The following is a 57671-nucleotide window of genomic DNA, read 5'->3' on the forward strand; positions in this document are numbered from 1 at the left end:
AGCACGCGCTCATAGTCGGCATTGGACACGCTTTCCGAGAACACATAATCGATCTCGCCGCGCGCCTTGGCCTCATTGAGCGCCTTGTGAATGCGCGACACCCATTGCTGCTCGACGGGCACGGTGTATACCGCCGCCACCTTCAGCTTGGCCTGCGCCTGCGCCGGCACGATGCCACCAAGTGCGGCCACGCTGGCGGCAGCCGCCGCGAATTTCAACCAAGACCTGCGCTTACCCTCAAAACTCATGGCTCTCTCCCCTTGTTGACGATAACTCCACGGCCAGGCCAGCCGGTTCCAGCCCGCAACCTCGCAGCAAAAGCCGCACCAGGTGGTCGGTGGCCTGTTCATAATCGCGCTGGCCCAGGTGGCTCACCCCAAGCACGGCGCAAACTTGCGATTCAAAATCGGCATAGGTCTGGGTGGCCGCCCAGATCGTGAAAAACAGGTGCTGCGGATCGACGCTGGCCATCTCGCCGCGCGCGATCCATTCCCGGATCACGCCGGCCTTGCGCGCCACCAGCGCGCGTAGCGCGCCGCTGAGCACGTCGCGGATCTCCGGCGCACCATGCAGCAACTCGTTGGCAAACACGCGCGAGGCATCCGGATGGCTGGCAGACAGCCGCATCTTGGCGCGGATGTACTGCTCCAGTGCCACCTGGGGCCGCTGCTCCGCGCCGATGATGTCGGTCTCGGACAGCCACAGCGCGAGCGTATGCGCCAGCACGGCCCGATAAAGCGCCTGCTTGGTGCGGAAGTAATAATGCAGGTTGGACTTCGGCACGCCGGCGCGCGTGGCGATCTCGTTCATGGTCGCGCCGGCAAACCCGGCCCGGGCGAACACGTACTCGGCCGCGCGCAGGATCAGCGCCTCGTTCTCCTGGCGGATGCGTCCCCCCGCCACCTCCCGCGGCGGCGGAAAGCATGGCGGCGGCGCCGTAGCCGGCGCTCCCATCACTTGGTGCCGTAGAGGCGGTCGCCGGCGTCGCCCAGGCCAGGCACGATGTAGCCGTGCTCGTTGAGTTCCTCGTCAATGGCCGCGGTGACGATGGCTACGTCGGGGTGCGCCGCTCGCAAGGCCATCAAACCCTGCCGCGAAGCGATCAGGCACACGTACTTGAGCGTGCTCACGCCGGCCTCCTTCAAGCGGTTGAGCGCGGCGATGGCGGAGTTGCCGGTAGCCAGCATCGGGTCGACCACGATCACCAGCCGCTCATGGATGTCTTCCGGCATCTTGAAGTAGTACTCGATCGGCTCCAGCGTTTCCGGGTCGCGGTACAGGCCGATATGCCCGACCCGCGCGGCCGGCAGCAAGTCCAGCATGCCATCCAGGAAACCATTGCCGGCCCGCAGGATCGACACCAGGCACAGCTTCTTGCCAGAGAGCACCGGCGACTGCATGGGCGCGATCGGCGTCTTGATGGCGATGGTCTCCATCGCCAGGTCGCGGGTTGCCTCGTAGGTCAGCAACTGGCTGATCTCGCGCACCAGCCGGCGGAAATTGTCGGTGGTGGTGTCTTCGCTGCGGACCAGCGTGACCTTGTGCTGCACGAGCGGGTGATCCACTACCATCACGGACGCAGTGGCGGGCGGTACGGCGGAGAGGTCGGTCATGATGCGCTCCTGGAGGGCGGTAGCGGATAGCACTTGCTGGTTGCTCATGCTGATTGCTGTTTGCTGCGGCGCGGGTCTGGAAAATCCGCTAGAACACCGTGCCGTCGCTGTTGATGGCGAAAGGCGGCGGGCCACCTGGCCTGCGCTTGGCGGCAATGCGCCGCCCCGCGGCCCAGGTGCCGCCCTCCAGCACGCGGGCCAGCGGGAACGACTCGGCCGACAACCCGAGCGCCTCGCGCACCGACGCGGCCACGAGGTCGAGTCCCGTCACCGTGAGCGCGCGCCATTCCACGATAACCGGCTCATCCACCGTGTGCGCCACGGCAGTAAAGCCAGGGTCGCGCGGCACCATCAGCTCGAAATCGAACAGCAGCCCGCCGTTGCGGTATTCGGGCAAGCCCGTCAGGACCTCCAGCCCGGTCACGGTCAGGCCGGCATCTTCCAGCGGTTCCAGCAGCGAGTAGGTGAGCCACTGGGTCAGCTTGTGAAAAGGCACCAGGCCATCCGTACAGGCCGGGTGGTGCCAGCAGTCGCCCAGCGACACGCCGTCCAGGCTCACGCGCCCGGGCCATACCGGCCCCAGCGCCACCAGCAGCGTGGTAAGCACGAAGCCGGCCTCGATCTGCCCAGAGCTGGCATGCGCCTTGAGGTAGTCGAACAGGTTACCCAGCCGCGCCGGCGAACCAAAGACCGCTGGCGTGGCTTGCGCCACCTCGCCAAGACGGCGCAACAGCCGGGCGCGTCCATCCAGGCCCACCAGCGGGTTGTGCTGGGCCACCTGGAATGCGGTTGCGATGGAAGACGCATCGATACGCATCAGGCGCTCGGCGTCGGAGCGCAGCGGCTGGCCCGGCTGGGCGGAAAAGCCGCCGCGCGCGAACAGGTCGAAGCTGGCCACGCCGAGCCCTTCGGAGCGCGTCAGCGACAGGTCGCTGGCGGGATCGCGATAGCGCCAGTCCGGGCCCGCGCCGGCATCCAGCAAGACGCTGGGAATTACCAGGTCGATGCCGATGCGGGCGCGTTCCTCGCGGTCGGCCTCGCCGGAGAGCCCGCCGCGTTCGCACAGGATCTGCCAGCGGTCCAGCTTCTCGCCAGGGCCGCCGCTCTCGAAATGACGCCAGCGGCTGTGGTATGGCACGTTGAGGTCGGGATAGCGCTGGCGGATGGTGGCCGCCACATAATCGGCCACTGCCGGGATCCGCTCGGGATGCCAGGTAAACAGCTCGGACGCGCCGGCTGCCACATGATCCGTCACGGCAGCGCAGCGGGTGCGTACCGCGTGCCCGGTGAGCAACGCGGCGGCCGGATGGCCAGGCGGCACGGGACTGGCCCAGCCACCGGCATCATCCTCGCCGTTGATGAAGGGATTCGCGGCGCCGCGCACGCCGCCCGCTTCGGGTATCTCGTTCATTCGTGCAGTCCTCTACCCTTGGCCAGCGCGAGTTCTTCCGCGTCGGGCGGGGTATAGCTCGTGAAGTAGCCAGCCGCCACCTTGGCGTCGATTTCCACGCGGGCATCGGCCGGGATCAATGCGTCGGGAATCGCGACCTGCTCGACCACCTCGATACCCTGAGCGGTCAGCGCCCCGTGCTTCATATTGCTCATCGAAGCCCAGCGGTCGATACGCTTGATGCCGAGCCAGTGGAACACATCGGGCATGAGCTCCTGGAAGCGCATGTCCTGCACGCCGGCGATACATTCCGTGCGTGCGAAGTAAGTCTCGGCCCGGTCGCCGCCAACCTGGCGCTTGCGGGCGTTGTAGACCAGGAACTTGGTCACCTCGCCCAGCGCCCGGCCTTCCTTCCGGTTATAGACCACCAGCCCCACGCCGCCCTGCTGCGCCATCTCGATGCACACCTCGATGCCGTGGGCCAGGTACGGCCGGCAGGTACATATGTCGGAGCCGAACACGTCCGAGCCGTTGCACTCGTCGTGCACGCGGCAGGCCACCTTGGTCTCGGGCTTGCCAAGCTGGCTGACATCGCCGAAGAAGTACAGTGTCATGCCACCGATCGGCGGCAGGAACACTTTCAGGTCGGGGCGCGTGACCAGTTCCGGGAACATGCCGCTGGTCTGCTCGAACAGGCTGCGGCGCAGCATGCTCTCCTTGATCTCGAAGCGGCGCGCCAGCCCCGGCAGGTACCAGACCGGATCGATCGCGGCTTTGGTGACCCGCACGTCGCCATTGGCATGGAGGATCTGCCCGTCGGGTGTGAGCCGGCCGGCCGCAATGGCGCCCATCAGTTCCGGCATATTGATGTGGGCGCGCGTTATGGCGATCGAGGGACGGATGTCGATGCCTGCAGCGATCCGGTCGCCGAAGGCGCTGGACACCAGGTGGCCCCAGGGATCCATCGAGACGATCTTGTCCGGGTCGCTCCACTGCGGGTGAGGCCCGATGACCTCAGCCGGCGAGGTATCGGTGAGATCAGCGCGGTGGTCTCGCTGCAGCTTGCCGGAGGCCACCGCCAGCGCGCGGTAGACCGCGTATGCGCCGGAATGGGTGCCGATCACATTGCGCTGAGCCGGATTGGTCAGGCTTGCGATCACGGGGCCGCGCTCCGCTGCCGTGGCGGCCCCCCAGTGGATTGGCTCGGCCGGCTTGTCGCGGCGCGCGTGCGAGGTCAGGACAATATGATCGGACATGGCAGCCTCGGGACGAGAATCCTGACCAAACGGTCAGGTTTACGATTCCATAGTAGGCAACCTTCGTGCCATATCCCAATGCTCGTTTCTACCTTGTGTTGCACGCCGCACGATGCCACTTGCGCACCGTGCCTGTGCGCAAGCGCCGTGGCCAGCGCTGGTCCTGGTGCATAGGCTCCACGTAAAAGCGGCACCGGGCCACTAGCAGGGCCGGGTGCCGCTGGATGTACCTTCGGATAAACCGGAAGCGCGATCGGGCTATCGGGGCTATCGGTCGGTCAGGTTGACCGTTGCTGCCCCGCCTGCTGCCGCTGGACCGGCTCGTGGGCAGCAGGCCACAGCGCCAGGCGCAATGCGCGCAACGGCGCACCGCTCTCCACGTAGCGATGGAACAAGGCCCCCGCAGCGTTGCTCAGCAGCCAGGCCAGCACCATGCCGAGGGCATTGAGGACGGGCCGTTGCGGAGCCAGATGGAAGACCAGGGCATTCACCACCAGGCAAATCGGGAAATGCACCAGGAACACCGAGTAGGAAATACGCCCGAAAAATGCCAGGAACTGGGCCTGCGGCCAGTGCTCAAGCCAACCGCCACGGCGCGCCGTGCCGAGCAGCAGCGCGATCGCCAGCGCCACCGCGATGCGCAGCCGGAAATCCACGGCCAGCGCCGCCAGCACCACGGCGCACAACAGCAGCAGTGCCACCGGTGAACGCTCAGGCTCGGATGCCCAGAAAGCCAGCGTGCCCAAGCCGTAAGCGCCGAAGAAGTAAATCGCCCAGATATCCCACGTGGCATCGCGGTTGAACCAGAACAGCGAAGCCAGCGCCAGTCCGGCCACCACCAGTGGGCCCATCGGGCTGCCGCCCACGTCGAACCATTGCTCGCAGCGGCGGGCCGCCCACAACGCCACCATCAGCAAGGCGAACAACTGCAGGTCGATGGCCACATACCAGACCCCTGCAGACAAGGCATCGAAATCCAGCACGTTGTGCAGCAGCAGCACATGCGCCAGGAACTGGTGCAAGCCGGGGGCACCGGGAATGGAGTCGTGGTGCATCCAGGTGCGCGCAATGGCGGCACCGGCAATGGCAATCAAGATAGCCGCGGTATAGGGCACCACCAGCTTCTGGTAGCGGTGCCAGATTGCCTGCAAGGGGCGTGGCACCATCAAATGCCCGCCGGGCGCCAGGCTGCGCGCCGCCAGGAAGCCGCTGATGACGAGGAACACCTGCACGGCGATGCGCGCGTACTGTGAGAACCAGTCGAGCAGGCCGGGCGCCAGCACATGGGCCGCATCGGACATGGGGCCATAGAAGGCAAGATGGTGCAGCACGATCAGTTGTGAACTGATCGCCTTGAGAGCGTCAATGCACGCCATGCGCGAAGGACGGGGGCTCATTTGTTATAAGAATGCTACAAAGTACACAAGGGCCGGATTCTACTCCCAGGAGACAGGATGGCGCCAAGACCGGCCACGATGCACCGCCGCAAAATGGCGATAAGCGTTGTATTGGTCACACATTGCACCGCGATATATGTACCAAACAGCATATTGACGGCATCTACCTAAAAACTGTAACGATTTCCCACCGGCCCCCTGCATGACAGCCCGAGCAACGCCGCCGCCACGCCCAGCGAAACCCAATAATCGGTAGGCGCGCCGGCCCACCAGTGGATGTGCCAGGGCACGAAACTCGGCGCAAAGCGCGCTAGCCCGAATGCCGGGTTCAGCACGAACCAGAGAAAATCCTCGCTGATCCAGAACACCATGATGCAAGCGATCACGCGCGCCTCGGCGCGCCAGTTCCAGCGCCCGCCGAACACCAGCGAAAAATGGAAGAACAGCGCCACGCAGGGGAATACCCACGCGTGATACCCCGTCATCGGGCGTCCGCCCCAGAAAATATCCAGCAGCCAGTGATGCTCGATGCGCCAAGTGGGCAGGTTGGCCGCCCAGCCGGCGGCGCCCTCGATCTGGATCTCCACGTTAGCGAAGAAATAGGCCAGCAGCAGGGTCCAAGCCACGGTAAGCACCAGCACCATGGGATGGCGCGACGGATAGGACTGGCCCGCGCGCCGGGTTGAAGAAGACAGGTTCAGCGCGCGCATCTCAACGCGCCGCCGTCGCAGCCGCGCCGCCGTGGTCGGCTGGCTGGCCACACCGCGCCAATTGCCCGAGCACGGTTTCCAGCACGCGGCGCGCCGCCGCCGGTCGCCCCAGTGCGCTAGCCCGCGCACGCATCTGGTCGAGCCGTGCCGGCTCCGCCAGCAAGAGGCGCACCCGGTATTCGAGCGATACCAGGTCGACCGCCTTGAGCGCGGCACCTTGCTCCAGCAGGTAATCGGCATTGCGCTCTTCCTGCCCGGGAATCGGCGCATTGACCACCATCGGCACGCCCATCGCCAGGCATTCGGACGTGGTCAGTCCCCCCGGCTTGGTAATGACAAGATCGGAGCACGCCATCAGGCGTTCCACCTCGTTGGTAAAGCCGAAGGGAAAGAGGCGGCCGGGATGTGCGGCGGCTAGCGTCTTGAGCCGCACCAGGGCAGTCTCGTTGCGCCCGGCAAGCACGACCAACTGGAAATCGTGGTCCAGCCGCATCAGCGCGCCTGCCACCTCGTCAAGGCCGCCGAGCCCTGCCCCGCCGCCCATTAGCATGATGGTGCGCCGTGCCGGATCGAGCCCGAAATGCTGTGCGCAGGCCTGGCGATCCTGCGGGTGGGAAAACGCAGGCACCACCGGAATCCCTGTGGTGTGGATGCGGCCAGCCTCGATCCGGCTGGCCCGCATGCGAAACGCGATTTCCTCGCTGGCGGCAAAGTAACCCGTCATATGGGGAATCACCCACATGCCGTGCAGATCAAAGTCCGTCACCTGCACCCACACGGGCACCGCCAGCCGCTGCCGGCGCACCTCATGCATCAGGATCTCGGCGGGCAGGAAGTGCGTGCAGACGATGGCATCCGGGGCGAACTCGTCGATCGCCCGGCGCAGCGCGCGCGTGCTCAGGCGCTCGGCGGCGCGCCGCAGCTTTTGCATCGGTGCGGCCGGATCGGCCTCGGAAGTGTGCTGGTACAGCATGCCCCAGAGGGCCGGATAGCTGTTCACCAGCTTGATGTAGAAGTCGGTGTAGAGCTTGCGAAACGTGGCCGGGACGTATTCCATCACGTCCAGGTGAAGCGTCTGCACGCCGGGGAACTCGGCTTCGGCGGTCAGGCGCAGTGCTTCAGCGGCGCGCATGTGGCCGGCGCCGGCGGAAACACTGAGGAACAGGATCTTCTGCTGCTGCATGGGGATTCGGGGGAGATTGGGCTTCCGGGGTGAAGCCCGGAGGTTCCGGAACGCTGGGGTGCTGGGGCGTTGGAGAGTTTCGGGGCGGTGCTCACTTCATGACGAAGGACTTGATCAGCGTCAGTTCGCCGGGCTTGCGCATCGGCACGCGGAACACCTGCTGCTTTTCGTTGGGCGTGTTTTCATCGGTGATCAGCGCCACTTGCGCCACGGTAATGGCTTCGGGGCCGGCGCCGCTGCCGTAGTAGTTCACATAGACCAGGTAGGTACCGGGTGGCGGCGCGGCAATCGAATAGATCTCCGGGCCATAGCCGGTGGTGACGTCGACATCGAGCGCGCCGCCGTTGCTGGCCACGCGATTCGCATAGAAGGTGTGCTGGCCGTCGGGCGCCACCACATGCAGGTCCAGGTCGGTCTGATCGCTGTCCCAGGACAGCACCACGCGCAGACGCGGGCGGGTCTTGCCCTGGTAGCCGTCGTAGAACTGCACGCGCTTGCTGGCGCCCTGCGCGCTGCGGATCTCCACGCTGTTGCTGCCGCCCGAGAAAGCGTAGGGCCGCGAGAAGCGGCCATCCTCCTCGACCCGCTGCGGCAGCGCCACGCCATTGACCACCAGGGTGGCAACCGAGCCGCCACCGCGCCGCCCGAGCCCGCCGGGTGCGGGGCTCGACACGGCGCTCGCGGCATCCGCCTCGGACTTGGGCGCCGCGCGGATGCGCCCGGCAATCATGGCGCTGGCGGCTTGCCCGGCTCGCGTGGAGACCGACACCGCCGGGTAATGCACTTCCTGCGTATAGGCCGAAGCGTCACCGGCCGAGTTGCGCCAGCCGTTGCGCGGCGTGGTGAACTCGATGGCATCGTCGGCTCGCGCGGCGCCGGCCAGCAACAGTGCCGGCAGGGTCAGGCTGATCAATGCTAGTTTCGGCGAGTGCTGCATATCCACGGTTCCTTCCTGCGTTCTTTGCGACTGTTTTCTGGCCAGGCGTCAGTGTGGCTATGAGTGTGACTGATCGACGTGTCGGATCAGAAACGCACCGACTTCATGAGCGCCAGTTCGCCCAGCTTGCGCAGCGGCACCACGAGCGTCTCACGCTTTTCATTGAGCGTGTTCTCGTTGTAGATCAGCGTGAGCTTGGCGGTAATCAGGTCGCGATCGTTCTTGCCTTTCTCGAAGTTGTAGCCGTCGGCGTTGAAATTGCCCCAGTAGTTCACATAGAACAACCACACCCCGGGACGCGGCGCCGCGCTCGAGAAAATCTCCGGCCCCGCACCATCCACGCTATCCACGTCCAGACCGCCCCCTTCCGGCAGCAAGGGGCTGGCAAAGAAGGCATGGCCACCGTCAGGTGAAATCACATGCAGGTCGACCTCGGCCTTGGGATCGTCCCAGGTCAACACCGCGCGCAGCTTGGCCTGGATCTTGGCCCCGTCGGCCTCGTAGAACTGCAAGCGCTGGCGCGACGCGCCATCCGCGGACACGATCTCCACACTGTTGGAGCCACGGCCAAACGCCCACGGCCGCGCGAAGCGCCCCTGCTCGTCGGCATACAGCGGCATGGCCGTGCCGTTGACCACCAGCGTCGGCGGCTTGCGGCCCTCCTTGCCGACCTTGCGCAGGCGCCCCTCGATCAGCGTGCGGTACTTCTGCGTGCCCCGGTCCACCGGCGGCTTTGGATAAGCGGCGGTATAGCGCTCGAGCTCGTTGGACAAGCCGCCGTGACGCCAGCCGCCCACCGGGCCGTCCAGATCGGCAACCGGCTCGGCGGTGGTCACCAGCGGCGCCGCGGCGCAGGCCAGGGCCAGCACGCCTTGGCGCCAGTTGCGGGACAAATTGCGGGTGAGATTCATGATGGGTTTTGCGTACGTACCAGCTTGCGCGCCATGGCTTCGACAAAGCCTTCGTCCTGCCCGCGCGGGTGGCGGGCAAATGCAAGATGGAGATATTCGTGGGCCAGCGCAATGCGGTCGTCCTCGCTGGCCAGCCGGTGGATATAGAGCCGGTTGCGGCGCGCGTCGGCATAAGGGCGGCCTTCGCGCACTTCGCACACGGCCGGCAGCGGCGGCGTTTCATAGCCCGGCTCCGCCGCCAGCCGGCGCTCCCATTGCGGCGCGCGCAGCGCCAGCCACTGCCGCGCATTGGCCACCGCCAGGCAATCGCCGGCCACGGGGCTCTGGAACGAGGTGAGCGTGGCCTGAGGCCACCAGCGCGCCAGGATGGCATCGAACGCCTGCCCCTGCCCGGCCGCGCGCCGGGCCTCCAGCCAGGCCATGCGCCCCTGGCCGCTCACGTCGTGGTGATAACGCACAGCCACGCCGGACAGCACCAGCGCATCGGTCACATCGGCGGCGCGCCGCGCCGCGGCGGTGGGTGCACGCGGCAGCACACGCTGGGTGCGGCTGCTATCGGCAATACGAAAACAGCCTTGCTCGCGCGTGGCTTGCTGGATCAGGTAGCTGCGCGCAGCCACCGCCAGGGCGCGGGCGGCCTCGGGCTCGGTGGTGTCGCCCTCGCGCTCGACAACCCGCGCCACGTAGTCATTGAGGCCCAAACGGCCCAGCACGCGCAGCGCGGCGCCGGGCTTGCGCAGCAGCGTCAGTTCGCCACGGCTTTCCACGCGCAGGGTGTTGCCATTGGCAAACTCAGCGCGGTAGGTGCCGTTGAGCGGGCCATCCGGCACGGCCTGGCGACTTGCGCCGGTGCCATTGCCGGTACCGGCGGCTTGCAGATCGCGCAGCGGATAGCGCTCGAACATGTCGACCAGCACGCAGGCGCCATCATCGGGCACCGGCACGGTGGCCAGCAACGGCTGCAGGCGGGGCGCCGCACGGCGCAGCACATTGGCGCTGGCGCCGGGGCCGCCCAGCCAGACCGGACTGCCATCGGCAAGCCAGCCGGCCGCGCCGCCGATGGATGCGCCAGGCCGCGCCGGGTCCGGCATGGTCCATGTCTTGGCGCGCAGCAGGCTGCCATAGTTGGCCAGCGTGCCTTCCCCGCGCCCCACCGTCAGTACCGAGACCAGTGTCGCGGCGGCTGCCTGTTGCGCGGCGGGGGGCACGGCATGCAACCCGGCAAGCAGATCGGCAACGGCCACGTTGCGAGCCGGCTGCATCGCCTGCATGTCCTGCAGCCACGCGGGCGCGCCTGCCTCCTTCCAGAAACGGCGCCAGTCGGCAGCGGACAAACCCAGCCGCCGCGGCTCGAAATAGCGTCCGCAGGATTGAATCAGCGCACGCTCGCGGTCGATGCTCTGGCCGGCCGTGCAGCAGTAAACCTCCTCCGGGTCGCCACCACGGCAGGTGTAGTCATTGGATGGCTTGTCGCGGCCGACCAGGTAGCTGTAGACGAACAACTTCCACACGCTGCCCAACGGCGTTTGCAAGCTGGCAGGCAACGGCGCCGCAGCGGGCGCGGCGGCGTTGCCATCGAGGCCAAACAATTGCGCGTCCGCTCCCGCGAGCCGCGCGAAGCGCAGGGGCTCGGCGGGGGCGAGCGTGGCAGCCGGCACGGACCCGGCGCACGCCGCGCCCAAGGCGGCCACCACCGCAAGCCGTCGCCACCAGGCACGGCCGGCCGCCATGCACGCTGCCCTGCTCATGCCCGCCTCACTCCACCGTCAAGGGGAAACCCGCCGTCTTGCCGTCGCCTTGCAGGGCCTTGGCATCCGGCTGGTACATGCGGAAGTAGCGCACCGGGGGCAGGTTGAACTTACCTGGCAACGAGAAGCGCACCAGCTGGCGCAGCACCACCGGGCGCTCCAGCGATACCACCGGCTGGTGATACGACAGCATGCCCATCTCGTACGTCACGGCGCGCTGGAACGGCTGCAGGCCGGTGACCTTGTTGTCCGGATCGGGCAAACCGTCGATCCGCAGGCCCCACGTCGTGCCCTCGACCTCGCCGCCGGGCGGCAGCGGTGCTTCGACCAGCCCGTAGCGGTACGTGCCCTGGCGCGGGCTCAGCACGATCTCATCGACGTAGAGCGTGTTGCTGTCGAGCTTGTCGCCTGGCTTGACCGGCTTGGCCGAGAAGGTCAGGCCGGCCGTACCCGCGGCGGCGGCTTCGGCCGGCTTAGCGTCCTTCGCTGCGCCATCGCTCATGGGCACCAGGCGATAGAGCTTGCGCTCGATGCCGATCGGCAGGCGCGAGGCTTCCTGGGCACGGCTGCGGTAGGACACCACGGCATTGGTGTTGAACGACTGCGAGGCCGCATCCATGTTCTGCGGCACGGTAAGTGCGAGCGTCTCGGGCAGTTGCGCCCCGCTCCAGCGCCATTCCGGCAGGCCGAGCGGGCTGCGCGCAGCCTTCCAGTTGCCCAGCGGCACGCGCAGCGCGGGATCGCCCTCGCCGGCCAACCCGCGGCCCAGCCCGCCGCCAAGGGACTTGTTGAGCCACACCAGCGTCACGGCCCGGTCAATGGTCGGTGAGGCAGCGCCGGCGCGGGCCAGCAGCGCCTGCACGTCGGAGGCGGCCGCGCCCTTGCCCGCCATCAGCAGCAGGCTCTGCACCAGCGGCGAAGGATCGCTCGCCAGCGTCTGGCGCGCGGCCCCGGCGGCGCTGGCCAGGTCTTCCGGCATCGGCTGGCCGATCTGCTTGTAGAGCTGCGCGGCCAGCACCGTCGCCACGCGGCGGCCTTGCGCCGAATCCGGCGCGGCAAATACCAGGCTTTCTCCCACGGCCGCGCCAGGCGCCTCGGCGCCGGGGCGAGTGAGCTCACCGGCCACACCACCGAGCTGCGTGGCCACCGGCAGGCCCATCTCGTTGATGAACCACAGCGCGAGCGCACGGTGCAGCAGCGGCTCCTTCATGGCCTGCTTGTAAGCTTCCAGCGTGCGCTTCCAGTGATCGGGCGGCAGGCTGATGCCGACGGCGCGCGTTGCCAGCCAGTCGGCGTAATAGGCATACGCCGTCAGCAGCGCGCTATTGCCCACCGTATCGCCCCACCATCCAAACTGGCCATTGACCCCAGCCAGCAGCGCCAGGCGCTGGCGCTGGGTGCGCAGCAGCGCGTCGATGCCCTGGGTGCCACCGCCCGTGTCCGCGCCGGTGGCGGCCAGGCTGCGCTGGGCCAATGCCAGCGGAATCAGCCGGCTGGCGGTCTGCTCGGTGCAGCCGTAGGGATAAGCCAGCAAGTCGTCCGCCACGCGCGCGAACTGGCTGGCGGCGCCGTCGACGAAGCGCAGGCGCACGTCCTGTGCGTCCGCGGGCAGCTTGAACGCGGCATTGGCGCCTGCCAGCGGCAGCGTCAGCTCGCGCTGCGAGAGCCAGCCGGTGGGCTCGACCGTGAGCGTGGTCTGCAGGCGGTCCAGCACCTTGCCCTGCAGCTTGATCTCGGCATTGACCACGCCACCCTGCAGAGCGCCCTGCGCAACCGGCAGGCGCACGTAGTTCGCGCCACGCTTGAGCGTCACGCTCTGGTTGACGTTCAGGCCGGCGCCGATCACCACGAGGTCCGCGGCCACCTCCTGCTCACCCTGGTTGAAGGCCACCATGTCGATGCGCGGCGCATCCTCGGCGCGATAGCGTTGCGGCCCGATCCATTTGAGATACAGACCCTTGTCGGACCGGATGCTGGCGGTGCGCTGCCCGACCATGCCGTCGCCTGACATCGCTCGCACCGTGATGCGCCAGCGAGTCAGGGAGTCGGGCATGGTGAAGCTCATGCGCGCGCGGCCGTCTGCGCTGGTACGCAGGTTGGCCTCCCACGCGGCAGTGTCTTTCTCGTCCCGGCGTGGGCGCTCCAGCACCTTCACGCCACGCTCGTTATAGCGGCCGCGCTCAGGGCCACCGGCGCCGGGCTGGCCCGACACTGCGAGGTCGTAGCCGATGAAATTCAGGCTGGAAGTGGTGCGCACGCTGTTGCGGCGCGGATGGTAGAAGAAATCAACGATGCTCGGGGCGATTTCAGGCTGCAGCACGTAGACCATCTCATCCACCACGCTGACGGTGAGATTCGCAGGCACGGGCTTGCCATTGAAGGCGCTGGTGAGGTCCAGCGTGACGGTCTCGCCGGGGGCATAAACAGGCTTGTCGCTCTTGACCGCCAGCTCGATCGTGGGCTGCACCACGGCAATGCCGGCGTTCTGGAACACGTAGTCGCCGTCCTTAACATACAGCACGGAGAACGTCATATTGGGACTGAAATCGTTGCCCACCTTGATCCGCGCCCGCCATTGCTTGTCGGTGACCTTCTCCAGCGACAGCCAGTCGCCGCCCTTGGACAGCAGGCCGCGCCGCTCCACCCGGTCGCGCTCCAGCGTCAGCAAGGCATCCTCGACGGCGAGTGGGAACGTCACCAGCGCTTCGGCCGTGTCGCCGATGCGGTAGCGGTCCCGGTCGAACACGATCTCGATATTGCCCGGCACGGTCTGCAGGCCCTCGCCCGCCACCCAGTGGCTGGCCGCGGCCAGCAGGTTGCCCGCGCCGTCCTTGACGGAGAGCGTGTACGAGCCCGGCTGGTCGAACCTGACCGGGAACGACGCGGTGCCATTGGCGGCGGGGCTCAGCGTGCCTTCGCTGCGGGTGCGCGACTCCAGCCGCACCAGTTCCCACTTCGCCGGCGCCTGCGCCGATGCCTGCCCGGCTGCGGCCAGGGCCTGCAACTGGAAGGTCACGCCCTGGCCCGGGTTAGTGAAGTTGGCCGGCGCCGTCAGCTTGTATGGCGTGGCGCCACGCGCGATCAGCAGTTCGCGCGTGATCTTGACCCGATAGGCCGCGCCATCGTTGGCGAACACCGTCACCACATAGCGGCTCGGGTCCTTGGCGGCAGGCAGCACCAGCGCGGCATTGCCGCTACCGTCGGTGGTCAGTTCCTGCTGCTCCAGCTTGACCGGGAACAGGCCGGCATACTGCAGTTCGCCCTCCACCATCGTCACCTGCTGCGCCCGCAGGCTGACGGACAGCCTGGCGTCCTTGACCGGCTTGCCGTCGGGATAGCGCAGCTGGATCTTGCCCTTGACCACCTCGCCGGTGGCGTAGTCGGCCTTGTCCAACGCAAGATTCACGTCGAAATGCGGCTTGATGTACTCGGCCACGCGGAAGGCACCGCCGTAGGTGTTGCCGCCGTAGTCGAAGCGCAGCGTATAGCCGCCGGCCAGGGCATTGGCGGGCAGCGTGAAGCGCGCGTCGGCGCCGTTGTCCGCGGCCAGCGCGGCGGCGACCGAGGCCAGCGGCGCACCGTTGGGGTCCAGCACCTCCAGCTTGATATCACCGGGCGCCGCCGGGCCGGATTCGGTGGCATTGCGGAAACTACGGCCGATGAACTTGACCCGGACTTCATCGCCGGGGCGGTACAGCGGCCGGTCGGTGAAGGCGTACAGCTTGGTGTTGTAGATCTCGCTGTCGTAGTAGAAGTTCTCCGAGATAAACGCGCCGCCGGCCGGGTCCACGCCCAGCAGGTAGCTGCGCTCCGGGCTGGTGTGGGCCAGATCTGCCGCACCGTCAGTGCCAGTGGTGGCGCTTTGGAGCACGCCGAGGCCGTCAGTCCAGGCGAGGCTGGCGCCGGCAACCGGGCGGCCGCTCTTGCGCTGCGCGGCCCAGACCAGCATGCCGTTGCCGGTGCTCTTGGTAATGGCCACGGTATCGGACACAAACAGCAAGGTATGGGCACGGTAGGTGCCAATGATGCCTTCGACGATGTACAGGCCCGGCTTCAGCTTGCCCAGCGGCACCATCACGTTGCCCGCGTCTCGCGGCAGGAATTCACTGCTGCTGCCTTCCAGCTTGACGTCCTTGGGCGGCGCGATTTCCTTTGCGTCCCAGATCGGGTAGCGGAAGCGCTCGACCACGTCATAGCCCTTGAGCGGCTCGTACTGCGGGTTGTTCTCGAAGCGGGTCGGCTGGGCAATCTGGTCGCCCATGCTGAACTGCGGCGCGTCCTCCACCGCCTTGCTGCGGGTCGCGAACGACAGCACGCGCTGCCATGCGCGGCGCGCCTGCTTGTACCAGCTATCCCACAGGTAGGACAAGGTATTGGCCAACCCTTCGCCGCGGTGGTTCGCCTTGACGTCGATCCGGTGCAGGTTTTTTTGTGCCTTCAGGAAGGCGATCGGATCGGCAACCCGGTACACGAGGATGTCGGCGCCGCCGTAGCGCTGCAGCTCGCTCTTGTACTCGCGGCCCGGGGCTTCCAGGCGCACCTGCGCCGTCTGGTCGCTACCGTAGCTGGCGTCCGACAGCAGGAAGAACGGCTGCCCTTGAAAGGCGCTATAGCCGCTTGACGGCACCGTGTCGAGCGTGACACTCGGCCGCTCGGCGGCGCCTGCCGCCTGGGTGCCTGCCAGCAAGGCAAGCGCCAGCAGCATGCGGGGGATGGAGGAACGCAGAAGCGCGCTTGCGCGCGTCATGACGACAAGCATCGTCTTTACCTCGACAAAAAGGCGAAACGGAATACGCCGATGAAATTGGGATTGCCGTCCTGCGGCTGCCAGCGCGAGTCGTTCCATTGCATCAAGCGGGAAAGGGTGACGGCACGCAGGCCGTTATCGGCACGGGTCACGGTGCCGGTGTGATAGGCCAGGTACTGGCCCATCCAGATCATCAGGTGCTGTTCATCGCCCTGGTCGTAGAAAAGCAGGTCACCGGGCTGCGCCAGGTTGACGTTCCTTGCGACAAAGCGGCTATTGCCCTGCACCAGGGCCAGGGCGGAGGCATAGGCCCCGGTGCTGCCGTCGGCGCGGGTCCAGCGCTGGCCAAGCGTGCGCTGGGTCGGGCTCAGGCTAAGCTCCGGCGGCAACTGGCGGGCCGAGGTGCCGCCTTGCATGCCGTTGGCGCGCAGCCAGCGCGCGTCATGCACCTTGAGCGCCTCGCCCACGGCAAAGCGCACCAGGCCCGCACAATCGCGCTGGTACCAGCGTGGGGTCGGGCCCTGGCGCAGCTGCTCGCCGACGATGCGCACGAACCAGGCACGAAACGCCGCCGATTGCAAGGCATCGAGCGCATCCGCGTCTGGCGTGTCCGACGCCAGGCCGGATAATGCCCAGGCCCGACCGCCGCTGGCCAGGGGCAAGGCAAGCGCCAGCGCCAGCGCCGCCAGCATCGAGCGGCGACCTCGGCTCACAGCTATCACTGCGCGGCCTCTTGCGGTGCCGGTGCTAGCGGCGCCACCGACGGGGCCGCGGCCAGCACGCCGCGCGGCGGCGTGCCTGCCTGCTGCCAGGTCACCGGCACCCATGCGCGCCCTGAAGGCAAGCTATCAGGCAGCACCAGCGAGACCGCCGGGTAGGCCGCAAGGGTCTTCAGCTTAGGGAACAGGTGGGCGCGCGCCGCATTCAGGAACAGGGCTTCCTGGTCTGCGGGCAACGCCTTGGTGGCTTCGCGGCGCACCAGCGGCGCCAGCGTCGACGGGGTGAAGCTGAGCACGGTACGGGCCTGCTGGCCGCGCTGCATGGTGTCGGCCACCGAGGGGAAACGCTTGCCCTGCACCGCCAGCGCGTCGTCCACCAACGCGCCGTCAGGCGAGAACAGCACAGTGTTGCCAGCCAGTGCCAGCGTCACGGGGAAATAAGCACCCGCCGAAAGCTGGGCGGCGAACGGCGCCCCCTTGCCCTCACGCGTGCCGTAGGGCGAGCTGACCGGGCGCGACCACAACACCGCGCCGCCCGCGCCCTGGCGGTTCTGCACCGGCAGGCGTGCATAGGCGCCCTTTTCCGTGCCGGCATTGGGTTCATAGGCGCCAATCACTTGCTCGAACAGGCTCGCCAGCACCGGACGCAACGCGGTAGCGGCATCTGCCGACTTGACCCGGGCCATGAACAACGGCGCCACCAGCGCCGACTTGCTGTACCAGCACACGGCAGCCGGCCCTTCGAAGGCCTGGGCCACCTGCGTAGCCAGTTCGTCCTTGCCGCCGCTGACCTTCTGCAGCATCTTGCCTGCGGCCTGCCAGTCCACCGGCAGCGTGGCGCAGGCCGCGGGGTCGGCCGGCAAGGCTTTCCAGAGTTCGGCCGTGTTCCACGCCCCCGGCAGGCGCGCGCCATCGACCAGCACAGCGCTGTGCCAGGCGGCATCATCGGCGCCGGCCCTGGAATCGGACTTAGAGTCCGACTTAGTGTCCGACTTCGAATCGGCGCCGGCAAAATCGAAACGCAGCGCTTCGATGCCCGGGAAGAATGCCTGGTAGCCAAACGAGAGGTAATTCGCGCCCACCAGCACGCGATGGCCCTTGGGCGGGCCCTTGGCGGCGTCGAGCGCGAACGATTGCAGCGGGGTCTCGCGCGCGCCGGCATCGTCTGACAGCCAGGCGGCCACCGCCTTGGCGCGGGCGCCGATGGGCTTGCCTTCGGCGTCCAGCAGCATACCGGCTTCCGACAGGACTACCAGGCGATCGCCCTTGCCCGCCAGCAGCAGGCTGCGCGCCGGGCCGATCCGCAACGCATACAGCGGCGTGCCGCCGACTTCACCGGCACGGCTCAGCTGCGTGTCAGCCGGGGCGATCGTGCCAAGTGTCTGCAGTACCTTGGCCAGCCCGTTGCGCTCCATCGACAGCGCCCAGTAGCGCAAGGTGCCATCGGCGCCACGCCACGCCATGAGCCGGCCCGGTTCGTCGAACACGCGCTTGAGCAACGCATCGCCCCAGTCCAGGTCGTGCTCGAAGGCGATACGACGCAATGCGCCCGAGGCAGACAGGCGGCCTTCGTTGTCTTCGTAATAATTGACGAAATCTTCGGTGAGCACGTCGCGCAACAGCGGCACGCGGAGCATATCGCGCGGCAGGCTGGACAGGCTTTCGCTGTCGACCAGCGCATCGGGGCGGCTGAAATCGAGCTCAAGCTGGCGGGGCTGCCCCTTCCAGGCGCGTCCGAACGGGTGCCAGACCATTTGCACGGCCACACCAGCGGCAATCGCCAGCGCAGCGGTGCCAAGCGCGATTCTCTTGCGCGAAATCTTCATGATTCCCTTCACGATCGTGATCACTGCACGTCACAGATGCAGCGAACCCGGTAGCGTACCGCGCACATCAATCAAACCGCAACCCAGCCACCGTGAATTTTTGTGACTGCCTGCGCAGCCGCGCGCTCGGCGCCACCCGCGGGCGTAGCGCGCTTTCCGAGCTGGTGCCTTTGCCCAGGCGGCTCTCCGGGTTGATATTTGCTTATGACAAAGATGTACTTTGCCGAAGCGGGCCACAGGCGTAGCCTCGCCACTTTTGAAATATTCGACATATGTTCTCGTTTGCCACATTCGCCAGTGCCGGCACGTTCCGTGCCTCCCGCCTGCTGGCAAAGCTAGCGTTCGTCGCTGCCGCTGCCCTCTCGATTTCCGCCCCACACGCCGCCCAGGCCCAAAGCCCGGTGCTGGACAAGATCCGCAGCACCGGCACCATCGTGCTGGGCTACCGTGAATCGGCGCTGCCCTTTTCCTTCGCCAACGACAAGGGCGAGCCCGCAGGCTACGCGGTGGACCTGTGCCTGCGCGCCGCGGAGGCCGCGCGCGTGAAGCTCGGACTGAAGACGATCAAGGTGCGCTGGATGCCGCTCACCCCGCAGAACCGGATCCCCGCCGTGGTCAATGGCCTGGTCGATCTCGACTGCGCGCCCAACACGAACTCGCTGGAACGCCAGAAGCAGGTCGCCTTCAGCGTCTCGCATTACATTTCCACGGTCCGCATGCTGGTGCGCGCGGATTCGGGCATCAAGTCCTTCGAAGACCTGCGCGGCAAGAACGTGGTGACCAGCGCCGGCTCCACGGGCGATCGCCATGTGCGCCGCCTGAAGGGCCAGTATGGTTTCCATGACATCTACGCGAAGGACCATGGTGAATCCTTCCTGCTGCTCGAATCGGGCCGTGCACAGGCATTCGTGATGGACGATGTACTGCTGTCGGGACTGCGCGCACGCGCCAAGGACCCTTCGCAGTTCGTGATCGTGGGTCCCGCTCTGTCGATCGAGCAGAATGCGCTGATGATGTCCAAGGCCGATCCGGAGTGGAAGCAACTGGTGGACCAGACGCTGGCATCGGTATTCGCCGGCCCGCAGGTGATCGCCCTGCAAAAACAATGGTTCCAGCAGCCCATCGGCGCCCGCAACATCAACCTTGCACTGGCACCGAGCGCGGAAGTCCGGGATGCGTGGAAGCATCCTTCGGATGTCGCGACCGAATAACGACCTTCGAAGCCCGGCGACCAAAATCAAAGCCCCCGCACGCCATCAGGCCTGCGGGGGCTTTTTTTTGCACATGACGCCAACAAAAAGTGCGCAATTATTCACACAAAACATCAGGCGTCGAGCAAGTCTTGGCGATAAAGGCAATAGCGGCTTTCCATAGGACGATACAAAGCGTGCATTTCACAATACAGCGCATGTTGACAGCCAGGCGAAATGTTGGCGACACTGAGGACCAGCGGACAACGCGGCAACGGTATCCCACGCAACCGGCGTGGCGGCCTTAGCCGTCAGTTTCCGTGTATTCGAACCGCCGGAAGGCGGCATTTACCAGGAGAAAACATGAACAAGTTCGTCGCGACAGCCATCGCGCTGTGCATTGGCGCCGTCTCCGTGGCTGCCCAGGCGCAATCGACCGGGAAGAAGCAATTCGACCCGTATAGCCAGGGCGCCAAGTCGGGCGATAAGTTCGACCCGTATAGCCAGGGCGCCAAGTCCGGTGACAAGTTCGACCCGTATTCCCAGGGTGCGAACAAGAGCACCCGCACGGACCTGACCGACGCCTCCGCGCCGCCGGCCAAGAAGTCGACCAAGAAGAGCAAGAAGAGCAAGAGCAAGAAGCCCGCCGCATCGGCCGCAGCCGCGAACTGATCGGCAAGGGGCGCCGCGCTGGTATCCGGCGCCCTGACAGCACAAAGCCCGCCAATTCAAACTGGCGGGCTTTGTGCTTTGTGCTGTGTGCTGCCGGAGAATCCGCTTTGGCAGGCGGGGAAAGCGTCAGGGCGATGTCGTATCCAGATCCATCCCCGTGACGTCGATCCGTTGCACCTTGTCCTGCTGGCGAATCTCGGTGCGCAGCACGAATGCCTCGGCGGGGCAATACCAGTCGGTAACATGCATCAGCGTGGGCTCCACCTGCACCACCTCCTCTCCCACCATCAGCGGCCCCAGCGAAGTCCGCTTCTCGTAGGTGATCGGCATGCACTCCTTGCGGCCCAGCACGGTATCGATCATCTGGCGCTTGCCCACATGGCGGGATCCGACGCTGATCGAGGCATATAGCGCCCGCATGCTTCCCACGACCTTGTCCGCGCCCACCGGATAGATCTGCAGAGAGACACTGGACTCGAACGCCTCGCCCTCCAGGGTGCCGCCCTCGCGGATATCCATGCCTGCGTAGCTGAACACGCCCTGGCCCCTGAAGGCGGCTTCGCCGTACATGCGAGCATAGCGCCCTTGTGCATTGATGACGGCATGCTCGCTCTCGATACTGCTCTTGGCAGAGTCGGAGCGGCGGTCGATATTGACCATATGGACCTGGTCCATGATGACCGGCGGCCCCATCAAGGCAGACAGCGCCGACTTGGAGCGCACCTCGAGCTGCGCCCGGCATCCGGTCTGGTTCTTGGTCGCCCGGCGCAAGGTCATGGTGATCGACATGGGCATGGCCCCATCGCCCTCCATCTGCACCCGCGAGCCGGATCGGAACCATGGCGCGTCGCACAGCGGGGCAAGAGCCCGTGCCGGCGCCTCCTCGGACGCGGCAGCGGCCACCGCCACTGTCTGAGCCTGCGCAAGGCTGCCCACGACCAGCAGCCCTGCGCCGGCAATGAAAGCAGCCCTAAACCGTTGCGCCTTTGTCCTCACATGAATCCTGTCTAGAATGATTTCGCGCCCCCGCTTGTTCCGGCCAGGCGCCGCGCACGCAGGGCCCGCCAGACGTCGTGGCTCGCGCTGGCTGGAAACTAGTGCCTTTTTTGCCCGCGCGTGTCGGCAATCTTAGTCGGTCACCGTCGCAGCCGGCCCATGCGGGCCGCTTGCCAGGGAGTTCCTATGCTTCAGTATTACGCCAAGCTTTGGTGGGTTGTGGCCTTGCGCGGCATTCTCGCTGTTCTTTTCGGAATTTGTGCATTTTTCGCACCCATTGCCACACTGGCTGCACTCGTGCTCATGTTTGGCGCCTTTGCCGCCGCCGACGGCGTCAGCGCGCTACTGATGGCCATCTCGGGCAACCGGCGCGCGGCTAGCGACCGCGGCATCCTTGCACTGCAGGGCCTGCTTGGCCTGGGTGTGGGCCTGCTGACCTGGTTCAGCCCCGTGGTCACCGCGTTTTCCCTGCTGTTATATATCGCCGCCTGGACGCTTGCCACAGGCGTGCTGCAATTTGTCGCGGCAATCCGCCTGCGCAAGGACATTCCCAATGAATGGTGGCTGATCCTGGCCGGGATGGTGAGCATCGTGTTCGCCGTCCTGCTGCTGTGGCACCCCCTTGCCGGCGCGCTGGCGGTGCTGTGGATGATCGGAGCATGGGCGGTGGTGTGCGGCATTCTGCTAATCGGCGCCTCACTGCGCTTGCGGCGCGCAAGAACAATGACTGTTGAATCACTTTTAAGTTAAGCCACGCGCACTGCCCGGGCCGTCCCGCGTGCGCCGACCCCGCGCGCGACGGCGGGTTGCGGCGGTCGTGCTAACATTGCGCGCCGCGCCACTTGGCAACCACGGTTGGCCATGGGGTAATGGCTGGAAAGACTAACAAAGCAGAAGGCGCGGGGAAACGGGCACCATCGCTTGCTTTTTTTGTCTACCAAAGCCGTCGCTGCTGCGTTGTGATGTTTTCGCCGGTACCCGGCAGCCCGAAACCGTCAAACAGACCGACCGCGCGCTGCGGCAACAGCCTGACACCGCTTTTTTAGCGGTGCCAAGGCGGCGTTACCAGTGCTTTAATAATCACGCAAGTGGCCGCGCCATCGCGAGCCAATGCAATGACTGCGTGGCGGCAGGCGGGCAAGCCATCCGGGCCGCCCGCGTGCGGATCGCCACACCCCGCAAGCCCGAGAACCGGTCGTCATGTGCGCAAGCCAGGACGGTCACCCGATCCCTTTCCAGGAGACGTATGCGTAGTTCCGTGACCTCGCGAGACACCTCGCGAAGCACCGCACAAGGTGTTTCGCAATCTGCCGGCTTGCCCACGATCACCATCGTCCTGGTTTGCCTGTTTATTCTCCTGGTCTGGTTCGGCACGCTCGACGCTCGCCACCTGCTGCGCTCCGATGAAGGCCGCTACGCCGAGATCGCCCGTGAGATGTTCTCCACCGGTGACTGGGTAACCATCCGCTACAACGCACTCAAGTACTTCGAGAAGCCGCCTTTCCATATGTGGGTGACAGCGCTGTCGTATACCTTGTTCGGCGTGGGCGACTGGCAAGCCCGGCTATGCGTGGCGCTGTCCGGCATGGTCGGCCTCGTGGTCTCGATGCTCGCCGCCCACCGCTGGTATGGCTTGCGGGCCGCCTTCCTGACCGGGCTGGTGCTGGCCGCCGCGCCGATGTGGAGCGTGGCCTCGCACTTCAACTCGCTGGACATGACGCTTTCCGGCGCCATGGCCTGCGTGCTGGCCTTCATGTTGCTCGCGCAGCACCCCGCTGCTACGCCAGCCGCGCGGCGCTACTGGATGTGGGCCTGCTGGATAGCCATGGGCGTGGCGATCCTGACCAAAGGGCTGGTAGGCATTGCCCTGCCCGGCCTCGTGCTGGTCATCTACACCCTGATCTCGCGGGATTTCGGCCTGTGGCGGCGCCTGCACCTGATCACCGGCACCGCACTGATGCTGATCGTCACGGTGCCCTGGTTCTGGCTGGTGTCGGAGCGCAACCCCGAATTCCTGAATTTCTTCTTTATCCACGAGCACTGGCAGCGCTATACCTCGACGGTACACTCGCGCAAGGGCCCGCTGTGGTACTTCGTGCCGTTGCTGGTGGCGGGCTTCATCCCCTGGCTGGGCCTGGCGCCGCGCATGTGGCAAGTGGTCCGTGGCGAAGGCGCGGCGGCACGCGTGGCGCCGGCGCGGCCATTCCAGCCGGCGCTGTTGCTGGCCGTGTGGGCCATTGCCATCTTTGTCTTCTTCAGCCTGTCCGGCTCGAAGCTGCCCGGCTATATCGTGCCGATCTTCCCGGCGCTTGGCATGCTGGCTGCCGTGGCGCTGCAGCACATCGATGAGCGCAGCTGGAAGCGGCAGCTCAACGGCATGCTGGTCATTTCGGCAATCGGCTTGCTGGCCAGCCCGGTGGTGGCCACGCTGAATTCCGACAACACGCCCAACGAGCTGTACCGCTTGTTCGCGGTCTGGGTCGGCGCCGCCTTCGTGCTGATGCTCGGCGCCGTGTTCCTCGCGCGCAAGCTGCTGGCGAGCAAGGGCCTGATGGTCAGCATCACCGTTTACTCGCTCGGCTTGTTCACCAGCTTCACAGTGGCGCTGCTGGGCCACGAGGTCATGGGGCGGCAGACTTCGGGCGTGGACATGGTGCCCGCCATTAACGCCGTGCTGACGGACGACATGCCGATTTACGGCGTGCGCATGCTGGACCACACGCTGCCGTACTACCTGCGCCGCACCACCATCATGGTGGAATGGCCGGACGAGCTCGAGTTCGGCACCAAGCAGGAGCCGCAGAAATGGCTCCCCACCCTGGATGCCTTTATTGCAAAATGGCAGGATGGCCAGCACGCCGTGGGCATCATGTCGGCTGCCACCTACAAGATACTGCAAGAGAGCAAGGTGCCGATGTACAAGATCGGGCAAGACAAGCGCCGCGTCGCGGTCACCAACTTCCCGCCTCCCGGCCAGGCACCGGCGGCCCCGCAGCAAGAACCGAACCGCGCGCCATGACGCTCTCTACCTTCGCTTTTATCTTTACCGGCGTGCTGCTCAATGCGTGCGCGCAGCTGCTGCTCAAAGCCGGCACCAACGCCGTGGGCGCCATCACCATCGAGCGCGCGACGCTGTTTGCCACGGCGTTTCGGGTGCTGACGCAGTGGCCGGTACTGGCTGGCCTGACACTGTATGTAGTCAGCGTCGGCGTGTGGATCGTCGGGCTGTCGCGGGTCGATGTATCGATCGCTTACCCGATGCTGTCGCTCGGTTATGTGGTGAACGCCCTGGCAGCCTGGTGGCTGTTCGGTGAAATGATCGGCCCCCTGCGCGTAGCCGGCATCCTGCTGATCCTCGCCGGCGTGTTTCTCATCGCGCGTTCCTGATCACCGCACCATCCACCGTCGCACCATCGCCACAAGAGCCTGATTGCCATGACCGCTTCCGCTGCGCAAGCCTTCCTGCCCTTCGTCAAGCCGAATATTGACGCCGCCGCCATCGCCGAGGTAGGCAAGGTGCTGGCCTCGGGCTGGATCACCTCCGGCCCCAAGATGCACGCCTTCGAGGCTGCCCTGTCCGAACTGTTCGGGGGCCGCCCCGTGCGCACCTTCGCCAATGGCTCGGCGACGATGGAAATCGCGCTGCGCGTGGCCAATATCGGCCCCGGCGACGAAGTCATCACCACCCCGATCACCTGGGTTGCCACGGCCAATGTCGTGATCACGGTGGGCGCCAAGCCCGTCTTCGTCGATATCGACCCGCGCACGCGCAATATCGACCTCGACGCCGTTGAAGCTGCCATCACGCCCCGTACCCGCGCCATCATGCCGGTCTACCTGTCGGGCCTGCCGGTGGATATGGACCGCCTCTACGCCATCGCGAAGAAGCACAACCTGCGTGTGATCGAGGATGCCGCGCAGGCCATCGACTCGCGCTGGCGCGGCCAGCGCATCGGTGCCTTCGGCGACCTGGTCAGCTTCAGCTTCCAGGCCAACAAGAACATCACCAGCGTCGAAGGCGGCTGCCTGGTGATGAACTCGCCCGAAGAAGCCGAACGTGCCGAACGCCTGCGCCTGCAAGGCGTGATCCGTACCGGCATGGACGGGATGGATGTGGAAGAGCCCGGCGGCAAATTCAACCTCACCGATGTCAACGCCGCCATCGGCCTGTCGCAACTGGCGCAACTTGACGCCATCACGGCACGCCGCGCCGAACTGGCCGAGGCGTACTACCGCTGCGCCGCCGACAGCGGCCTGGCCGACCTCGGCATCGAGCTGCCGCTGCCGCGTGACGGCGAGCTGGCCACCACCAACTGGCATATGTTCCAGGTGGTGCTGCCGGCCGAACGCATCGAAGGCGGGCGCACCGCGGTGATGGAGGCCATGCGCGAGCAAGGCGTCGGCACCGGCGTGCATTATCCCGCCGTGCACCTGTTTTCTTATTACCGCTCCCTGGGCTGGCGCGAAGGCATGCTGCCGCACGCCGAGCGCATCGGAAGGAGCATCGTCACGCTGCCGATGTTCCCCGCCATGCAAGCCGCCGACGTGGAGCGGGTATGCGCAACTCTTAGCGAAACATGCAAACGCCTCTTCAAATGAGCCCTGTCGAAGTCTCCGTCGTCATTCCCGTCTATAACGAGGAAGATGGCCTGCAAGCCCTGTTCGACCGGCTCTACCCGGCGATGGACGGGCTCGGCTGCAACTACGAGATCATCTTCGTCAACGACGGCAGTCGCGACCGTTCGGCACAGATCCTGGCCAGCCAGTTTCACAAGCGCCCGGACACGACGCGCGTCGTGCTGTTCAACGGCAACTTTGGCCAGCATATGGCCATCCTGGCCGGCTTCGAGCACACCCGCGGCCAGATCGTGATCACGCTGGACGCCGACCTGCAAAACCCGCCGGAGGAAATCCCCCGGCTGGTGGCAACCATGCGCGAAGGCCATGACTACGTTGGCACCATCCGCCGCGAGCGCAACGACACGGCGTTCCGCCGCATTGCGTCCCGGGCCATGAACCGCCTGCGCGAGCGCATCACGCGCATCAAGATGACCGACCAGGGCTGCATGCTGCGTGCCTACGACCGCAATGTCGTCGACACCATCAATGCCTGCCGTGAGGTCAATACCTTTATCCCCGCGCTGGCCTATACCTTCTCCTCCAACCCGGTGGAGATCGTGGTCGAGCACGAGGAGCGCCACGCCGGCGAATCCAAGTATTCGCTGTTCCAGCTCATCCGGCTGAACTTCGACCTGGTAACCGGCTTCTCCATCGTGCCGCTGCAGTGGTTCTCCGCCATCGGCACCTTGCTGTCGCTGGCATCGGCGGGCCTGGTGGCGGTGCTGCTGGTTCGGCGCTTCGTGCTTGGCGCGGAAGTGCAGGGTGTGTTCACCCTGCTCGCCTTCAACTTCTTCCTGGTTGGCATCATGCTGTTCGGCATCGGCCTGCTGGGCGAGTACATCGGCCGCATCTACCAGGAAGTGCGCAACCGTCCGCGCTATCGCATCCAGGCGGTGCTGGAAGGCACGCCAGAACAGCAAAAGGCGACGGAGGTCTCGTGCGCGCAGTAGTCTTCGCTTATCACAACGTCGGCGACCGCTGCCTGCGCGTGCTGCACGCGCGTGGCGTGGAAGTGGCGCTGGTTGTCACGCACCGCGACCGCCCGGATGAAAACATCTGGTTCCGCCGCGTTGCCGATACCGCCGCCGAACTCGGCTTGCCCGTCACCTACGGCGAAGACCCGGCCGATCCGGCGCTGGCCGCCGCGGTGGCCGCGGCGCGCCCCGACGTGATCTTCTCTTTCTACTACCGCGCGATGATTCCCGCGGCAGTGCTGGCGCTGGCGCCGCAAGGCGCGTTCAATATGCACGGCTCCCTGCTGCCCAAGTATCGCGGCCGCGTGCCGGTGAACTGGGCGGTGCTGCATGGAGAGAGCGAGACCGGCGCCACGCTGCATGCGATGGAAGCCAAGCCGGATGCCGGCTTCATCGTCGACCAGACGTCAGTGCCGATCCTGCCCGACGACACCGCCGGCGAGGTCTTCGAGAAAGTGACCGTGGCCGCCGAGCAAACGCTGTGGCGCGCCCTGCCCGCCATGATGGCCGGCAACATCACGCCGCTGCCCAACCGCCTTGCCGAAGGCAGCTACTTCTCCGGGCGCAAGCCGGAGGACGGCCGCATCGACTGGCAGCAGCCGGCCGCGCAGGTCTACAACCTGATCCGCGCGGTCGCACCGCCCTATCCCGGCGCCTTCACCGATGCCGGCTCGCGCCGCTTCGTGGTGGCGCGGGCGCGCCTGCCGCATGCCGGCAGCGCAGCCGCAGCAACCCAATTGCAGTCCACCAGCGCCGCCCGCCCGGGCTTGCACGTGATCGACGGGCAGATCGTCGGCGTGTGCGGCGATGGCGGCCTGATCCTTGTACGCGAACTGCTGGACGATGGCGCCCAACCCGCGCCCGTCTCGGCTGCCGCGCTTTCCACATTTCTTACCGCATTGTCCAAAGAGGAAAACCGATGAAAAAGGTCCTGATTCTTGGCGTCAACGGCTTCATCGGCCACCACCTGACGCGCCGCATTCTCGAAACCACGTCGTGGGAAGTCTACGGCATGGACATGTCCAGCGATCGCCTTGGCGACCTGATCGACCATCCGCGCATGCACTTCTTTGAAGGTGACATCACCATCAACAAGGAGTGGATTGAGTACAACATCCGCAAGTGCGACGTGGTGCTGCCGCTGGTGGCCATCGCCACGCCCGCCACCTACGTGCGCCAGCCGCTGCGCGTGTTCGAACTCGACTTCGAAGCCAACCTGCCGATCGTGCGCGCCGCCGTGAAGTACGGCAAGCACCTGGTGTTCCCGTCCACCTCCGAGGTGTACGGCATGTGCCATGACGACGAGTTCGATCCCGAGACGTCCGAGCTGATCTGCGGCCCGATCAACAAGCCGCGCTGGATCTATGCCTGCTCCAAGCAGCTGATGGACCGCGTGATCCACGCCTACGGCATGGAGCAAGGCCTGAACTACACCCTGTTCCGCCCGTTCAACTGGATCGGCGCCGGCCTGGACTCGATCTTCGAATCGAAGGAAGGCTCCTCGCGCGTGGTCACCCAGTTCCTCGGCCACATCGTGCGCGGCGAGCCGATCAAGCTGGTGGACGGCGGCGCGCAAAAGCGTGCCTTTGCCGACGTCACCGACGGCATCAGCGCACTGATGCGCATCATCGAGAACCCGAACGGCATCGCCACCGGCAAGATCTACAACATCGGCAACCCGCGCAACATCCACTCCGTGCGCGAGCTGGCCGAGATGATGCTGAAGATGGCCGGCGACTACGCTGAGTACGCGGAAGAAGCCAAGAAGACCCAGATCGTGGAAACCTCCTCGGGCGACTTCTACGGCAAGGGCTACCAGGACGTGCAGAACCGCGTGCCGAAGATCGACAACACCGTGGAAGAGCTCGGCTGGAAGCCCGAGGTCAGCATGGAAGACGCACTGCGCGCCATCTTCGAGGCTTACCGCAGCAAGGTGATCGAGGCGCGCACCCTGGTCGATTCGGCCAACTGAGCGCACGCACCCGATGGCCCGTATCGCCCTGAAGGTCGACGTCGACACGCTGCGCGGCACCCGCGAAGGCGTGCCGGCGCTGCTCGCCATGCTGGCCCGCGTGCGGGCCGAGGCCACCTTTCTGTTCAGCCTTGGCCCCGACCATACCGGCTGGGCGCTGCGGCGCGTGTTTCGTCCCGGCTTCCTGAAGAAGGTGTCGCGTACGTCGGTGGTGTCGAACTATGGCTTGCGCACGCTGATGTACGGCGTGCTGCTGCCCGGTCCCGATATCGGCCGCAAGGGCGCGGCCGAGATGCGCGCGGCGCGCGCGGCAGGGCACGAATGCGGCATCCACACCTGGGATCACGTCTACTGGCAGGACAACGTGCGCGAGCGCGATGCGGCCTGGACCCGGCGCCAGATGCAAAGTGCATTCGACCGCTACGTCGAGATATTCGGCGAAGCACCGCCCACCCATGGCGCGGCCGGTTGGCAAATGAACGATGAGGCCTTCCGCCAGATCGACGACTGGGGCATGGTGTACGCGTCCGATGGCCGCGGCACCGGTCCGTATATCCCCACGGTCGATGGTGTGGCATGCCGCCACGTGCAGATGCCGACCACGCTGCCGACGCTGGACGAACTGATCGGCGTGGGCGACCTGACGGAAGACAACGTCCACCACGCCGTGCTGCGCCTGAGCGAAGACGGGCGCGACCACGTGTTCACCCTGCACACCGAACTCGAGGGCGGCAAGCTTGCGCCGGTGTTCAACCGCCTGCTGGATGGCTGGCGCGCGCAGGGGCATGAACTGGTGTCGATGGCCACGCTCTACCGGCATATCGATCGCAGCGCCCTGCCGGAACTGCCGGTGACGTGGGGCGCGATCGAGGGAAGAAGTGGCGAGCTGATCCTGCAGCCGTAGGCATCCGGCCGGCACGGCACGGCTCGTCGCCCGCGCCCGCCCGCATCAAGACACAGTCAGTACCATCAACACATCGTCAACGGCCGACAACCGGCCATTGACGATGCGTTCATGCGCGCGCCGCTTGCGTGCGCGTGTGCCTTGGCCTCGCTTCGGCCCGTTGCCGAAGGCCCGGCGGGCCCTCGACAACGTTCAGCTACGGTCCCTCCCCGCCAGCCTCAGGCCGTTGAAGACCACCAGCAAGCTCGCCCCCATATCGGCGAACACCGCCATCCACATGGTGCCCAGGCCCATGACCGTGAGTGCCAGGAAAATCGCCTTGATGCCCAGCGCCAGGGCAATGTTCTGCTTCAGGATCGTCGAAGTCTGCCGCGACAGCCGGATAAAGGCGGGGATCTTGCGCAGGTCGTCGTCCATCAGCGCCACGTCGGCGGTCTCGATCGCCGTATCGGTCCCGGCCGCTCCCATGGCGAAGCCGATATCGGCACGGGCCAGCGCGGGCGCATCATTGACGCCGTCACCCACCATACCCACCACGACGCGCTTGCTGCCATTGCTACCATTGCCACCATTACCCGGCGCCCCTTCTGCCCCCTTCACGCTCAGCGCAGCGATGGCGTCCGCCTTGTCCTGCGGCAACTGATTGCCGCGTGCCTCGTCGATCTGCACCTGCGCTGCGATCGCTTGCGCGGTATGCGGGTTGTCCCCCGACAGCATCAGCGTCTTGACACCCAGCGAGTGCAGCGCAGCCACCGCCTCGCGGCTGCTGTCCTTGACCGTGTCCGCCACGCCGAACAGCGCCTCGACGCCGTGATCCGCGCCCAGCAGCACAACCGTCTTTCCCTGCCGCTCCATCGCTTCCAGCGTAGCCTCCAGCTCCGGCGAGCACAGCCCGCGGTCGTGGATCAGGCGATGGTTCCCCAGATAGTAGCTGCGCCCGTTCACGCTGCCGCTGACCCCGTACCCGGGCAGCGCCGCAAAGTCCTGCACTTCCAGCGGCACGATGCCGTGCGCACGCGCGGCATTGGCCACGGCCATCGACACCGGATGGTCGGACCGGGCAGCCAGGCTGGCCGCGATCACACGCGCCGCATCACTAGCCGCAGCACCTGCCGCGGCGGTTGCGCCCAGGGGCTGGAAATCGGTCTGGGCCGGCTTGCCGTGGGTGATGGTGCCGGTCTTGTCCAGCGCCAGCCATTTCAGATCCTTGCCCTGCTCCAGGTAGACACCACCCTTGATCAGGATGCCGCGCCGCGCCGCGGCCGCAAGGCCGCTCACGATCGTTACCGGCGTGGAGATCACCAGCGCGCACGGGCAGGCAATCACCAGCAGCACCAGCGCCTTGTAGATCCATGCGCTCCAGTCGCCGTCCATCGCCAGCGGCGGCACCACGGCCACCAGCACCGCGCCAAGGAAGACCAGCGGCGTATAGATGCGGGCAAAGCGGTCGACAAAGCGCTGCGTGGGCGCGCGGCTGCCCTGCGCCGCCTCTACCGCGTGGATGATGCGCGCCAGCGTGGAGCCGCTGGCCGGCGCGGTGACTTCGTACTCCAGTTCGCCGGCCTGGTTGATGGTGCCGGCGAAAAGCACATCGCCGACGGTCTTGTCGACCGGGACGCTCTCGCCAGTGATCGGCGCCTGGTCCAGTGTGGACTGGCCACGCAATACCCGCCCGTCGAGCGCGACGCGTTCGCCGGGGCGCAGGCGCACCAACGCGCCGATGGCCACCGCGCCAGCCGCCACAGGCAGCCAGCTACCGTCCCGCTGCCTCACCGTGGCCTGCTCCGGCGCCATTGCCATCAGGCCGCGCACGGCATTGCGGGCACGGTCCAGCGACGCCGCCTCGATGCGCTCGGCCAGCGCGAACAGCACCATCACCATAGCCGCTTCCGGCCACTGCCGGATCAGCATGGCGCCGGTGACGGCGATGCTCATCAATGCGTTGATGTTCAGGTTGCCATTGGACAGCGCGATCCAGCCCTTCTTGTAGACGCCCAGCCCGGCTATTGCCACAGCCACCAACGCCAACAGGGGCGCAAGCCATTCCTGGCCGGGCACTTGCAGCCACTGCACAGCCTCAGCGCCGAGCGCGGCCGCACCGGCCAGCGCCAGCGGCCACCATGGCTTGGCGGCTTGCGGCGGCAGCGCTGCGGCCTGCTCCGACAGCGGCTCAGCCTTCATGCCGAGGCTCTCGATGGCCCGCACTACCGGCTCCAGGGAGTCCAGCGTATGGTGCACCGTCAGCACGCGCTGCATCAGGTTGAACTGCAGCGCGGCCACGCCTGCCATGCTGCCCAGCTTGTTGCGGATCAGGGTCTCTTCCGTGGGGCAATCCATCGCGTCGATGCGATAGCTGGCCGCGGCGGCGCCGGCAGGAACGGCTACGGCAATCGGCGGCGCCGCGCTGGCGCTGCCGCAGCAGGCTGCGCCGCCTGCCTGAGCGCGCTGGTGGCCGTGATCGTGGTCATGGTCGTGCTGGTGTGCTTGATCGTGCTTATGCACGTGTTCGTGTGCATCAGAATGCCCATGACCGCAGCAAGATGGGGCACGGAGCGAAGCTTGGTCTGGCGTTGCGCTAGGCATGGCGGTTTTCCCTGCTTGTTTTTGCTTACCGCCCATTTAAGACCCTGAAGCGACTACAGGGTCAAGTGCTGTCTGCACATCGGTCGATACGAGCGTCCGAGGTCACCTTTGCGCCACGCTTTAAGCCACAGTCGCGCAAGGGTCATGCTTGCTGCCTATATAATCCGCCGCATGCGCCGTTTCCTGATCCTGCTTTTCGCCATCATGCTGCCCCTCCAGTTCGCCTGGGCCGGGGCTGCGGCGTATTGCAATCACGAAAGTACGCAGCCGGGCAACGGGACCGCCACAGCCAGCGCCAGCTGGCATTTCGGCCACCATAGCCACGCCCATCAGGGCAAGCTCAGCCAGCACGACGGCAAGGACAGCAACGACAGCAAGAGTGGCAAGGACAACATCAAGCTGCCCGACCTGGACTGCGCCGTGTGCCACTTTGCCAGCGCCCAGCTGGTCTTGCCGGACATGGCCACGAGCGCCTCGCAACACGGCGTGGCCATCAGCTACCGGGCGCTAGCCGCATCCTACCTGTCTGCGCCCGGCGCCACCCCCGACCGCCCGCAGTGGCCGCTCGCCGCCTGAACGGCGAGACGACTCCCCTTACCTCCAGACTCTCGTCTCGCCGAACTTCCCTGGCTTTTTCCCGGTGAAATTCGATGAGAACACTTGTGATGCCGCTCGGGCTGGCGGCAGCTTTGCTCAGCCCTGCCGCGTTCGCCCAGAACGCGGCGACGACCCCATTTCCCGCCGCGCAAGCGGTGCAACAGATTCCCGAGCCCGCCGGCACGCTCACGCTGGACGATGCGCTCGCCCTCGCGGCCGGGCGCAACTTCACGCTCTCGGCCGCCGGCCATGAGCTCAATGCCGCCGAGGGCGGCATCATGCAGGCCCGCACCATCCCCAACCCGGAAGTCGCGGTGCTCCTCGAGGACAACCGCCGCGATACCCGCACCACTACGGCCCAGGTCAACCTGCCGATCGAGCTCGGCGGCAAGCGCGCCGCGCGCATCGGCGCCGCGCAAAAAGCGCGCGAGCTGGCCCAATCGCAACTGGGCGCAACGCGCACCGGCCTGCGCGCGGCCGTGGTTGGCGGCTTCTTCGCGGTGGTCATCGCGCAGGAGCGCGTCAAGCTGGCGCGTGGCTCGGCCGAGATCGCCGCCAAGGGCGCTCAGGCGGCGATCCGCCGCGTGGCCGCCGGCAAAATCGCGCCGCTCGAAGAGAGCAAGGCGCGCGTGGAGCAGGCCAATGCGGAACTCGAGGTCGCCGACGCCGAGGCGGCACTCGCGATGGCACGCCAGTCGCTGGCCGGCCTTTGGGGCAGCAGCGAAGCCCGCTTCCAGGTAGCCGCCGGCAACCTGGACACCCTGCCCGCGCGGCCCGACGGCGCTAGCCTCGCCCAAGCGCTGGACAGCGCGCCGGAACTGGCAAGCCAGCGGCTGGAACTGGAACGCAGGCAGGCCATCATCGGCGTGGAGCGCAGCCGCCAGTATCCCGACCTGACCGTCAGCCTGGGCAGCAAGCGCGACAACGGCTCAGACCGCGGCACCATGCCCGTGCTGGGCGTGTCGCTGCCGCTGCCGCTGTTCGACCGCAACCAGGGCAATCTCTACGCCGCACTGCGCCAGGCCGACAAAGCGGCCGACGAGTACCGCGCCACACAGGTGCGGCTCGCTAACGAGCTGCAGCAAGCCACGCGGCAACTGAGCGTATCGCGGACCTCGGCCGACTCGCTCAAGGGTACCGTGCTACCGGCTGCGCAGCAGGCCTATGAGGCCGCCACGCGCGGCTTCGAAGCCGGCAAATTCAACTTCCTCGACGTGCTCGATGCGCAGCGCACCTGGTTCCAGGCGCGCATCCGCTATCTCGGCGTGGTCGCCAATGCCTATCAGGCCGCGACCACCATCGACCGCATTCTTGGCCGCTAGCACCAAAGGAACTCCATCATGGCAATCACCAACAAGCAGAAAACGAGCATCGCCATCATCCTGGCGGGCGGCGCCATCGCAGCCGCGGGACTGATCTTCGCCGGGCGCGGCAGCGCCGACGCCACGACCGAAGCCGGCCACGCAGCAGGCGCGCATAGCGAAGACGCGGCCCACGGCGACGGCGAGCATCACGGCGGCCCGGCCAGCGCGGCGCACGGCGACGCCGCCCGGCACACCGACGGGGAGCACCACGAAACGCAAGAAAAAGAAGGCCACGTCGAGATGACCCCGGCACAAGTCCAGGCGGCCGGGCTCACGCTGCGCACGGCAGGACCTGCGCACATCGAGGGCACGGCATCCTTCCCCGGCGAGATCCGCTTCAACGAGGACCGCACGGCCCACGTGGTGCCACGCGTAGCTGGCGTGGTGCAAGGCGTGTCCGCCAACCTGGGGCAACAGGTGAAGAAAGGCGATTTGCTGGCGGTGCTGGCCAGCACCGCGCTGTCCGATCAGCGCAGCGAACTGCTGGCCGCGCAAAAGCGCCTGGAGCTGGCCGAATCCACCTTCCAGCGCGAGAAGAAGCTGTGGGAGGACAAGATCTCCGCCGAGCAGGACTACCTGGCCGCGCGCACCGCGCTGCAGGAAGCCCGCATCGCCACGCAAAACGCCACGCAGAAGCTGACTGCCATCGGCGTCAGCGGCAACGCAGGCGGCGCCAAGTCGCTCAACCGTTTCGAGCTGCGCGCGCCCTTCGACGGCACCGTGGTCGAGAAGCACCTGGCGCTGGGCGAAGCCGTGGCGGCCGACGCCAACGTGTTCGTCATCTCCGACCTCAGCACGGTATGGGCCGAGTTCGTGATCGCGCCCAAGGACCTGGATCGCGTGCGGGTTGGCGAGAAGGTGAAGATCGCCTCCACTGCCTTCGACGGCAAGGCCGAAGGCACGGTCTCGTATGTCGGCTCGCTGCTGGGCCAGCAAACGCGCACCGCCACCGCCCGCGTCACGCTGCCCAACCCCAAGACGGCCTGGCGCCCCGGCCTGTTCGTCACCGTGGGCGTGACCGACTCCAGCGCCGAGGTGCCAGTGGCGATCGAGGCCGAAGCCCTGCAAAGCAACGGCGATCAGCAGGTGGTGTTCGCTGTCGTTCCAGGCGGCTTCCAGGCGCAGCCGGTCAAGACCGGCCGCAGCGACGGCAAGCTGGTGGAGATCACCGAAGGCCTGAAAGCCGGCACGCAATACGTGGCAGGCAATAGCTTCGTGATCAAGGCCGAGCTTGGCAAGGCCGGCGCCGAACATAGCCACTAAGCGGAGAATCCCTCATGTTTGAAAGACTGATCCGCTTTGCCATCGAGCAGCGGTGGCTGGTGCTGCTGGCGGTGGTCGCCATGGCAGCGCTCGGCATCTACAACTACAGCCGGCTGCCCATCGACGCCGTGCCAGACATCACCAACGTGCAGGTGCAGGTCAACACCTCCGCGCCCGGCTATTCACCGCTGGAAACCGAGCAGCGCGTCACCTACCCGATCGAGACCGCGATGTCCGGCCTGCCGGGCCTGGAGCAAACCCGCTCGCTGTCGCGCTATGGCTTGTCGCAGGTGACGGTGATCTTCAAGGATGGCACCGATATCTACTTCGCGCGCCAGCTGGTCAACCAGCGCATCCAGGAAGCCGCGCAGAACCTGCCCACGGGCGTTGCGCCACAGATGGGCCCGATCTCCACCGGGCTTGGCGAGATCTACCTGTGGACGGTGGAAGCCGAGGACGGCGCCAGGAAGGCCGATGGCACGCCCTACACCCCCACCGACCTGCGCGAAATCCAGGACTGGGTCATCAAGCCGCAGTTGCGCACGGTGCCCGGCGTCACCGAGATCAACTCCATCGGCGGCTTCGCCAAGGAGTACCTGGTGGCGCCCAGCCCGGAACGGATGGCCTCCTACGGCCTGAGCCTGCAGGACGTGGTGGTGGCGCTGGAGAAGAACAACGCCAACGTGGGCGCCGGCTATATCGAGCGGCGCGGCGAGCAGTACCTGGTGCGCGCACCGGGGCAGGTCAGGTCCGTCGACGATATCCGGGAGATCATCGTGGGCAGCGCGCAGGGCCAGCCCATCCGCATCCGCGACCTGGCGGACGTGGGCATCGGCCGCGAACTGCGCACCGGCGCGGCCACCGACAACGGGCGCGAAGTGGTGCTGGGCACCGTCTTCATGCTGATCGGCGAGAACAGCCGTGCCGTATCGCAAGCGGTGGACCAGCGCATGGCCGCCATCAACCGCTCGCTGCCGGCCGGCGTCAAGGCCGTCACCGTGTACGACCGCACCGTGCTGGTGGACCGCGCCATCGCCACCGTCAAGAAGAACCTGGTCGAGGGCGCGATCCTGGTGATCGTGATCCTCTTCCTGTTCCTCGGCAACCTGCGCGCCGCCATCATCACCGCGCTGGTCATCCCGCTGTCCATGCTGTTTACGTTCACCGGCATGGTGACCTACAAGATCAGCGCCAACCTGATGAGCCTGGGCGCGCTTGACTTCGGCATCATCATCGACGGCGCCGTGGTGATCGTCGAGAACTGCGTGCGGCGCCTCGCCCATGCCCAGCAACAGCACGGCCGCCCGCTCACCCGCGGCGAGCGCTTCCACGAGGTCTTTGCGGCCTCGCGGGAAGCACGCCGCCCGCTGATCTTCGGCCAGCTCATCATCATGATCGTGTACATCCCCATCTTTGCGCTGACAGGCGTGGAAGGCAAGATGTTCCACCCCATGGCGATGACGGTGGTGCTGGCGCTGATCGGCGCGATGATCCTGTCGGTGACCTTCGTGCCGGCGGCCGTGGCGCTGTTTATCGGCGACAAGGTAGCCGAGAAGGAAAACCGCCTGATGCTGTGGGCCAAGCGCGCCTACGCGCCCATGCTCGGCAAGACCATCGCCAACACACCGGTGGTACTGACCCTTGCCGCAGTGGCGGTGCTGTTGAGCGGCTTGGTGGCGACGCGGCTGGGCAGCGAGTTCATCCCCAACCTGAACGAGGGGGATTTCGCCGTGCAGGCGCTGCGCATTCCCGGCACCAGCCTCACCCAGTCGCTCGCCATGCAGCAGCAGATCGAGACGCGCCTCAAGGAGAAATTCCCCGAAATCGAGCGCGTCTTCGCCCGCACCGGCACTGCCGAGATCGCCTCGGACCCGATGCCGCCCAACGCCTCGGATGGCTACATCATGCTCAGGCCGCGGGCGAAGTGGCCCGATCCGTCCAAGACGCGCGAGCAGCTGCTGGCGCAGATGGAGGCCGAACTGGCAACCATCCCCGGCAACAGGTACGAGTTCTCGCAGCCGATCCAGCTGCGCTTCAACGAGCTGATCTCCGGGGTGCGCAGCGACGTGGCCGTGAAGATCTTCGGTGACGACAACGCCGTGCTGGAGGACACCGCGCAAAAGGTCGCCACCGTGCTGCGGGCCGTGCCCGGCGCAACCGAGGTCAAGGTCGAGCAGACCAGCGGCCTGCCAATGCTGACGGTGGACGTGGACCGCGCCCGCGCGGCCCGCTACGGCCTCAACATGATCGACGTGCAGGACACCGTGGCCATTGCCGTGGGCGGCAGGGACGCCGGCATCTTCTTCCAGGGCGACCGCCGCTTCAATATCGGCGTACGCCTGCCGGAAGGCATCCGCGGCGATGTGGAGGCGCTGCGCCGGCTGCCGATTCCCTTGCCCAAGGGAAGTACGGCAGCCGCCAGCTATATCCCGCTGGGCGAAGTGGCAACGCTAACGCTGGCCCCGGGCCCCAACCAGGTCTCGCGCGAGAACGGCAAGCGCCGCATCGTGGTCAGCGCCAATGTGCGCGGGCGCGACGTGGGCACCTTCGTGCCCGAGGCGATGGCGTCGCTGGATCGCCAGGTCAAGGTCCCGGCGGGCTACTGGGTCACGTGGGGTGGCACCTTCGAGCAGTTGCAATCGGCCGCCACGCGGCTGCAGATCGTGGTGCCTGTGGCGCTGCTGATGGTGTTTGTGCTGCTGTTTGCCATGTTCGGCAATGTGCGCGATGGCCTGCTGGTCTTTACCGGCATCCCCTTTGCGCTCACTGGCGGCATCCTGGCGCTGTGGCTGCGGGGCATTCCGCTGTCGATCTCGGCGGCGGTGGGCTTTATCGCTTTGTCCGGCGTGGCGGTGCTCAACGGACTGGTGATGCTGTCCTTTATCCGCAGCCTGCGCGAAGACGGCAAGCCGCTCGATGAAGCCATCCATACCGGCGCGCTGACCCGGCTGCGTCCCGTGCTGATGACCGCGCTGGTGGCATCGCTGGGCTTTATCCCGATGGCGATTGCCACCGGGACCGGGGCCGAGGTACAGCGTCCGCTGGCCACGGTGGTGATAGGTGGCATCCTGTCTTCCACCGCGCTGACCTTGCTGGTGCTGCCGGTGCTGTACCGGCTGGCGCATCGGCGCGACAAGGATGAGGCTGGCGTGGAAGATGACGCAGGCTGCGCACGCCTGGCTGGCGGCTTGCCGGCGCCACCGGCATTGCCCAACAGCTAACCCTGGCGGCGGCAGGAGCGGCATGCCGCTCCTGCACGTCGAGCACCGCTGCGCCGTGGCATGGCAACGCATTCGCATGTGTGGGAGCGAGCGGGTTCTTAACGTCTACCCGCCGGGTCTGTCGCAGACCCGGCATGTTGCGTCGGGAACTTCAGCTCAGCCACCGTCTCGCCGGGCCGGCTGCGCATGCTCACACTGCCCCCATGCAGCCGCATGATCGTATCCACGATGGCCAGCCCAAGCCCGGTCGAACCCGCCGAATTGCTGCGCGCGGGATCGCCTCGGTAAAAACGCCCGAACACATGCGGCAGCGCCTCGGCGGCGATGCCGGTGCCCCCGTTGCTCACCTGGATCCGGGTAGCGGCGGTGTCCGCCACTACCCGGATGTCCACGGCGCTGCCCGCGGGCGCATGCCGCAAGGCGTTGTCGACGAGGTTGGTCACCGCGCGCCGCAGCAGCGTCTGGTCAGCGCGCACGGCGCCCTGGCCTGCAAGTTGTACCTTGATGTCGCGGTCCGCCGCGACGGCTTCGTAGTACTCGGCAACCTTGTCCAGCTCCGCGCGCGCGTCCAGCTCTCGCACCGTCATGGCCACCTGGGCATGATCCGCGCGCGCAAGGAACAGCATGTTCTCGATCATGCGGGCCAGCCGCTCGTATTCTTCCAGGTTGGATTCCAGCAGGTTCTCGTACTCCTGCACCGGGCGGCTATGGCCCAGCGTGACCTGGGTCTGGCCGATCAGGTTGCTGATGGGCGTACGAAAATCGTGCGCCAGGTCGGCAGAGAATTCGGAGAGCCGATGGAAGCCGTCTTCCAGCCGTGCCAGCATGTCGTTCAGCGCGGCGACAAGCGCGCGCAGCTCGGTGGGCGCCTGGCCGGCATCGAGCCGCGTGGCAAGCCGGCTCATGGTGACGGCGGATGCGTCCTGCGCCATGCGCCTGAGCGGGCGCAGGCCGCGCCTGGCCAGCAGGTATCCCAGCCCCGCCGCGACCGCCGCGCCGCATAGCGTTGCCCACAGCATCTGCGTCTGGTAGGCCTTCATCAGCGCCACGCGGTACCCGGCATCGCGCAGTACCACGATCTCGACCGCGCGCTCGGAATCCCCCAACTGCCCCAGCGCGGAGATGCCGCGCGAGGCGACGCCGTTACGGGGATACCAGGTATGCAGCCGGGATTTGTCGGGCGGCGTGGCCGCAGGCAGCACAGGCAATGCCGGCACCGGCTCATGGCGTGGGTTCAGGGTGACCAGCGGCTCGCCGCCGCTGCCGCGCACCAGCAGGATCAATCCCTCATGGCCCAGCGCGAGATCGGCGAAGCGATGCGTGTCGGCGCGGATCTCCGCCTCCGATCCCACCTCGCGCAGCAGATGGCGCACCAGCAGCACTTCGCTGACCAGCTCGCTCTCGTCGCGATCCTGCAACTGGGCAGCGAGCGCGCTGGCCAGGTAGGTGCCAACGGCCACCAGGATGGCCACGGTGGCAGCGCCGTAGGCCAGCGCCAGCCGTGCCGTGAGCGATGCCGGCAGGCGGAGTACAGCGCGGATCAAGCGGCGGTCCCTGACTTGGACCGGCTCACCGAACTTCCTCTTCCAGCACGTAGCCCATGCCCCGGCGCGTGTGGATCAGCTTGGCGGGAAAGGGGTCGTCGACCTTGGCGCGCAGCCGGCGGATGGAGACATCGACCACATTGGTATTGCTGTCGAAATTCATGTCCCAGACGTGGGAGGCAATCAGCGAACGCGACAGCACTTCGCCGCTGCGGCGCGCCAGCAGCTGCAGCAGCGCGAACTCCTTGGAGGTCAGTTCCAGCTTCTGGCCGTCGCGCGTGACGCGGCGCTTGACGGTATCGATCTGCAGGTCCGCCACTTCGATCAGCTCGCTTTCACGCAGCGGGCCACGCCGCAGGATCGTGCGGATGCGCATGACCAGCTCGGCGAAGGCGAAGGGCTTGACCATGTAGTCATCGGCGCCCAGCTCCAGGCCCTTGAGCCGGTCGGAAAGCGCATCGCGCGCGGTGAGGAACAGGACCGGCGTATCGCGCTCGCGCCGCAGTTCCTGGAGCACCTGCCAGCCATCCATGCCCGGCAGCATGACATCCAGCACGATGAGGTCATACTCCTGCCCGCGTGCGTGGGCCAGGCCGTCCACGCCATCGCGCGCCAGGTCCACCACGAAGCCGGATTCGCTCAGGCCCTTGCGCAGGTAGTCACCTGCCTTGGGTTCGTCTTCGACAATCAATATGCGCATAATTATTCACTCCGGGCCATTCACTGGCCCTGCAAGACCGACACGCTATACGAGCAAGCCCCGCCACGGCCGAAGATGTCAACATTGTCATGTTGGCGTCACGCTACCGCACCTTTCGATGCAGGTAGAATATCGGCTGCTGATTCCCCTGCACCGATGAAACGCGTCCTTAGCTACTTCCTGTTGTGCCTTGCCATGATCGCGCTGCCCGCACAGGGTGTCGCGGCGGCGGTCATGATGGTCTGCAGCGCGGCGCAATCTGTGCCTTCGGTGCCTTTGGCGCAGATGCCATCCGTCGTGCTGCCGGCCGATTCGCCCGCCGTGGAATCGATGATGTTACGCCATGCAGCCATGAAATCGCAGGCGGAAGCCGCGCTTGGCAGCCATGCCGGCGCGCATTGCCATGACGCGGCGGACCCGGCCCGGCAGACAGACGGGACGGCCAGTCTGTCTGGCATGACTGGCATGACTCACCCGCCAGCGCATCAAGACCATCAAGACCATCAGGATCACCACGCCAGCCATGGCGCCGGTGGCGCCTGCAGCGCCTGCTCGGCCTGCGCGCTCGGGGCCATCATGCCCACCATCCTGCCTGAGCTCGCGCTGGCCAGCCATGGCCACGCCGCACCGGTAGCCGCCCTGGCCGCCTACGCCGGCTTCCTCCCCGCCCCCTCCGACCGCCCGCCCGCCGCACGCTGCTGACACCCGAGGTGCGTCCAGCGCACGCTCGCCCCCGGTTCGTCGTACCCCGCGCCGTCATTCGCGCACCCCACGAACACTGAGGCTGTCATGCATTTCGTCCGCATTCTTGCAGCAGCTTGCCTGGTGCTCGGCTCGACCGCGTCGTCGGCCCAGTCCAGCGCGCCAGCCGCCGATCCACTCGATCCGCGCGCATCCGTGCAGCCGCCGCCGGCATCGAACGTGCTGGCAGGCTACGTACCGCTCCAGGCGCAAGCCATCGCCCCGTGGCGCGAGTCCAACGCACAGGTCACGCCGATGGCGGGCAAGGACGCGACGCTCGCCAATGCGCCAATGCAGATGCGCGCCATTGAATTCATCGCCGACAACCCTGGCGACTGGGCCTTCCACTGCCACAAGTCCCACCACACCATGAACGCGATGGGCCACCAGTTGCCGACCATGATCGGCGTCAAGCAAAAGGACCTGGCCAAGCGGATGAACGCGCTGGTGCCGGAGTACATGGCGATGGGCGAGGCAGGCATGGCGGACATCGGCGGCATGGAGATGCCGTTGCCGGACAACACCTTGCCGATGATGACAGGACAGGGGCCATTCGGGCCGATCGAGATGGGCGGCATGTTCACGGTGCTCAAGGTGCGCGCCGGCCTTGGCCGCAATGATTACCGCGACCCCGGCTGGTATCGCCATCCCAAAGGCACGGTTGCCTTCGAATACACCGGCACGCCGGGCGCCAGCCAATGACCACACCAGCCAGAAAAAGGAAAGACAACATGCGAAACAGGAAATCCCGCGCCGCTACCGCCTGGATGGCGGTGGCCAGTGCCGTTGCGCTCGCCCTCCCGTGCGCCGGCGCCTTCGCCGCCGGCAACCACGGCGGCCATCATGCCAGCGAGGCCACCAGCGCCGCCAGCGCTATTGGCGAGCCTGGCGACGCGGCCAGCGTGAGCCGCACCATCCAGGTGAACATGACCGACAACATGCGCTTCAGCCCGGCCGATATCCAGGTCAAGGCAGGCGAGACCGTGCGCTTCGTGGTGCGCAACGCTGGCAAGCTCCGGCATGAGATGGTGCTCGGCACCGAGGCCGACCTGAAGGCGCACTACGCCGAGATGCTGAAGATGCCCGAGATGGAACACGCCGACCCGAACGCCGTCACGCTCGAAGCCAGCCAGCACGGCGAAATGGTGTGGCGCTTTACGCGCAGTGGCCGAGTGGACTTTGCCTGCCTGCAGCCCGGCCACTATGACGCCGGCATGCGCGGCAACGTCAGCGTGCGCTAAGCGATTTCGCGGCGCGGCGACGCCGCGCCCTGTATGCAATACCAGCCAACTAGGAAGGAATGCAAATGAACCCCAGCAAGAACCTGCTCGCGCTGCTGCCGCTGCTGGCAGCCTTCGCCACCTTGCAGGCCCAGGCCGCCACCGATGCCGGCAATGCGCTCGCCCCGGCCAGCGCGGCGCAAGCCGAGGCTGTGCCAATGACCGATGGAGAAATCCGCAAGGTAGATGCCGCGGCTGGCAAGCTGACCATCAAGCATGGCCCTATTGCCAACCTGGATATGGGCGCCATGACGATGATCTTCCGCGTGCAAGACCCAGCCCTGCTGGGTCAGGTCAAGGAAGGCGACCAGGTGAGGTTCAGCGTTATCCGGGCCAACGGCGCGCTGACGGTAACCACGCTGGTGGTGCAGCCGCCGGGGAAGTGAGAGGATTTTTATCCGACGTTCATCCAACCCGGAAGAAATCGACCGTCTGCCCCGCGTTGACTGCCCGCTGCAGCCACTCCGGACGCTCGCCGGTACCGTCCCAACTCTGGCCCATGGCGTTGCGGTAAAGCGCCCGGGCGGGCTTCTCCGCCTCGGGGGCTGCCGCCGGCGCAGCAGCCGGGGGCGTAACGGCCAGCGTAGCCCTTGGCACTGCCTGAGCCGGTGCCGGTGGAGCCGGGGGGGCAGCGAAACAGCCCGCTTCGAGTAAATCGTCGAGCGTGAGGCCGTGGCGATCCATCTGCTCACGGACCCACGTCGCCGCGGCTAGTTTGGCTTCATCAGACTCTGACATGACTTTCGTAATTGACCTTGCCGGCGGACGGATCGCCGGCAAAGCGGAGGAAGGGGGGGTATTCCAGCGGGTCAAGCCGCCTGTGAGGCAGGATTTTACAGGGTCTTGCGTCTTTGCTGGCGCGGACATTTCCTAAGCGTTAATGCCAGTTGCCGCGCGGCCCCTGGCACTCCCTCAGCTCGCGCCAACGCACCGCAAGGTGCGCACTCCGTCTCTCGGCGCCCGCCCGCATGCCAAAGCAGCGGCGACACTAGGCCAGGCAGGCGGCATTGACGATGCCCGCCGCCAGCGATACCACCCCCATCAGCGCACCCATGCCGCGATTATCCGCGGTGATTTCCTCGCTGACGCCGCGCAGCGCCCGCGCCACCAGCACATAGGCCAGCACCTGCACCACGAACGCGCCGAAGCCCCACAGCACGAACATCGAGAAGGCGGCATTGTGCTGGATGCTGGCCGAGAGCGTCAGCGAAAAACCCAGCACGGCGCCGCCCAGCGACAAGGCCGCCGCCACATTGCCCCGGCGTATCAGTTCGAACTCGCGGTGCGGCGTGATTCGCGTGTATACGAGCAGAAACAGCCCCAGCATGGCGAAGCTGGAGAGAATGTAGATCAGGTAGGCGTAGACCGGCTGTAGGGGCATTGTCATGTGGATTCCTGGTTGGATTGGACCGGATTAGGAGCGAATCTGAAAGCATGGGATGCGGCCTTAGCCGCCGCCGGAGCGCCCAGACCCGCCAAAGCGGCTGGTAAAGCCGCCGCGCGAGGACACGGCAGGCGCCCGGCTGACAGCGGCCGCGCGCATCGACATGCCGCCGCCCGCGCCACGCCCGAGACTGCCTCGGCTCAGCGTGGCCTCCTCGACCATCGTCGCATGCGGCGTGCCCGGCGCCTGGCTCACGCGGGTCAGGTTGCCGTTGCTGTCATAGACGCCCATGGGCCGCGAGTTGCCGCTCGACATGTCGCGCCGGGTCCGCGTGCCGTCCGGGTGGTAGACGGTGCCGGACTCGGTGTAGTACGGCCCGTACCAGCGGGCCATGCTGCCGTGATACCCGCCGTAGTAGCCACCGCCATGGCCACCGCTGCTCGCGCTGGCGCTGCTGCCATCGTTGCCAGCCGTATCCGCCAGGCTGGAGGCGTAGATGTTGTCGACCGGCACGCCTTCGCAATCCTCGGGCGCATTCCAGTCGGCCACGCAATCGGCTTGCGAGGCATAGCTGGCGCGCCGCACGGTCACGGCTTCGTCGTCGCCATCGTCGCGGCATGAGCCGATCGCCGCCACGCCGGCCGCCAGCGCGCAAGCGCCGATCAGCCACAGCGCCGGCGAGCGGGACTTGCGCCGGAGCGCGGGCTGGCCGGACCATGCGGACTGGCTGGAGCCGCTTGCCCGCGGCTGGTAGGGGCTGCCGTACTTTGACGGCTGGCCGCCCTTCTTGCCCTTCTTCTTGGCCATTGCGCTGCGTTTCTCCTTTCTTCGGACTAGCCGTGCTGAAAATAATGCGGGACGAAGAAGCTGGTGTTCTTGGCGATCGGTCCCAGTTCCTCGCGCACGCACAGGCCACTGGGCACGTCGTCGACCAGCCATACGCCGAGCGTGGTGTAGCGATCATCGAAGCGCTGCGCAGGCGAGTAGGCCTGGTAGATAAAGCCTTCCTCACCGTACTCGCCGGGATTCTCGAAACGCCCCTGCGGGGTCACCAGCGCCACGCTCTCGCCTTCGCGCGACAGGAACGGCTTCCTGGCGTAAGAGCGCCCGGCAAAGGTGGCTTCGCGAAACGAGGCCTCCAGCAGATTCGGATGGCCGGGGAACAGGTCCCACAGGATCGGCAGGATGGCCTTGTTCGAGAGCACAGCCTTCCAGGGTGGCTCCACCCATCGCACCGCGCAGCCCGCCAGCTCCGTGCGATAGTCGGAAGTGGCCATCCATTCCCACGGGTAGAGCTTGAAGACCAGCTCCATCGGCTGGTCGTCGCCGTCGTAGAAGCCGCCGCGCCCATCGGAGCCAACCTGCTCCAGGTCGGTGAGCTTGACCGACCACCCGGCCTGCAGCGCCGTGTCCATCAGGTACTCGACATTGCAGACATCCTCCTGGCTGTCGAACATGCAGGCGAAATGCAGGACCCTGGCGTCGCGATAGTGGCGGCGCAGCCATTGCCAGCGCGACACCAGCGCTTCATGCAGGCTATTGAACTGGTCGGCATCCGGGCGCACCGCCGCCTTCCAGAACCATTGCGCCAGGCTCGATTCGATCAGCGAGGTGGGCGTATCGGCGTTGAACTCGTACATCTTCGGCACGCCAAGCGCATCCATGGTCATGTCGAAGCGGCCGAACAGCGTTGGCTCGTCGCGATCCCAGGAGGCACGAATCAGCTCGGCAAAATCCGGGGCAATGGCGAGCCGCGCAAACAGGTCGTGGTCAATCACGTGCTGCACGGCTTCCAGGCAGCGCTGGTTCAGATCGAGCGCTGCGGCATACAGCGCCTCGATCTCCTGCGCCTCGAACTCGTAGGCGACGTCTTCGCGCCAGTAGAAGAACGTGTTGCGATCCACCTGGCGCGGCAGGTTTTGCTCGTCGAGCGAGTGGAAGTGAAAACCGATGCGCTCAAGCTGCTGCGGCCAGTCGGCACGCGGGGTCTGGGCAATGCGTTTCATGGCAGGGCGATCTCCGCGGCGCTCAGCGTTGGCGCTGGCGCGGATGCGGTAATGAGGAATTCGTCGAAGGCCAGCGAGCGACGGCCCGGCCTGGGCGTCCAGTCGGTGAAGCGCGTGACGAGAGGCGCCCACCAGCCGGCTGCGTGCTCCAGCACCACATGGTGATCCATGGCATCGGACTCGGTCACGCCGCGCGCCGGATTGGCCTGCGCCCATCGCATCGCGGCGACGATGCTGGAGGCCACCTGCAGGCTGGTGGCGGAGTTGTGCGGCGCCAGCGCGCGTGCCCGGTGGATGTCGAGCTGCGAGCCGTGCCACACCGCGCCATGGCGCCCGCTCATCAGCAGCACGCCAAGCTCATCCACGCCATCGACGATCTCGTCCTTGAGGATGCGGTGGCTGGCAATGCGGCTGGCGTCGCGCTCGCCCAGCCACTGCATCGATGCCATCGTGGCGCGGGTGGGGCGGTAGGCGTAGTAGGCCGTGGGCCGGTAATGCGGCTCGCAGGGCGTGGCACAGCTGAAATACTCGGCAATCGAGATCGATTCGTTGTGCGTGATCAGGTAAGCATCGAACGGACCGTGCAGCGCGGACCAGGAGCGCACACGGGTGCGGTGCCCGGGCCGGTCCAGCACGATCGCCGCATCGCTGCCATAGCCATGGCGCCGGCCACCGGCAGGCAGCGCGGGCTCGTGGCTGCCCCAGCCCAGTTCGGCGTCCTGCAGGCATTCCGTGATGAAGCCGTCGGCCGACCAGGTATTGGCGAATTCGCCGTGCGCCGGATAGCCCGGAGCGCACTGGCTGTCGTGCTCCGCCACCTGGATCACGCGCACGTCGAGCCGGCGCGCGAGCCTGGCCCAGCCAGCCTGGTCCTGCGGTGGGGTGTCTGGCGCGCCGGCGTGCCGCGCGAGTTTCAGCAAGGCGGCCTTGGCCAGTAGCGAGACCAGCCCGGGATTGGCGCCATGGGCAACCAACGCGGTGGACATCCGCTCGCGGCCGCGGGCAAATGCCAGCATCTCGCTGCGCAGGGCGTAGTTGCTCAGATGGGATGAAGGTGCGCCGTCCTCGTAATCCCATGGCTCGATGCCGCTATCCAGGTAGAGCGCATGGTGTGCCTGCGCCAGCGCGATCAGGTCGCGGCTGCACACGGCAGGCGCCAGGTTGAGCAGGCAGGTTTGCGCCCCCAGCAGCGGACTCAGCACCCGCGCAAAGTTGTCCGGCGCCACCGTGGCATGCAGCTGCGTGGCGCGGTATTGCCGGGCCAGCGCCAGGCGGTGGGCGTCCATGGCCCGGTCGACAACCGTAACCGCCGCTTCCGGGTGAGCCTGCGCCAGCAAGGGCAGGATGGCCTGGCCGATGCAACCAAAACCGACAATGACGATATGCTCGATGCGCTTGCTAGACATGATGACAACGTGCCGGGCCAACACGCGGGCCGGACCGGCAAAAATCAAGGAAAAATGACGACGGAGGCGATGGACCCGCTCAGGGCACCCACCAGTACCGCGTGATGTGAAAGAAGATCGGCGCGGCGAAGACCACCGAATCCAGCCGGTCCAGCATGCCGCCGTGGCCCTGGATCATCTGGCCCCAATCCTTGATGTTGCGGTCGCGCTTGATCGCCGACATCACCAGCCCGCCCAGGAAGCCCATCAAGGCGATCACCAGCGCGATCAGCCCTGCCTTCCAGGGCGAGCCGTACGGCGTGATCCACCAAAGCGAGGCGCCCAGCGCGGTGGCGCTGCCCACGCCGCCGACAAAGCCTTCCACGGTCTTGGACGGCGACAGCAGCGGCGCGATCTTGGTCTTGCCTAGCAGCTTGCCCCACACGTACTGCAGCACGTCGCTGCCCTGCACCACGATCACCAGGAATGCGATCAGCAGCAGGTTGCGATCCTCGAAGCCCGGAATCGGCAAGGTCAGCAACGCCGGCACATGCGACACGCAGAACACGCAGATCATCACCGCCCACTGCACCCCCGCGCAACGCTCGAGAAAGCGCGTGGTCTGCGCGGACAGCGCAGAAAGTATGGGCAGGATCAGGAAAGCGTAGACCGGGATCAAGATGGAAAACAGCCCATACCAGCCGGTGTACACCAGCACGTATTGCAACGGCAGGAAGACGAAGAAGGCGGCGACGATGGCGCGATGGTCCCCCCGCCGCGTGGTGGTGATGGTGATGAACTCGCGCAAGGCGAAGAACGACAGCAGGTAGAACAACACGATGATGGCGGTGCGCCCCATCGCGAACGCTACCCCCAGCACGCCGATCATCCACCACCATGCCGATACGCGCGCGGCAAGGTTGTCGATGACCGCGTGCGGGCCACCCCGGGCCACGCGCCAGCGCAGCAGCGCGGTCACCGTGGAAGCCAGCACGAGTACGCCCAGCACGCCGCCAAACAGCAGCCAGGTCTCATGCATCATGGTCAGGTGAGGAAAGGTCATGGGTTCTTAGTCCAGCGCGGGCGCCAGCGTCAGCAGGCCGTCCCGGCAGCGCGCCAGGAAGTCATCCTTGGCTTCTTCCGCGCCCAGGGTCAGCGGCTTGCCGAACGTCACGGTGCACAGCAGCGGCACCGGCACGATCTCGCCCTTGGGCATCACGCGGTTGAGGTTGTCGATCCACACGGGCACGAACTCGATCCCTGTGCAAACCTTCGCCAGGTGGTAGATGCCGCTCTTGAAGGGCAGGAGCCGCTCGTCGGTGGTATTGCGCGTGCCCTCGGGAAACAGGATCAGCGAATCGCCTTTGCGCACCGCCTGCTGCATCAGGGCCACGGGATCGCTGCCCGGCTCGCTGCGGGTGCGATCGATCAGCAGCGCGTTGAATACATCCTTGCCGATAAAGCGGCGCAACGCCGACTTGTTCCAGTAATCCGCGCCGGCCACGGGCCGCGTGAGCGAGCGCAGCTCCGGCGGCAGGCAGCCCCAGATCAGCACGAAGTCGCCATGACTGCTGTGGTTGGCAAAATAGATACGCTGCGCTGCGGCGGGCAGGCAGCCGTTCCAGCGCGCCTGCATGCCGGTCAGCAAGCGTGCGAACAGGATGATGGCGCGCGCCACCAGTCTGGAAATCCACATCATGTGTTATCTCAGCAGCAGTAGCAGCAAGGCCACCAGCAATTGCAGGGCGGCGAGTCCCGCGGCCCAGTGGAGAAAGCGCAAAGCGCCGCGAACGCGCTGCACCAGGGAACGCCCGCCGGCCTCGGGACCCGCCCATCCGAGCAGCATCAGCGCCTGGTCCAGCGAGGCCAGGGTCGAGACTGGATCGGCGATACGCAAGGCCTCGGCAAGCGCCGCAAACAAGCGGCGGTCGATCGTCACGCGGATCAGCAGCCACAGCTGGACCGCGCCGAGCAGCGCCGCCACGATGCCAAGCACCAGATAGACCTGCCCCGCCGGCGACAAGGTACCGGCCAGCAGCAGGTTGATGAGTGCCAGCACCAACCCGGCCCAGAGCACGCGGCCCGCGCCATCGAGGCCACCCACCGCGGCCTGCGCCATCCAGTGCCCGGCAGCGGCATCCAGGCGATGGTCGTCATGCATCGGAACGGACATGGCCTGCTCCCCCGGAAGACTGCGTGGCCGCCTGCCGGCGGCGGATGAATTGCGACAGCGCCGCCACGCTATCCGGGCCCAGCACCACGGCCGGACGCCCCTTGCGCAGCAGGGCCAGCGCCTGCCCGGCATCGCGCGCGCCGGCGTGGCCGGCGAGCCAGGCGGCGGCCACCAGCGCGCTGCGCGAATAACCAAGCGCACAGCATACAAGCACCTTGCGGCCATCGCGATGCCAGGCTTCAAGCACGGCCACCGCTTCGTCCAGCTGCGCTGGCGCGGGCACGGTCAGGTCCAGCACCGGCACGCAGCGGTACCAGGCGGCATCCGCCAGCCGCGGCAGCTCGGCGGTCAGGTCGAGCACGGCATCGGCCCCGAGGCGGCGCAGTTCGGCACCGCCGGGAAAGCGGCCGACCCAGAGGCCGGGCACGATCTGGCTGGCGCCGGGCTGGCGGCGCGTCCACCAGCGTGAGTTGGCCAGCGCGCCCAGCAGGTAGGGCGCCAGCACCCAGCGCGCGGCCGTCGGCATGGTGCCGTCATGGCGCTTCTGGAACATGGCCGGAACGCCCTGCCGGTAGATCGCCGAGACGCAAGCCAGCGACAGGGCCAGCCAGCCCAGCAGCAAGGTGGCCAGGGCCGAGGCCGGCAACAATGCCAGCGCTACCGCCCCGGCGGCCAGTGCGCCCATGGCGTAGCGCCCGGCCAGTTGCCGCGTGCGCATGCGGGTGGCGGGCTCTGCATTGCCCTGCCCCATCCCGAAGGGAAACTGGAAAACGCAGAACCAGCCCACCAGCCAGCCGGTGGGCACGTCGATGACATGGTGCTGGTAAGTGGTCAGCACCGACACGCCGATCAGCGCGAACCAGCCGTGCAGCAGCCAGCGCCAGGCGCCGCGCGCATGCATGGCATAGGCCACCCACAGGATCACCAGCAGGCTGATGTGCAATGACGGCGCCTGGTTGAACGGCTTGTCGAAGCCGCCCAGCAGCGTGAAGAGGTGGCCGGGCACGCCGTCGGCCTGCGGGCGATCAAAGGCGAAACGCAGCGGAAAGGCAATGAAGCAGGCAACCGAGATCAGTTGCGCCGCCAGCAAGCGCTTGGCATGAACGAGCAGATCGGCGCGCGTGCGCCAAATGAAAAAGGACAGGCCGTAGAGCAGGTCGATCGACCAGTACGGCACGATGCTCCAGGGCACAAAGGGAATGTGCCGCTCCCACTCAAAGTAGAAAAACGGAACCTCGGCACGCTGGCTCGCCAGCCAGTTGGCCAGCCCATAGGACGAGAAAAACAAGGCGCCCATGCCGGCCAGCAGGACCAGGGCAAGGCCCCAGGGGCGAGCCTCGGCAGCGTCCGGCTCCCCTGCGGCCATGTCCGCGGCCTCGTCTTCGGCCCCATCTCCGGCCGGCTGGCGCAGCATCACGCGACCCTGCGCGCCAGGCTGACCGTGAAGATGCCCCACGGGTCGATGCGCTGCGCGATCTTCTCGAAGCCGGCTTGCCGGACCAGTTCATCCATCTCAGCCTGCGAGCGGCGCCGCATCACCCAGGCCGAGCCTGCGCGATGGCTGGTGAGCGCACGCGCGATGAACTCGAGCTGCGGGTGCCAGGGCTGCCCGGTATAGACCAGGTAGCCGCCCGGCGCCACCGCCCGCGACAAGCCGCCAAGCGAACGAGACACCATGCCGTTGTCGCCGAACAGCTCATACAGGCCCGAGACGATAGCCAGCGTGGGGGCCGGATCGAGCGCGGCGAGATCATCGCCGTCAAAGGCGTCGCCCTTCTCGAAGCGGGCAATGTCGGACAGGCCCTTGCTGCGGATCAGCGCGCGGCCCTGTTGCACGTTGATATCGCTGTAGTCGCGCAGCAGGATGCTCTGCACCTGTTGCGCGGCCGCTCCGTTGATGCCCTTGGCCGCCAGCGCCTCCAGCACGTAGCGGCCATGGCCCGCGGCGATATCGACGATGCGCACCGGCACGCCGGCGGCGCGCAGGCTGCCGATGGCAACGCCAAGCAGCTCTTCGATGTTCACCTTGCGCTGGCGGATGCCCCGCCAGCCGATCGCGTCCAGGTAGTTGCGGTCGACCATCGGGCCGACGCCAAACCGCCCCTGCGCCTTGTTGCAGTAGACGTAGTCGAGCGTGGAGCCAGAATCGAAACCGGTCTTGTGCCCGAGCCGCACCCCGTCGGACAGCAGGCCGCCGAACTTCAGGCCGGCACGCGTGAGGCCCCAGTAAATGCCTGCCGGGCTGGCCGGGGACAGCGGCTGCGCCAGCCGGTCGGACTCATCCTTGAAGGCGCCGCCGCGATCGGCGTTCAGCAAGGAGACCGGCGCCGATGGCGTGTCGAACTCGCGCACGATAAAGCGCCGCGCCGCCGCCACGGCCTGCGCGCGGTCGCGCTCGCCCAAGGTATCGTGGTAGAAGCCGTCCAGCACGATGCGCTCCTTGACGCTGGCCCCCAGCCGCTCATAGAACGCATCCTGCGGGCCGCGATGCACCACCCAGTCCGCGCCGGAGATCAGCAACTGCGTGGGCACGGTGATGGCGGCCGCATCGGCCACGATGCGGTCAGCCGTCTCGTAGAGATCCAGCAGGATATTGACGGCAATCGGGCGCGTGATCAGCGGATCCTGCTGGTAACTGGCGATACGCTCGGGATCGTGCGTGAGGAACCTGGCCTTGACGTAGCTGTTGACGAAGAACTTGCCCCGCAGCTTGTGCATGAGCTTGAGGCCCGGCCGCGCCAGCGGCACGTAGAGCTTGACCTTGAACGCCGGCGAAGCCAGCACAAGGGCGCGGATCCGCGGCGCGTAGTCGTGCACCCACGTTGACGCCAGAACAGCACCAACGCTCTGCGCGACCACGGCAATGCGCTCTACCGGGATGCCGTGCTCGGTGGCGATGTGGTCGATGAACGTCTGGATATCGCGCACCGACGTGGCCAGGCTGGGGCTATAGCCGCGCTCGCCCGGCGAACGGCCATGGCCGCGCGCGTCCCAGGCGAAGAAGGCGTGGCCGGGCAAGCCCAGTTCGTCCACCAGGTGGGCGATGCGGCCCGAATGCTCGTGCCCGCGGTGAAACAGCACAACGGCGCCCTGCGGCGCCTGGCCTGTGGCTGGCGCCACAGGCCAGTGGCGATAGAACAGCCGCTGGCCATCGTGGGTTTCGAATTGTGACTCAACAGCGGTACGGCCGGCTTGACTATCCACGTAGCATCACTCCACGGGTTGGGAAGACGATTTGGTGTGCGGGGCTGCCTGGGCACGGGCCTGGCGTGCCTGCTCGCCCTCGGCCACGCCGCGGCGCACCCGGTTGGCGATGGTCAGCAACGACAGCAGCGACAACATCACCCACAGCCAGTGAGCGGCATGCGCCAGGCTCAGCCCGAGGCCGGCCCATAAGCCCAGCGCGCCCAGCACCAGGGCCCGGTCGCTCTTGCCCAGGGGGCCGTCGTAGCGGCGGCTGGCACCGGCCAGCGGCCCGATCAGGCCAGCGCACTCGACGATGACGGCCAGCAGCGCAAACACCATGATCTCGCCGGCACCAAACGGCGCAACAAGGGCGAACGGCAGGATCAGCGCAATATCGGAGACGATGTCCCCAAGTTCGTTGAGATACGCGCCCAGCACGCTTTGCTGCCCGTGCTCGCGGGCCAGCATGCCGTCGATGGCGTTGAGCGCCATGCGCGCGAACAGCCAGAGCGGCATCAGCAGGAAGACGCCCGGCAGCCAGGCCAGCGCGGCCACCAGCGCCCCCACCACCAGTGACCCGCCAGCCGCCGCCAGCGTGACCTGGTTAGCGGTGACGCCGCGCGCAGCGAGGCGCTTCACCAATGGCCGCAGAAGGGCCTGGAACTTCGGTTTGATCTGGTACAGCGTCATGTTTCACGACCTTTTCAGGCCTTATGTCATTTTCGGTCGTCATTTTCGGCCATGGCATCCGCGCCCGCGGCCACCGGCCATGCCGGACCCGTTGTCCAGCCTCCCCGCAGCCGCCTTTGACGGCTGGATAGTGTGCTGCACGCCCGACAATCGGGCAAGCATAGCTTGATTGCGCGTTTTCGCCAATCATTAAGAATTTATGAGATTTTTGGCACATTTTCGACACAGTTTGGGCGTGCCTGGCCGAATTGCCCGCCAGGATTGGCGGGTAACGCCAGTTGGCAAAAGTTGGGGTGCTGCGGGAGGAAATTGCGCGAACTTCGAAGGCGTTGGAACTTGTGGAAATCACGCGGCAGCGGACCAGGAATGCCGCCGAGGCAACGTCCGCTGCATGACAGCATTGTCATGTGCCGGTCATGTTGTCGTGGGTGCCTGTTTCTTAGACTGCCAGCACGGTCGATCGAAAGAGATCGCCCGCCCCTCGAATCCTCGGAGAAAAGCAATGCGTACACTCAAGCAAGCCCTGCTCGCCACTGCGCTGGCCGCCACCCTTGGCGGTGTCGCCAGCCTCGCCAGCGCCGCCCCGCGCGGCGTGGACCCGTATCTCGATGGCGCGGCCACCGGCCAGGCGCGGGACATCTACACCCAGGGCGCCAACAAGCTCGGCCCGCGCGACCCGTTCACCGACGGCGCACGCAGCGGCACGCGGGACCCGTTCACCGACGGCGCGCGCAACGGCACCCGCGACTCGTTCAGCGACGGCGCATAAGCATCGGCGCCGAGCCGCGCCGATCAGCGTATCTCGCTGTAGATTTGCCTGGCTTCGTTGGCCGAAGCTAGCGGGCGCCCAAGCGTGCGCGCGCCTTCGGCCGCCTGCCCGACAAGTGCCGCGTTGCCTGGTGCGGTGCTGCCGTCGCGCAGCTTCAGGTTGTTCTCGAAGCCCACCCGCACGTGCCCGCCAAACGCGGCGGCCGTGGTCACGCAGGCATTCTCCTCGCGCCCGAAGGCGCAGATTGACCACGGCAACGCCCCGTCATAGACCTGCAGGAACGGCAGCAGGTCGCGCGGCGACGATACCTGCCCCGCCGAATACCGGCCCAGCACAAACAGCACCGACCACGCGCCCGGCGGCACCAGCCCGCGCGCGCGCAGCGCCTGCCAGCGCGCCACGTCGGCCGCGTCATACAGGATGATCTGCGTCATCACCCGCTCGCGCGCCAGCCAGGCCAGGAAATCGGCCAGCTCGGCTTCGGCAATGTCCGGCACGGCGATCTCGCGCAGCCCGATGGAAACCGCCTCGGGCCGCAGCTCGCGCACCATGGCGATCTGCTCGGCCGCGCGGTAGATGCCGGCAGCTTCGCTGGTCACCTGGACCAGCAAGGCGTCGCCCACTTCCTTCTTCACCACGGCGAGCGCTTCGCGATAAATCTGCGGATCCAGCGAATGGCGGCCGTCGGGCTGGCGCACGTGCATGTGCATCATGGCCGCGCCGGCTTCCAGGCAAGCCCGCGCGTCGGCCGCCAGTGCCGCCGCGGTCAGCGGCACGGCCTGGTGGTCCTTGGCGGTCTTGTAGGCGCCGTTGGGCGCGACGGTAATGATCAGCGGCGAATCCGCCAGCAAGGTGTGTTCACTCATAGTGCGCTCTGCTCGACCTAATGGACCTAATGGATCTATTCGATCTATTCGATTTAATGAATCTTGAGAATCTGGTGAGGTTCAGGGTTCGATCTTGGGCAGTTCCGGCGCGATCAGGTCCAGCCCCGCGCGCAGCAGCCGATCATAGCGCTCGCGTTCCACGGCGATGGTCTGCGGCGTCCACCGATAGAAGCCTTCGCCGCTCTTCATGCCGTGGCGGCCGTCCGACGCGCGCTCGGTCAGGCACCGGGCCGGCTCCGCCGCGTTGTTGAACGTGGGGTACATGGTAGCCCCGGCCGCCGCGTGCACGTCGATGCCAGCGTGGTCGCGCTGCATGACCGGCCCGGCGGCCAGGAAACGAAAGCCGAAGCCAAAGCGCACCGCCGCATCCACGTCCTCTGGCGAGGCGATGCCGCGGTCGATCAGGTCGAAGGCTTCGCGCGACAGTGCGTGCTGCAGGCGGTTGGCAAGGAAACCCGGCAGGTCCTTCTTCACCTTGACCGGCACCATGCCGCAACGGCGCATGAAAGCGATCAAGGCGTCGGCGCCGGCCTCGGCGCTGCCCTCGCCCAGCACCACCTCCACCAGCGGCACCAGGTGCGCGGGCATGAAGAAATGCAGGCCGAGCATGCGCTCGCGGGTGGACAGGCCCGCACCGATGGCGCTGATCGGGAAACTCGAGCTATTGCTGGCAAGGATGGCATCCGGGCGCGCACGCTGGGCCAGGTCGGCGAACAGCGCGCGCTTGATGTCGAGCCGCTCGGGGATGCACTCGATCACCAGGTCGACCGTGCTCCAGTCCACCGCGTCGAGCCCGGCGGCTACCGTCAAACCCGCCAGGCCAACCTCGGCCGCCGGGCCGATCGCGGCGAGATTGGCGGCGACCCGTGCGGCGACCGCCTCCGCGCGCTGCGTATCCGGCTCCACCACGGTGGTGCGGCAGTGCGCGCGGGTAAGCACCACGGCCACGTCGGCGCCCATGGTGCCGCCACCTACCACCACGGCGTGCGCGGTGCCGGGAGCGGCTAGCGAAAAGTGGGCGGCGTCGGGCATGGCGTTCCTTTGAACTGTCTGGTGCTGTCGTCGGGCGGCTGAACCCATGTTGGCCAGGAAAATATGGCGCAAACATCGCCTGCGCCGCGTCATGGCCCGGGTTCAGCGGGATTGGGCATGAGTGTAGACAAGCCGCTTTGATTGATGAATCAGATTTTCTGGATAAAATGATCGATAATCAAGATCAATCCGCCATCCATGCCGTGAAAATCAACCTGTCGATGCGCGATGTCGAGACCACCCTGGTGCTCGGCCGCACCCTGAACTTCCGTCAGGCAGCGGGGCAGTTGCACCTGTCTCAATCGGCGCTGTCCACCCAGATCCTGCGCATCGAGGAATCCCTCGGCGTGCGGCTGTTCGATCGCACCACCCGCACCGTGCGGCTGACCGCGGCAGGCGAAGTCTTCATGCAGCAGGCCGCGATCCTGCAGGCGGCCTTCCGGGACGCCATCGACGCAGTGAGCGGCATTGCCAGCGCCGAGCGCGGCCATGTTGCGGTGGCCGCCCTGCCATCGCTGGCCGCACGCCTGCTGCCGCGCGTGCTGATGGCCTACCGGCGGGAGCATCCCAAGGTTACGCTCAAGGTCTGCGACACGCTCTCCGGCCCGGCCTTCGACCTGGTGCGCGCGGGCGAGGTGGATTTCGCGCTGACCGCGGCCGACCCGCAGCAGGCGGACCTGCACTACGACCCCATGATGTCCGACCGCTTCGTGCTGCTGATTCCCAGCGAGCACCCGCTGGCCCACGGCAAGGGGCCGGTGCGCTGGGCCGATACGGTGGACGCCGGCCATGTTTCCATGACGCACCCCAGCAGCGTGCGCCAGTACGCCGAATGGGCCTTCCTGCAGAACCGTATCCGCTTCCAGCCGGTGTTCGAGGCCGAGCACCTGGCCACCATCGCGGCCATGGTCGAATGCGGCTTCGGCGTGGCGGCGCTGCCTGAGATTGCAGCCGGCACGGTGCGCCAGGCCGGTATTGTCGAGCGCTTGCTCACCGCGCCGGTGACGGAGCGCTCGATCGGACTGGTGACGGCACGCAACCGCAGCCTGTCGCCCGCGGCGGTGGCGCTGGTCGGCGTGCTGCGCGCCCACCTGGCCCAAG

Annotated in this window: 50 protein-coding genes and 1 pseudogene (2 of these 51 only partly in view); 20 read left to right on the forward strand and 31 right to left on the reverse strand. The window is 66.7% G+C overall.

Annotated features, from left to right (window positions below):
• The 14 genes from RR42_RS30805 to RR42_RS30870 form a co-directional block, all read right to left on the reverse strand.
• Nucleotides 1-248, reverse strand: the start of a protein-coding gene (locus RR42_RS30805; protein WP_043355602.1) for a BMP family protein. The gene continues 760 nt to the left of window position 1, outside the view; the window shows 248 of its 1008 coding nt (coding positions 1-248); it begins with the start codon at nucleotides 246-248; its stop codon lies off the left edge, out of view.
• On the reverse strand, nucleotides 238-954 hold the full coding sequence (locus tag RR42_RS30810; protein ID WP_043355603.1) for a TetR/AcrR family transcriptional regulator: 717 nt from the start codon (nucleotides 952-954) through the stop codon (nucleotides 238-240). Before RR42_RS30810 ends, RR42_RS30805 begins: the two co-directional genes overlap by 11 nt.
• Nucleotides 954-1613 carry a uracil phosphoribosyltransferase gene (gene upp, locus RR42_RS30815; protein WP_043358238.1) on the reverse strand — a complete coding sequence of 220 codons (660 nt, stop codon included), beginning with the start codon at nucleotides 1611-1613 and terminating at the stop codon, nucleotides 954-956. Before upp ends, RR42_RS30810 begins: the two co-directional genes overlap by 1 nt.
• A gap of 88 nt (nucleotides 1614-1701) precedes the next feature.
• Nucleotides 1702-3024, reverse strand: coding sequence for a URC4/urg3 family protein (locus RR42_RS30820; RefSeq protein ID WP_043355605.1), 1323 nt, complete (start codon nucleotides 3022-3024; stop codon nucleotides 1702-1704).
• The gene (locus RR42_RS30825) at nucleotides 3021-4259 is read right to left on the reverse strand and encodes a GTP cyclohydrolase II (protein ID WP_043355607.1); all 1239 of its coding nucleotides are present in this window, start codon (nucleotides 4257-4259) and stop codon (nucleotides 3021-3023) included. Before RR42_RS30825 ends, RR42_RS30820 begins: the two co-directional genes overlap by 4 nt.
• Before the next feature lie 278 nt (nucleotides 4260-4537).
• Complete coding sequence (locus RR42_RS30830) at nucleotides 4538-5656, reverse strand: acyltransferase family protein (RefSeq protein WP_052495090.1); 1119 nt, start codon at nucleotides 5654-5656, stop codon at nucleotides 4538-4540.
• Between the two features lie 167 nt (nucleotides 5657-5823).
• Nucleotides 5824-6300, reverse strand: a complete 477-nt coding sequence (locus RR42_RS30835; protein WP_043358240.1) for a hypothetical protein — start codon at nucleotides 6298-6300, stop codon at nucleotides 5824-5826.
• A 67-nt stretch (nucleotides 6301-6367) separates the two neighbouring features.
• On the reverse strand, nucleotides 6368-7549 hold the full coding sequence (locus tag RR42_RS30840) for an MGDG synthase family glycosyltransferase (protein ID WP_043355609.1): 1182 nt from the start codon (nucleotides 7547-7549) through the stop codon (nucleotides 6368-6370).
• A gap of 91 nt (nucleotides 7550-7640) precedes the next feature.
• Nucleotides 7641-8486: a YfaP family protein gene (locus RR42_RS30845; protein WP_043355611.1), complete on the reverse strand. Its 846-nt coding sequence runs from the start codon at nucleotides 8484-8486 to the stop codon at nucleotides 7641-7643.
• 86 nt (nucleotides 8487-8572) lie between these two features.
• On the reverse strand, nucleotides 8573-9397 hold the full coding sequence (locus tag RR42_RS30850) for a YfaP family protein (protein WP_236702081.1): 825 nt from the start codon (nucleotides 9395-9397) through the stop codon (nucleotides 8573-8575).
• On the reverse strand, nucleotides 9394-11127 hold the full coding sequence (locus tag RR42_RS30855) for a DUF2300 domain-containing protein (protein WP_043355612.1): 1734 nt from the start codon (nucleotides 11125-11127) through the stop codon (nucleotides 9394-9396). The genes RR42_RS30850 and RR42_RS30855 overlap by 4 nt, the downstream gene beginning before the upstream one ends.
• A gap of 25 nt (nucleotides 11128-11152) precedes the next feature.
• The gene (locus tag RR42_RS30860) at nucleotides 11153-15904 is read right to left on the reverse strand and encodes an alpha-2-macroglobulin family protein (RefSeq protein ID WP_419188896.1); all 4752 of its coding nucleotides are present in this window, start codon (nucleotides 15902-15904) and stop codon (nucleotides 11153-11155) included.
• 5 nt (nucleotides 15905-15909) lie between these two features.
• A complete protein-coding gene (locus RR42_RS30865; RefSeq protein ID WP_052495091.1) occupies nucleotides 15910-16584 on the reverse strand; it encodes a DUF1175 domain-containing protein in 675 nt (224 codons plus the stop codon).
• Between the two features lie 26 nt (nucleotides 16585-16610).
• Nucleotides 16611-18437: a DUF2138 domain-containing protein gene (locus RR42_RS30870; protein WP_043355616.1), complete on the reverse strand. Its 1827-nt coding sequence runs from the start codon at nucleotides 18435-18437 to the stop codon at nucleotides 16611-16613.
• 272 nt (nucleotides 18438-18709) lie between these two features.
• Between RR42_RS30870 and RR42_RS30875 the strand changes: the two genes are divergently transcribed.
• Both RR42_RS30875 and RR42_RS30880 read left to right on the forward strand, forming a co-directional pair.
• Complete coding sequence (locus tag RR42_RS30875) at nucleotides 18710-19648, forward strand: amino acid ABC transporter substrate-binding protein (RefSeq protein ID WP_043355618.1); 939 nt, start codon at nucleotides 18710-18712, stop codon at nucleotides 19646-19648.
• A 342-nt stretch (nucleotides 19649-19990) separates the two neighbouring features.
• Nucleotides 19991-20299: a hypothetical protein gene (locus tag RR42_RS30880; protein WP_043355619.1), complete on the forward strand. Its 309-nt coding sequence runs from the start codon at nucleotides 19991-19993 to the stop codon at nucleotides 20297-20299.
• Between the two features lie 126 nt (nucleotides 20300-20425).
• On the opposite strand, the gene RR42_RS30885 is transcribed toward RR42_RS30880, so the two are convergent.
• Complete coding sequence (locus RR42_RS30885; RefSeq protein WP_043355621.1) at nucleotides 20426-21295, reverse strand: hypothetical protein; 870 nt, start codon at nucleotides 21293-21295, stop codon at nucleotides 20426-20428.
• A gap of 186 nt (nucleotides 21296-21481) precedes the next feature.
• Here RR42_RS30885 and RR42_RS30890 point away from each other — a divergent pair, with 186 nt between their 5' ends.
• The 8 genes from RR42_RS30890 to RR42_RS30925 all read left to right on the forward strand — a co-directional run bounded on the left by RR42_RS30890 (nucleotide 21482) and on the right by RR42_RS30925 (nucleotide 29765).
• Nucleotides 21482-22045 carry an HdeD family acid-resistance protein gene (locus RR42_RS30890; RefSeq protein WP_043355623.1) on the forward strand — a complete coding sequence of 188 codons (564 nt, stop codon included), beginning with the start codon at nucleotides 21482-21484 and terminating at the stop codon, nucleotides 22043-22045.
• A 496-nt stretch (nucleotides 22046-22541) separates the two neighbouring features.
• Nucleotides 22542-24314, forward strand: coding sequence for a glycosyltransferase family 39 protein (locus RR42_RS30895; protein ID WP_043355624.1), 1773 nt, complete (start codon nucleotides 22542-22544; stop codon nucleotides 24312-24314).
• Complete coding sequence (locus RR42_RS30900; RefSeq protein ID WP_043355625.1) at nucleotides 24311-24682, forward strand: DMT family transporter; 372 nt, start codon at nucleotides 24311-24313, stop codon at nucleotides 24680-24682. The genes RR42_RS30895 and RR42_RS30900 overlap by 4 nt, the downstream gene beginning before the upstream one ends.
• Before the next feature lie 48 nt (nucleotides 24683-24730).
• Entirely contained in the window at nucleotides 24731-25894 is a 1164-nt protein-coding gene (locus tag RR42_RS30905; protein ID WP_043355627.1) for a DegT/DnrJ/EryC1/StrS family aminotransferase, read from the forward strand.
• Nucleotides 25873-26865 (forward strand): glycosyltransferase, encoded by a 993-nt coding sequence (locus RR42_RS30910; protein WP_043355630.1) that lies wholly within the window; start codon nucleotides 25873-25875, stop codon nucleotides 26863-26865. The genes RR42_RS30905 and RR42_RS30910 overlap by 22 nt, the downstream gene beginning before the upstream one ends.
• Nucleotides 26853-27812, forward strand: coding sequence for a formyltransferase (locus RR42_RS39040; RefSeq protein ID WP_043355634.1), 960 nt, complete (start codon nucleotides 26853-26855; stop codon nucleotides 27810-27812). The genes RR42_RS30910 and RR42_RS39040 overlap by 13 nt, the downstream gene beginning before the upstream one ends.
• A complete protein-coding gene (locus RR42_RS39045; RefSeq protein WP_052495092.1) occupies nucleotides 27809-28861 on the forward strand; it encodes a bifunctional UDP-4-keto-pentose/UDP-xylose synthase in 1053 nt (350 codons plus the stop codon). Before RR42_RS39040 ends, RR42_RS39045 begins: the two co-directional genes overlap by 4 nt.
• 13 nt (nucleotides 28862-28874) lie before the next feature.
• Nucleotides 28875-29765, forward strand: a complete 891-nt coding sequence (locus RR42_RS30925; protein ID WP_043355637.1) for a polysaccharide deacetylase family protein — start codon at nucleotides 28875-28877, stop codon at nucleotides 29763-29765.
• Nucleotides 29766-29957: 192 nt separating this feature from the next.
• Here the strand turns inward: RR42_RS30925 and RR42_RS30930 are convergent, their stop codons facing one another.
• Nucleotides 29958-32348 (reverse strand): heavy metal translocating P-type ATPase, encoded by a 2391-nt coding sequence (locus RR42_RS30930; RefSeq protein WP_043355640.1) that lies wholly within the window; start codon nucleotides 32346-32348, stop codon nucleotides 29958-29960.
• A 171-nt stretch (nucleotides 32349-32519) separates the two neighbouring features.
• Here RR42_RS30930 and czcI point away from each other — a divergent pair, with 171 nt between their 5' ends.
• The 4 genes from czcI (at nucleotide 32520) to RR42_RS30950 (ending at nucleotide 38793) form a co-directional block, all read left to right on the forward strand.
• Nucleotides 32520-32924, forward strand: coding sequence for a cation efflux protein, CzcI family (gene czcI, locus RR42_RS30935; RefSeq protein WP_043358244.1), 405 nt, complete (start codon nucleotides 32520-32522; stop codon nucleotides 32922-32924).
• A 74-nt stretch (nucleotides 32925-32998) separates the two neighbouring features.
• Complete coding sequence (locus RR42_RS30940; RefSeq protein WP_043355643.1) at nucleotides 32999-34267, forward strand: TolC family protein; 1269 nt, start codon at nucleotides 32999-33001, stop codon at nucleotides 34265-34267.
• Nucleotides 34268-34285: 18 nt separating this feature from the next.
• Nucleotides 34286-35572, forward strand: coding sequence for an efflux RND transporter periplasmic adaptor subunit (locus tag RR42_RS30945; RefSeq protein ID WP_043355645.1), 1287 nt, complete (start codon nucleotides 34286-34288; stop codon nucleotides 35570-35572).
• A 14-nt stretch (nucleotides 35573-35586) separates the two neighbouring features.
• Complete coding sequence (locus tag RR42_RS30950; RefSeq protein ID WP_052495093.1) at nucleotides 35587-38793, forward strand: CusA/CzcA family heavy metal efflux RND transporter; 3207 nt, start codon at nucleotides 35587-35589, stop codon at nucleotides 38791-38793.
• Nucleotides 38794-38891: 98 nt separating this feature from the next.
• Here the strand turns inward: RR42_RS30950 and RR42_RS30955 are convergent, their stop codons facing one another.
• On the reverse strand, nucleotides 38892-40337 hold the full coding sequence (locus tag RR42_RS30955; protein ID WP_063778468.1) for a heavy metal sensor histidine kinase: 1446 nt from the start codon (nucleotides 40335-40337) through the stop codon (nucleotides 38892-38894).
• 25 nt (nucleotides 40338-40362) lie between these two features.
• Complete coding sequence (locus RR42_RS30960; protein ID WP_043355647.1) at nucleotides 40363-41037, reverse strand: heavy metal response regulator transcription factor; 675 nt, start codon at nucleotides 41035-41037, stop codon at nucleotides 40363-40365.
• A 156-nt stretch (nucleotides 41038-41193) separates the two neighbouring features.
• Here RR42_RS30960 and RR42_RS30965 point away from each other — a divergent pair, with 156 nt between their 5' ends.
• The 4 genes and pseudogenes from RR42_RS30965 to RR42_RS30980 all read left to right on the forward strand — a co-directional run bounded on the left by RR42_RS30965 (nucleotide 41194) and on the right by RR42_RS30980 (nucleotide 43444).
• Entirely contained in the window at nucleotides 41194-41739 is a 546-nt protein-coding gene (locus RR42_RS30965; protein WP_043355649.1) for a hypothetical protein, read from the forward strand.
• Between the two features lie 228 nt (nucleotides 41740-41967).
• Nucleotides 41968-42480 (forward strand): annotated as a pseudogene (locus RR42_RS41545) (multicopper oxidase domain-containing protein); the annotation flags it as partial.
• A 29-nt stretch (nucleotides 42481-42509) separates the two neighbouring features.
• A complete protein-coding gene (locus RR42_RS30975) occupies nucleotides 42510-43019 on the forward strand; it encodes a cupredoxin domain-containing protein (protein ID WP_043355653.1) in 510 nt (169 codons plus the stop codon).
• Nucleotides 43020-43084: 65 nt separating this feature from the next.
• Nucleotides 43085-43444: a copper-binding protein gene (locus tag RR42_RS30980; RefSeq protein WP_043355654.1), complete on the forward strand. Its 360-nt coding sequence runs from the start codon at nucleotides 43085-43087 to the stop codon at nucleotides 43442-43444.
• 19 nt (nucleotides 43445-43463) lie between these two features.
• On the opposite strand, the gene RR42_RS30985 is transcribed toward RR42_RS30980, so the two are convergent.
• The 11 genes from RR42_RS30985 to RR42_RS31035 form a co-directional block, all read right to left on the reverse strand.
• Nucleotides 43464-43796, reverse strand: a complete 333-nt coding sequence (locus tag RR42_RS30985) for an H-NS family nucleoid-associated regulatory protein (protein ID WP_043355655.1) — start codon at nucleotides 43794-43796, stop codon at nucleotides 43464-43466.
• 250 nt (nucleotides 43797-44046) lie between these two features.
• Nucleotides 44047-44445, reverse strand: a complete 399-nt coding sequence (locus tag RR42_RS30990) for a DUF350 domain-containing protein (RefSeq protein ID WP_043355657.1) — start codon at nucleotides 44443-44445, stop codon at nucleotides 44047-44049.
• Between the two features lie 60 nt (nucleotides 44446-44505).
• Nucleotides 44506-45249: a hypothetical protein gene (locus RR42_RS30995; protein WP_043355660.1), complete on the reverse strand. Its 744-nt coding sequence runs from the start codon at nucleotides 45247-45249 to the stop codon at nucleotides 44506-44508.
• Nucleotides 45250-45275: 26 nt separating this feature from the next.
• Nucleotides 45276-46448, reverse strand: coding sequence for a glutathionylspermidine synthase family protein (locus RR42_RS31000; RefSeq protein WP_043355661.1), 1173 nt, complete (start codon nucleotides 46446-46448; stop codon nucleotides 45276-45278).
• Nucleotides 46445-47854 carry a saccharopine dehydrogenase C-terminal domain-containing protein gene (locus tag RR42_RS31005; protein ID WP_052495291.1) on the reverse strand — a complete coding sequence of 470 codons (1410 nt, stop codon included), beginning with the start codon at nucleotides 47852-47854 and terminating at the stop codon, nucleotides 46445-46447. The genes RR42_RS31000 and RR42_RS31005 overlap by 4 nt, the downstream gene beginning before the upstream one ends.
• Nucleotides 47855-47933: 79 nt before the next feature.
• Nucleotides 47934-48896 (reverse strand): phosphatidate cytidylyltransferase, encoded by a 963-nt coding sequence (locus tag RR42_RS31010; RefSeq protein WP_082055164.1) that lies wholly within the window; start codon nucleotides 48894-48896, stop codon nucleotides 47934-47936.
• Nucleotides 48897-48902: 6 nt separating this feature from the next.
• Entirely contained in the window at nucleotides 48903-49529 is a 627-nt protein-coding gene (locus RR42_RS31015) for a lysophospholipid acyltransferase family protein (protein WP_043358249.1), read from the reverse strand.
• 6 nt (nucleotides 49530-49535) lie between these two features.
• Entirely contained in the window at nucleotides 49536-50006 is a 471-nt protein-coding gene (locus RR42_RS31020) for a hypothetical protein (protein ID WP_052495094.1), read from the reverse strand.
• Nucleotides 49987-51420 (reverse strand): phosphatase PAP2/dual specificity phosphatase family protein, encoded by a 1434-nt coding sequence (locus tag RR42_RS31025; RefSeq protein WP_043355662.1) that lies wholly within the window; start codon nucleotides 51418-51420, stop codon nucleotides 49987-49989. The genes RR42_RS31020 and RR42_RS31025 overlap by 20 nt, the downstream gene beginning before the upstream one ends.
• A complete protein-coding gene (locus RR42_RS31030) occupies nucleotides 51420-53210 on the reverse strand; it encodes a bifunctional alpha/beta hydrolase/class I SAM-dependent methyltransferase (protein ID WP_043355664.1) in 1791 nt (596 codons plus the stop codon). Before RR42_RS31030 ends, RR42_RS31025 begins: the two co-directional genes overlap by 1 nt.
• 6 nt (nucleotides 53211-53216) lie before the next feature.
• Nucleotides 53217-53882, reverse strand: coding sequence for a CDP-alcohol phosphatidyltransferase family protein (locus RR42_RS31035; protein ID WP_043355666.1), 666 nt, complete (start codon nucleotides 53880-53882; stop codon nucleotides 53217-53219).
• A 502-nt stretch (nucleotides 53883-54384) separates the two neighbouring features.
• On the opposite strand from RR42_RS31035, the gene RR42_RS31040 reads away from it, so the two are divergent.
• Nucleotides 54385-54651 (forward strand): hypothetical protein, encoded by a 267-nt coding sequence (locus RR42_RS31040; RefSeq protein ID WP_043355667.1) that lies wholly within the window; start codon nucleotides 54385-54387, stop codon nucleotides 54649-54651.
• Nucleotides 54652-54674: 23 nt separating this feature from the next.
• Here RR42_RS31040 and RR42_RS31045 read toward each other — a convergent pair whose 3' ends face one another.
• Nucleotides 54675-55517, reverse strand: coding sequence for a 3-keto-5-aminohexanoate cleavage protein (locus RR42_RS31045; protein WP_043355668.1), 843 nt, complete (start codon nucleotides 55515-55517; stop codon nucleotides 54675-54677).
• An 81-nt stretch (nucleotides 55518-55598) separates the two neighbouring features.
• Nucleotides 55599-56570, reverse strand: a complete 972-nt coding sequence (locus RR42_RS31050) for a 3-hydroxyacyl-CoA dehydrogenase family protein (RefSeq protein ID WP_043355670.1) — start codon at nucleotides 56568-56570, stop codon at nucleotides 55599-55601.
• Nucleotides 56571-56773: 203 nt separating this feature from the next.
• On the opposite strand from RR42_RS31050, the gene RR42_RS31055 reads away from it, so the two are divergent.
• Nucleotides 56774-57671 carry the 5' portion of a LysR family transcriptional regulator gene (locus RR42_RS31055; RefSeq protein WP_043358251.1) on the forward strand. 29 nt of this gene lie beyond the right edge of the window, so the window shows 898 of its 927 coding nt (coding positions 1-898); its start codon is at nucleotides 56774-56776; the stop codon falls past the right edge of the window.

The organism is Cupriavidus basilensis (assembly GCF_000832305.1).
Taxonomy (GTDB): Bacteria; Pseudomonadota; Gammaproteobacteria; order Burkholderiales; family Burkholderiaceae; genus Cupriavidus; species Cupriavidus basilensis_F.

Coding starts and splice junctions, on each gene's coding strand:
- RR42_RS31020 (WP_052495094.1), bottom strand. CDS start 50,006: ATGTCCGTTCCGATGCATGACGACCATCGCCTGGATGCCGCTGCCGGG.
- RR42_RS30950 (WP_052495093.1), top strand. CDS start 35,587: ATGTTTGAAAGACTGATCCGCTTTGCCATCGAGCAGCGGTGGCTGGTG.
- RR42_RS30985 (WP_043355655.1), bottom strand. CDS start 43,796: ATGTCAGAGTCTGATGAAGCCAAACTAGCCGCGGCGACGTGGGTCCGT.
- RR42_RS30830 (WP_052495090.1), bottom strand. CDS start 5,656: ATGAGCCCCCGTCCTTCGCGCATGGCGTGCATTGACGCTCTCAAGGCG.
- RR42_RS30925 (WP_043355637.1), top strand. CDS start 28,875: ATGGCCCGTATCGCCCTGAAGGTCGACGTCGACACGCTGCGCGGCACC.
- RR42_RS31025 (WP_043355662.1), bottom strand. CDS start 51,420: ATGCTGCGCCAGCCGGCCGGAGATGGGGCCGAAGACGAGGCCGCGGAC.
- RR42_RS30965 (WP_043355649.1), top strand. CDS start 41,194: ATGAAACGCGTCCTTAGCTACTTCCTGTTGTGCCTTGCCATGATCGCG.
- RR42_RS30810 (WP_043355603.1), bottom strand. CDS start 954: ATGGGAGCGCCGGCTACGGCGCCGCCGCCATGCTTTCCGCCGCCGCGG.
- RR42_RS30900 (WP_043355625.1), top strand. CDS start 24,311: ATGACGCTCTCTACCTTCGCTTTTATCTTTACCGGCGTGCTGCTCAAT.
- RR42_RS30995 (WP_043355660.1), bottom strand. CDS start 45,249: ATGGCCAAGAAGAAGGGCAAGAAGGGCGGCCAGCCGTCAAAGTACGGC.
- RR42_RS31045 (WP_043355668.1), bottom strand. CDS start 55,517: ATGAGTGAACACACCTTGCTGGCGGATTCGCCGCTGATCATTACCGTC.
- RR42_RS30850 (WP_236702081.1), bottom strand. CDS start 9,397: ATGAATCTCACCCGCAATTTGTCCCGCAACTGGCGCCAAGGCGTGCTG.
- czcI (WP_043358244.1), top strand. CDS start 32,520: ATGCGCCGTTTCCTGATCCTGCTTTTCGCCATCATGCTGCCCCTCCAG.
- RR42_RS30890 (WP_043355623.1), top strand. CDS start 21,482: ATGCTTCAGTATTACGCCAAGCTTTGGTGGGTTGTGGCCTTGCGCGGC.
- RR42_RS30860 (WP_419188896.1), bottom strand. CDS start 15,904: ATGCTTGTCGTCATGACGCGCGCAAGCGCGCTTCTGCGTTCCTCCATC.
- RR42_RS31010 (WP_082055164.1), bottom strand. CDS start 48,896: ATGACCTTTCCTCACCTGACCATGATGCATGAGACCTGGCTGCTGTTT.
- RR42_RS30910 (WP_043355630.1), top strand. CDS start 25,873: ATGCAAACGCCTCTTCAAATGAGCCCTGTCGAAGTCTCCGTCGTCATT.
- RR42_RS30835 (WP_043358240.1), bottom strand. CDS start 6,300: ATGGTGCTGGTGCTTACCGTGGCTTGGACCCTGCTGCTGGCCTATTTC.
- RR42_RS30875 (WP_043355618.1), top strand. CDS start 18,710: ATGTTCTCGTTTGCCACATTCGCCAGTGCCGGCACGTTCCGTGCCTCC.
- RR42_RS30905 (WP_043355627.1), top strand. CDS start 24,731: ATGACCGCTTCCGCTGCGCAAGCCTTCCTGCCCTTCGTCAAGCCGAAT.
- RR42_RS30945 (WP_043355645.1), top strand. CDS start 34,286: ATGGCAATCACCAACAAGCAGAAAACGAGCATCGCCATCATCCTGGCG.
- RR42_RS30870 (WP_043355616.1), bottom strand. CDS start 18,437: ATGAAGATTTCGCGCAAGAGAATCGCGCTTGGCACCGCTGCGCTGGCG.
- RR42_RS31035 (WP_043355666.1), bottom strand. CDS start 53,882: ATGACGCTGTACCAGATCAAACCGAAGTTCCAGGCCCTTCTGCGGCCA.
- RR42_RS30960 (WP_043355647.1), bottom strand. CDS start 41,037: ATGCGCATATTGATTGTCGAAGACGAACCCAAGGCAGGTGACTACCTG.
- RR42_RS31040 (WP_043355667.1), top strand. CDS start 54,385: ATGCGTACACTCAAGCAAGCCCTGCTCGCCACTGCGCTGGCCGCCACC.
- RR42_RS30820 (WP_043355605.1), bottom strand. CDS start 3,024: ATGAACGAGATACCCGAAGCGGGCGGCGTGCGCGGCGCCGCGAATCCC.
- RR42_RS30895 (WP_043355624.1), top strand. CDS start 22,542: ATGCGTAGTTCCGTGACCTCGCGAGACACCTCGCGAAGCACCGCACAA.
- RR42_RS39045 (WP_052495092.1), top strand. CDS start 27,809: ATGAAAAAGGTCCTGATTCTTGGCGTCAACGGCTTCATCGGCCACCAC.
- RR42_RS30975 (WP_043355653.1), top strand. CDS start 42,510: ATGCGAAACAGGAAATCCCGCGCCGCTACCGCCTGGATGGCGGTGGCC.
- RR42_RS30845 (WP_043355611.1), bottom strand. CDS start 8,486: ATGCAGCACTCGCCGAAACTAGCATTGATCAGCCTGACCCTGCCGGCA.
- RR42_RS30855 (WP_043355612.1), bottom strand. CDS start 11,127: ATGGCGGCCGGCCGTGCCTGGTGGCGACGGCTTGCGGTGGTGGCCGCC.
- RR42_RS30825 (WP_043355607.1), bottom strand. CDS start 4,259: ATGTCCGATCATATTGTCCTGACCTCGCACGCGCGCCGCGACAAGCCG.
- RR42_RS30930 (WP_043355640.1), bottom strand. CDS start 32,348: ATGCCTAGCGCAACGCCAGACCAAGCTTCGCTCCGTGCCCCATCTTGC.
- RR42_RS31000 (WP_043355661.1), bottom strand. CDS start 46,448: ATGAAACGCATTGCCCAGACCCCGCGTGCCGACTGGCCGCAGCAGCTT.
- RR42_RS30880 (WP_043355619.1), top strand. CDS start 19,991: ATGAACAAGTTCGTCGCGACAGCCATCGCGCTGTGCATTGGCGCCGTC.
- RR42_RS31015 (WP_043358249.1), bottom strand. CDS start 49,529: ATGTGGATTTCCAGACTGGTGGCGCGCGCCATCATCCTGTTCGCACGC.
- RR42_RS31005 (WP_052495291.1), bottom strand. CDS start 47,854: ATGTCTAGCAAGCGCATCGAGCATATCGTCATTGTCGGTTTTGGTTGC.
- RR42_RS30990 (WP_043355657.1), bottom strand. CDS start 44,445: ATGACAATGCCCCTACAGCCGGTCTACGCCTACCTGATCTACATTCTC.
- RR42_RS30980 (WP_043355654.1), top strand. CDS start 43,085: ATGAACCCCAGCAAGAACCTGCTCGCGCTGCTGCCGCTGCTGGCAGCC.
- RR42_RS30940 (WP_043355643.1), top strand. CDS start 32,999: ATGAGAACACTTGTGATGCCGCTCGGGCTGGCGGCAGCTTTGCTCAGC.
- upp (WP_043358238.1), bottom strand. CDS start 1,613: ATGACCGACCTCTCCGCCGTACCGCCCGCCACTGCGTCCGTGATGGTA.
- RR42_RS31050 (WP_043355670.1), bottom strand. CDS start 56,570: ATGCCCGACGCCGCCCACTTTTCGCTAGCCGCTCCCGGCACCGCGCAC.
- RR42_RS30865 (WP_052495091.1), bottom strand. CDS start 16,584: ATGCTGGCGGCGCTGGCGCTGGCGCTTGCCTTGCCCCTGGCCAGCGGC.
- RR42_RS30840 (WP_043355609.1), bottom strand. CDS start 7,549: ATGCAGCAGCAGAAGATCCTGTTCCTCAGTGTTTCCGCCGGCGCCGGC.